The 52,983-nt window shown below is 50.7% G+C and carries 47 protein-coding genes (1 of these 47 cut by a window edge); 11 read left to right on the forward strand and 36 right to left on the reverse strand.

The window, feature by feature from the left end:
* The 6 genes in view from GT003_RS27550 to GT003_RS27575 are tightly spaced (at most 56 nt apart) and all read right to left on the reverse strand, a layout consistent with a single transcriptional unit that may run on beyond the window.
* A protein-coding gene (locus GT003_RS27550; protein ID WP_161704065.1) for a YjhG/YagF family D-xylonate dehydratase crosses the window boundary here: on the reverse strand, positions 1-1,441 show its 5' portion. It extends 563 nt beyond the left edge of the window; 1,441 of the gene's 2,004 nt are visible here — the first part of the coding sequence; its start codon is at positions 1,439-1,441; its stop codon lies beyond the left edge, outside the window.
* Positions 1,442-1,466: 25 nt separating this feature from the next.
* Positions 1,467-2,252: an SDR family NAD(P)-dependent oxidoreductase gene (locus GT003_RS27555; RefSeq protein ID WP_161704067.1), complete on the reverse strand. Its 786-nt coding sequence runs from the start codon at positions 2,250-2,252 to the stop codon at positions 1,467-1,469.
* 56 nt (positions 2,253-2,308) lie between these two features.
* Positions 2,309-3,151: an MBL fold metallo-hydrolase gene (locus GT003_RS27560; protein WP_161704069.1), complete on the reverse strand. Its 843-nt coding sequence runs from the start codon at positions 3,149-3,151 to the stop codon at positions 2,309-2,311.
* Positions 3,148-3,918, reverse strand: a complete 771-nt coding sequence (locus GT003_RS27565) for an SDR family NAD(P)-dependent oxidoreductase (protein ID WP_161704071.1) — start codon at positions 3,916-3,918, stop codon at positions 3,148-3,150. Before GT003_RS27565 ends, GT003_RS27560 begins: the two co-directional genes overlap by 4 nt.
* A gap of 41 nt (positions 3,919-3,959) precedes the next feature.
* On the reverse strand, positions 3,960-5,129 hold the full coding sequence (locus GT003_RS27570) for a Gfo/Idh/MocA family protein (protein WP_161704073.1): 1,170 nt from the start codon (positions 5,127-5,129) through the stop codon (positions 3,960-3,962).
* The gene (locus GT003_RS27575) at positions 5,126-6,283 is read right to left on the reverse strand and encodes a glucose 1-dehydrogenase (protein WP_161704075.1); all 1,158 of its coding nucleotides are present in this window, start codon (positions 6,281-6,283) and stop codon (positions 5,126-5,128) included. Before GT003_RS27575 ends, GT003_RS27570 begins: the two co-directional genes overlap by 4 nt.
* A 537-nt stretch (positions 6,284-6,820) precedes the next feature.
* On the opposite strand from GT003_RS27575, the gene GT003_RS27580 reads away from it, so the two are divergent.
* A complete protein-coding gene (locus GT003_RS27580) occupies positions 6,821-7,294 on the forward strand; it encodes a GlcG/HbpS family heme-binding protein (protein WP_161704077.1) in 474 nt (157 codons plus the stop codon).
* A gap of 300 nt (positions 7,295-7,594) precedes the next feature.
* Positions 7,595-8,929 carry an S-layer homology domain-containing protein gene (locus GT003_RS27585; RefSeq protein WP_161704079.1) on the forward strand — a complete coding sequence of 445 codons (1,335 nt, stop codon included), beginning with the start codon at positions 7,595-7,597 and terminating at the stop codon, positions 8,927-8,929.
* 273 nt (positions 8,930-9,202) lie between these two features.
* On the opposite strand, the gene GT003_RS27590 is transcribed toward GT003_RS27585, so the two are convergent.
* The 8 genes from GT003_RS27590 to GT003_RS27625 all read right to left on the reverse strand — a co-directional run bounded on the left by GT003_RS27590 (position 9,203) and on the right by GT003_RS27625 (position 14,716).
* Entirely contained in the window at positions 9,203-10,072 is an 870-nt protein-coding gene (locus GT003_RS27590; protein ID WP_161704081.1) for an alpha/beta fold hydrolase, read from the reverse strand.
* Positions 10,073-10,480: 408 nt separating this feature from the next.
* Positions 10,481-10,813, reverse strand: coding sequence for a thioredoxin family protein (locus GT003_RS27595; RefSeq protein WP_161704083.1), 333 nt, complete (start codon positions 10,811-10,813; stop codon positions 10,481-10,483).
* Positions 10,814-10,965: 152 nt separating this feature from the next.
* Positions 10,966-11,301 (reverse strand): hypothetical protein, encoded by a 336-nt coding sequence (locus GT003_RS27600; RefSeq protein WP_161704085.1) that lies wholly within the window; start codon positions 11,299-11,301, stop codon positions 10,966-10,968.
* 12 nt (positions 11,302-11,313) lie between these two features.
* Complete coding sequence (locus GT003_RS27605) at positions 11,314-12,039, reverse strand: pirin family protein (RefSeq protein WP_161704087.1); 726 nt, start codon at positions 12,037-12,039, stop codon at positions 11,314-11,316.
* 505 nt (positions 12,040-12,544) lie between these two features.
* Entirely contained in the window at positions 12,545-13,291 is a 747-nt protein-coding gene (locus GT003_RS27610; RefSeq protein ID WP_161704089.1) for an SDR family NAD(P)-dependent oxidoreductase, read from the reverse strand.
* A gap of 64 nt (positions 13,292-13,355) precedes the next feature.
* Positions 13,356-13,685, reverse strand: coding sequence for an antibiotic biosynthesis monooxygenase family protein (locus GT003_RS27615; RefSeq protein WP_161704091.1), 330 nt, complete (start codon positions 13,683-13,685; stop codon positions 13,356-13,358).
* A gap of 157 nt (positions 13,686-13,842) precedes the next feature.
* A complete protein-coding gene (locus GT003_RS27620; RefSeq protein ID WP_161704093.1) occupies positions 13,843-14,160 on the reverse strand; it encodes a thioredoxin family protein in 318 nt (105 codons plus the stop codon).
* A gap of 82 nt (positions 14,161-14,242) precedes the next feature.
* Complete coding sequence (locus GT003_RS27625) at positions 14,243-14,716, reverse strand: GNAT family N-acetyltransferase (protein WP_161704095.1); 474 nt, start codon at positions 14,714-14,716, stop codon at positions 14,243-14,245.
* Positions 14,717-15,109: 393 nt separating this feature from the next.
* On the opposite strand from GT003_RS27625, the gene GT003_RS27630 reads away from it, so the two are divergent.
* Positions 15,110-15,568 (forward strand): cupin domain-containing protein, encoded by a 459-nt coding sequence (locus GT003_RS27630; protein ID WP_161704097.1) that lies wholly within the window; start codon positions 15,110-15,112, stop codon positions 15,566-15,568.
* A 153-nt stretch (positions 15,569-15,721) separates the two neighbouring features.
* On the opposite strand, the gene GT003_RS27635 is transcribed toward GT003_RS27630, so the two are convergent.
* Positions 15,722-16,423 (reverse strand): Crp/Fnr family transcriptional regulator, encoded by a 702-nt coding sequence (locus GT003_RS27635; protein ID WP_161704099.1) that lies wholly within the window; start codon positions 16,421-16,423, stop codon positions 15,722-15,724.
* 766 nt (positions 16,424-17,189) lie between these two features.
* Here GT003_RS27635 and GT003_RS27640 point away from each other — a divergent pair.
* Positions 17,190-17,909: a collagen-like protein gene (locus GT003_RS27640; protein WP_161704101.1), complete on the forward strand. Its 720-nt coding sequence runs from the start codon at positions 17,190-17,192 to the stop codon at positions 17,907-17,909.
* A gap of 479 nt (positions 17,910-18,388) precedes the next feature.
* Positions 18,389-22,339 carry a fibronectin type III domain-containing protein gene (locus GT003_RS32725; protein WP_239566140.1) on the forward strand — a complete coding sequence of 1,317 codons (3,951 nt, stop codon included), beginning with the start codon at positions 18,389-18,391 and terminating at the stop codon, positions 22,337-22,339.
* Between the two features lie 197 nt (positions 22,340-22,536).
* Here GT003_RS32725 and GT003_RS27655 read toward each other — a convergent pair whose 3' ends face one another.
* A complete protein-coding gene (locus tag GT003_RS27655) occupies positions 22,537-23,052 on the reverse strand; it encodes a DinB family protein (RefSeq protein ID WP_161704103.1) in 516 nt (171 codons plus the stop codon).
* 61 nt (positions 23,053-23,113) lie between these two features.
* The gene (locus GT003_RS27660) at positions 23,114-24,283 is read right to left on the reverse strand and encodes a cytochrome P450 (RefSeq protein WP_161704163.1); all 1,170 of its coding nucleotides are present in this window, start codon (positions 24,281-24,283) and stop codon (positions 23,114-23,116) included.
* Positions 24,284-24,677: 394 nt separating this feature from the next.
* Between GT003_RS27660 and GT003_RS27665 the strand changes: the two genes are divergently transcribed.
* Positions 24,678-24,881: a hypothetical protein gene (locus GT003_RS27665; RefSeq protein WP_161704105.1), complete on the forward strand. Its 204-nt coding sequence runs from the start codon at positions 24,678-24,680 to the stop codon at positions 24,879-24,881.
* Between the two features lie 298 nt (positions 24,882-25,179).
* On the opposite strand, the gene GT003_RS27670 is transcribed toward GT003_RS27665, so the two are convergent.
* The 13 genes from GT003_RS27670 to GT003_RS27730 all read right to left on the reverse strand — a co-directional run bounded on the left by GT003_RS27670 (position 25,180) and on the right by GT003_RS27730 (position 40,742).
* Positions 25,180-27,987: an S-layer homology domain-containing protein gene (locus GT003_RS27670; RefSeq protein WP_161704107.1), complete on the reverse strand. Its 2,808-nt coding sequence runs from the start codon at positions 27,985-27,987 to the stop codon at positions 25,180-25,182.
* A gap of 167 nt (positions 27,988-28,154) precedes the next feature.
* A complete protein-coding gene (locus tag GT003_RS27675; protein ID WP_161704109.1) occupies positions 28,155-30,245 on the reverse strand; it encodes a hypothetical protein in 2,091 nt (696 codons plus the stop codon).
* A 33-nt stretch (positions 30,246-30,278) separates the two neighbouring features.
* The gene (locus GT003_RS27680; RefSeq protein WP_161704111.1) at positions 30,279-31,187 is read right to left on the reverse strand and encodes a carbohydrate ABC transporter permease; all 909 of its coding nucleotides are present in this window, start codon (positions 31,185-31,187) and stop codon (positions 30,279-30,281) included.
* A 22-nt stretch (positions 31,188-31,209) separates the two neighbouring features.
* The gene (locus GT003_RS27685) at positions 31,210-32,127 is read right to left on the reverse strand and encodes an ABC transporter permease (protein ID WP_161704113.1); all 918 of its coding nucleotides are present in this window, start codon (positions 32,125-32,127) and stop codon (positions 31,210-31,212) included.
* A 114-nt stretch (positions 32,128-32,241) separates the two neighbouring features.
* Positions 32,242-33,759 (reverse strand): DUF3502 domain-containing protein, encoded by a 1,518-nt coding sequence (locus GT003_RS27690; protein WP_161704115.1) that lies wholly within the window; start codon positions 33,757-33,759, stop codon positions 32,242-32,244.
* Positions 33,760-33,962: 203 nt separating this feature from the next.
* Entirely contained in the window at positions 33,963-36,248 is a 2,286-nt protein-coding gene (locus GT003_RS27695; RefSeq protein ID WP_161704117.1) for a helix-turn-helix domain-containing protein, read from the reverse strand.
* A gap of 522 nt (positions 36,249-36,770) precedes the next feature.
* A complete protein-coding gene (locus tag GT003_RS27700) occupies positions 36,771-37,031 on the reverse strand; it encodes a metal-sensitive transcriptional regulator (RefSeq protein WP_161704119.1) in 261 nt (86 codons plus the stop codon).
* Positions 37,032-37,082: 51 nt separating this feature from the next.
* The gene (locus tag GT003_RS27705; protein WP_161704121.1) at positions 37,083-37,586 is read right to left on the reverse strand and encodes a DsrE/DsrF/DrsH-like family protein; all 504 of its coding nucleotides are present in this window, start codon (positions 37,584-37,586) and stop codon (positions 37,083-37,085) included.
* A 49-nt stretch (positions 37,587-37,635) separates the two neighbouring features.
* Entirely contained in the window at positions 37,636-37,863 is a 228-nt protein-coding gene (locus GT003_RS27710; protein WP_161704122.1) for a sulfurtransferase TusA family protein, read from the reverse strand.
* 12 nt (positions 37,864-37,875) lie between these two features.
* Complete coding sequence (locus tag GT003_RS27715; protein ID WP_161704124.1) at positions 37,876-39,021, reverse strand: MBL fold metallo-hydrolase; 1,146 nt, start codon at positions 39,019-39,021, stop codon at positions 37,876-37,878.
* On the reverse strand, positions 39,011-39,613 hold the full coding sequence (locus GT003_RS27720; RefSeq protein ID WP_161704127.1) for a sulfurtransferase TusA family protein: 603 nt from the start codon (positions 39,611-39,613) through the stop codon (positions 39,011-39,013). Before GT003_RS27720 ends, GT003_RS27715 begins: the two co-directional genes overlap by 11 nt.
* Positions 39,614-39,631: 18 nt before the next feature.
* Positions 39,632-39,952 carry a rhodanese-like domain-containing protein gene (locus GT003_RS27725; RefSeq protein WP_161704129.1) on the reverse strand — a complete coding sequence of 107 codons (321 nt, stop codon included), beginning with the start codon at positions 39,950-39,952 and terminating at the stop codon, positions 39,632-39,634.
* Positions 39,953-39,962: 10 nt separating this feature from the next.
* A complete protein-coding gene (locus GT003_RS27730) occupies positions 39,963-40,742 on the reverse strand; it encodes a sulfite exporter TauE/SafE family protein (protein ID WP_161704131.1) in 780 nt (259 codons plus the stop codon).
* A 220-nt stretch (positions 40,743-40,962) separates the two neighbouring features.
* On the opposite strand from GT003_RS27730, the gene GT003_RS27735 reads away from it, so the two are divergent.
* Entirely contained in the window at positions 40,963-41,634 is a 672-nt protein-coding gene (locus tag GT003_RS27735) for a histidine phosphatase family protein (RefSeq protein ID WP_170312359.1), read from the forward strand.
* 74 nt (positions 41,635-41,708) lie between these two features.
* Here the strand turns inward: GT003_RS27735 and GT003_RS27740 are convergent, their stop codons facing one another.
* The 6 genes from GT003_RS27740 to GT003_RS27765 all read right to left on the reverse strand — a co-directional run bounded on the left by GT003_RS27740 (position 41,709) and on the right by GT003_RS27765 (position 47,974).
* Positions 41,709-42,368, reverse strand: a complete 660-nt coding sequence (locus GT003_RS27740; protein WP_161704133.1) for a hypothetical protein — start codon at positions 42,366-42,368, stop codon at positions 41,709-41,711.
* A 114-nt stretch (positions 42,369-42,482) separates the two neighbouring features.
* The gene (locus tag GT003_RS27745; protein WP_161704135.1) at positions 42,483-43,310 is read right to left on the reverse strand and encodes a hypothetical protein; all 828 of its coding nucleotides are present in this window, start codon (positions 43,308-43,310) and stop codon (positions 42,483-42,485) included.
* A 14-nt stretch (positions 43,311-43,324) separates the two neighbouring features.
* Positions 43,325-43,810 (reverse strand): anti-sigma factor family protein, encoded by a 486-nt coding sequence (locus GT003_RS27750; protein WP_161704137.1) that lies wholly within the window; start codon positions 43,808-43,810, stop codon positions 43,325-43,327.
* 6 nt (positions 43,811-43,816) lie between these two features.
* The gene (locus GT003_RS27755; protein WP_338046033.1) at positions 43,817-44,350 is read right to left on the reverse strand and encodes an RNA polymerase sigma factor; all 534 of its coding nucleotides are present in this window, start codon (positions 44,348-44,350) and stop codon (positions 43,817-43,819) included.
* A gap of 44 nt (positions 44,351-44,394) precedes the next feature.
* The gene (locus GT003_RS27760; RefSeq protein ID WP_239566138.1) at positions 44,395-44,856 is read right to left on the reverse strand and encodes a phosphatase PAP2 family protein; all 462 of its coding nucleotides are present in this window, start codon (positions 44,854-44,856) and stop codon (positions 44,395-44,397) included.
* A gap of 1 nt (position 44,857) precedes the next feature.
* Positions 44,858-47,974, reverse strand: a complete 3,117-nt coding sequence (locus GT003_RS27765; protein WP_161704141.1) for an efflux RND transporter permease subunit — start codon at positions 47,972-47,974, stop codon at positions 44,858-44,860.
* A gap of 365 nt (positions 47,975-48,339) precedes the next feature.
* Between GT003_RS27765 and GT003_RS27770 the strand changes: the two genes are divergently transcribed.
* The 4 genes from GT003_RS27770 to GT003_RS27785 all read left to right on the forward strand — a co-directional run bounded on the left by GT003_RS27770 (position 48,340) and on the right by GT003_RS27785 (position 52,762).
* A complete protein-coding gene (locus tag GT003_RS27770; RefSeq protein WP_161704143.1) occupies positions 48,340-49,788 on the forward strand; it encodes a spore germination protein in 1,449 nt (482 codons plus the stop codon).
* Positions 49,789-49,818: 30 nt separating this feature from the next.
* On the forward strand, positions 49,819-50,907 hold the full coding sequence (locus tag GT003_RS27775; protein ID WP_161704145.1) for a GerAB/ArcD/ProY family transporter: 1,089 nt from the start codon (positions 49,819-49,821) through the stop codon (positions 50,905-50,907).
* Positions 50,904-51,968 carry a Ger(x)C family spore germination protein gene (locus tag GT003_RS27780; RefSeq protein WP_161704147.1) on the forward strand — a complete coding sequence of 355 codons (1,065 nt, stop codon included), beginning with the start codon at positions 50,904-50,906 and terminating at the stop codon, positions 51,966-51,968. The genes GT003_RS27775 and GT003_RS27780 overlap by 4 nt, the downstream gene beginning before the upstream one ends.
* A 155-nt stretch (positions 51,969-52,123) precedes the next feature.
* Complete coding sequence (locus GT003_RS27785; protein WP_161704149.1) at positions 52,124-52,762, forward strand: HD domain-containing protein; 639 nt, start codon at positions 52,124-52,126, stop codon at positions 52,760-52,762.
* Positions 52,763-52,983: the final 221 nt, after the last annotated feature.

A 52,983-nucleotide genomic window follows, 5' to 3' on the forward strand; every position in this document is an offset into this window, starting at 1 on the left:
CCGTCGTGAACACCTTCGCGCGTCCGGTATGACGGTACACGCCGTCTTCGCCGACAACTTCAGGGTCAATCGCCGTTGATTTGATGACAGAGCCTTCCGGAGCAATATTGCCTACCGGGAATGTCACCGTCGATGAAAGCCCGCGGCTCTTCGCCTTGGCAGGACTCATGATAACGTCATCGGGGTTGATTCCGTCAGTTTCCTTGAGATGCCGCCGAATGTGATGGCGACGCTCCGACGACTCCCACCAATCGAGCAGGACGCCGAGGTTTTCACCCGCGACGGTCTTTACCGATTCGTCAAGCAGCCCCAGCTTTCGTAAGTGCAGCATGACCTCGGGTACGCCGCCGGCCATGAACACGCGTACCGTAGGATGATATTCCGGTCCATTCGGCAGCACGCTGACGAGGCGAGGAACGGCTTTATTGATGCGATTCCAATCCGCCACATCGGGCACATGGCATTTCGCCGCATGGGCAACTGCCGGAATATGCAGCAGCAGGTTTGTCGAGCCGCCGAATGCCGCATGCACGACCATTGCATTCTGGATCGCCGCATCCGTCAATATATCGCTCATTCGAATACCTTTGGACTGCATCCAATATATCGATCTTGCGGATTGTCTGGCTATATTTTTCCATAGCTCCTGTCCAGAGGGGGCCAACGCGGAATGAGGCAGCGACATGCCCAGCGCTTCGGCAACGACCTGAGCGGTTGCCGCCGTCCCAAGGAACTGGCAGCCGCCGCCTGGCGTCGCACACGTGCGGCAGCCCATATCCGCCGCTTCCTGCAGCGAAATTTGGCCTTGCGCGTAACGGGCTCCGATCGTCTGAATCTTGGCTGCATCCTCCCCGTTCGTCGGCGGCAGCGTCACGCCGCCGGGAACGATAATGCCCGGTAAATCTTGGATTCCCGCCAACGCAATCATCGTGGCGGGAAGTCCCTTGTCGCACGTGGCGATGCCGATTACCCCGCTGCGCGTCGGCAAGGAACGAACAAGGCGCCGATACACCATGGCGGCGTCGTTCCGGTACGGAAGCGAATCGAACATGCCGACCGTCCCTTGCGAGCGGCCGTCGCAGGGATCGCTGATGTAGCCTGCGAAAGGAACGCCGCCGAGCTTCGTTATTTCCAGCGCTGCTTCCTTCGTCAACAGGCCAACTTCCCAGTGTCCCGTATGATACCCGAGCGCGATCGGCGTGCCGTCTTCGGCCCTCAGTCCGCCTTGCGTGCTAAGGATGAGCACCTGCTTGCCGTTCAACCGGTCCGGCTTCCACCCCATTCCGACATTCTGGCTTAAACCGAACAAATCGCCGCTCGGCCACTGAATCAGCATGTCGCTCGTCAGAGGAAGCGAGCCCTCCGGACCCGCCGCATGGGTTTGCAGGTTGTAACTTTCCGGATCTTCCTGCCCCATGATATACGTTAATGCGTCACTCATCGCTTATACCACCTCTTGCGTCTCATTATCTCCAGCAAACAATGGTCTCGCCGGATAAGGCATCCGACTGCGGACCGCATAAAAACAGAATGATATCGGACATTTCCTCCGGCTGTGCGATCTGCTGCAAGCGCGAGAGATTCTCTTGGCCGGAAACCGTGCGGGTAGCGAGGAATCGAGCCGTATAGGTCGCCGTTGGCGAAATGCAATTGACGTTGACGTCGAACGGGCGAAGCTGCTCCGCCAAGCTGCGGGTGTATTGGGAAATGCCCATCTTCGCCGCGGCGTAAATAATGCCTTCCCGTACCGGGACATGTCCGGCGACCGAACCGACATTGACGATTTTGCCTGAACGGCGCTCGCGCATATGCAGACCCGCGAACTTACATGCATACATCGTGGAGAGCAGATTGCGTTCCACGACCGAGCGGATGTCGTCCACGGAGATATCGAGCGCGTCGTTCGGGTCCGGGCGCGGCGTGTTCAGGCCGATGTCGCCGCCGGCGTTATTGATTAAAATATCGAGTGATCCGAGTGTCTCGATCGATTGATCGATCAACGCCTTCACCTGCTCCGGATCGGACATATCCGCCGCGAGGAAACGGCTCTTAACCCCGTATTGCGCCGCAATCTCGGCCGCCACCGCGCTGCCAGAAGCCGCCTCGTCAAAGCGAGCCGCGGCCTCTTCATTAATATCGTGAATAATGACATTCGCGCCCGCGCGAGCTAAATCAATCGCGTATTGTTTGCCAAGACCTCTGCTGGAACCGGTCACAAGCGCATTTTTACCGCGTAAGTCCATGGTCACCATCGGAATCACCTCTTGGAATAGTTAATTCGGCGGGTTAGCCGAATCCATGACTTCCTTTAACGCAATGCAGCGGCGGATACGTACACGAATCGCTCGAACCGGGCCAGTACATGGCTCTTCTGCATCGGATGACGATCGTATAGATAGTCGACAAAATAACCCGGGTGTTCTGAATTTCCTGCGAACATATCGTAATGAAGCGGGATGACGGTATCGAAGCCGGCTGCGACCGAGAGCTCTGCCGCTTCTCTATAATTCATGTTGCCTACGATATTCATCGCATTGCGGAACGGGTCGCGCCCGTTGATCGGCACCATGCCGAGGTCAATCGATTCGGCTTGCAGCGCTTCGATCAGTCCGGGATATACGGTCGTGTCTCCGGCGTGATACATCGTAACGCCGTTGAGTTCCACGACGTAACCGACGAATCGGTGGTCCAACTCATCGTCGTATTCCAACTCTTCATGGGCGGAGGGCAGCGGCTTGATTCGGAATCCCGGCCCATTCCACCACTCGTTCGTTCGCGCCGAGATCAATTTCTCCGATCGGACCCCGAACTGCAGCATCGATTCCCGGCAATATCCAGGTGCCATATAAACCGGATGGCTGTGGGCTTCCGCCAAAGCGGAAATGGTGTCCGGATCCATATGATCCATATGATCATGGGTAATTAAAACATACTGAGCGTTCGTCATCTGACCAGGCTTCAGCGGCGGCTCAAATGCCCGATATGCCGATGGAGTCAAATACGGATCGATGTAAATGACCGTATCCCCTCCTTTGACCACGACGCTGCACTGACCGAGAAACCAAATCGCGATCATACCGAACGGTACACGGGTATTGTCTATTTCTTGGATCAGTGCTTCTCCGAGACGGTCGTATCGTTTATCCGTCATAAGCCGATCCCTCCATTGACGTGCAGCTCGGTGCCAGTCACTTGGCTCGATTCATCGGACAATAAGAAGACCGCTCCGTACGCGATATCTTCAGGGGTTTGCATGCGGCCGGAAGGGATAACCGATGCCGCCTTCTTCTGCAAATCGTCTGGACTTATGCCCATGTCCTGATGAAGCTCAATTTCTCCTTCAGAGGCAACCCAACCGACGGTAACCCAGTTCGAACGAATATGGCTGCTTCCGTAATGGCCTGCGATGTGGCGGTTTAAGGTGCGCATGGCTCCTTTGGAACACGCGTAAGCGGCTAATTCTTTCCCGCCTTTGTAGCCGTTCGTCGAGCCGATATGGACGATGGAACCTCCTCCGCTTTCCAGCATCGCTTGAATCGCGTACATGGAACAGAAGAATGAGCCTTTCATATTGACGGCAAAAATCGCATCAAACATTTCCTCGGACGTATCCACCATCGAGCCTCTTGGGAAAATGCCGGCGTTGTTTACAAGACCGTCGACTCTGCCGAACCTGTTGACCGTTTCATCGATCAACTGCTTGCATGCCGCTTCCCGGCTGATGTCCCCTTTGACAAACAACGCCTCTGCGCCGTGGACATCCATGATCTCCCGTACGACTTTGGCACCGTCCCGTTCATTCCTTCCCCCCACCACGACCGAAGCCCCCTCTTGGGCGCACATCAAAGCGATCCCCTTGCCGATCCCCTTCGTTCCGCCCGTTATGACAATCACTTTGCCATTAAGCCGGCCTCCCATGTCGATCCCTCCTTACCGTGCATTCTAGTTCTGTCAATCCACTATCCTCGAAGTTCCGATATGGATACCCAGCGCCCTGTCCGAGCTGATTTCTCAACGGCTTCCAGCACCATTTGATTGTTATGGCCGTCCTCGAAATTAGGCGTCGGATTTGTGCCGCTCGCAATGCCGTTCATCAATTCAGCGAACAGATTGATAAATGTATGCTCATAGCCGATGATATGGGCAGGCGGCCAATACGCGCCCGCATAGGGATGAATGTCCTCTTGGCAATTAATGGAGCGGAATCCTTGCGAACCAATCTCATCTTCCGCCGAATAATATTCCAGCGTGTTCATCTGCTCCATATCCCACCGGATCGAGCCTTTCGTACCGTTGATCTCGAAGCGGTTTCCGTTGCGGTTGCCGCCGGCAAAACGCGTAGCCTCAAATACTCCGACAGCCCCGTTTTCGAAGCGGGCCATAAATATGGACGCATCGTCTACGTCGACTTTGCCGAGTTCTCCTCCCTTCACGCTGGCGCTTAAGCCGCCGCTCATTTCTCCGATCGGACGTTCCTTGATGAAGGTTTCCATCATGCCGTTCACTTCCTTGAACTCGCCTACCAGAAACCGGGCAAGATCAAGCGAATGGGCGGCAAGGTCCCCAAGCGCGCCAGAACCGCAAACTTCTTTTTTCAAACGCCACACGAGCGGGAAGTTCGGGTCTATGATCCAGTCTTGCAAGTAATTCGCCCTAATGTGATAGATGCTGCCTAGTTTTCCTTCATCGATCAGCTTCTTCGCATATTGAATGGCCGGTACAAAGCGGTAATTATGGCAAATCATATGAATGACTCCGGCTTTGTTAACCGCCTCCAGCATTTCTTTGGCTTCCTCCACGCTCATCGCAAGCGGCTTCTCGCAGAGGATATGCTTGCCGGCCTTAGCAGCGGCTATGGCAATTTCCGCATGGGCATTATTCGGGGCGCCGATATCGATCAAATCAATATCGTCTCGTTCGATCAGCTTGCGCCAGTCGGTTTCGTACGATGCCCAACCCAGCTTCTGAGCCGCCGCCTTCACGCCTTCCTCGTCTCGTCCGCAAATCGCCTGCATCACCGGAACGCCATCGCAGTCGAAAAAGAACGGCACGTCCCTGTAGGCGTGGGAATGAGCCTTGCCCATGAATTTATAGCCAATCATGCCGATCCGGATTTGTTTTTTGCTCATCGTTCGATCTCCTCCTTGATTTTCATCGTAATCGAAGTCCACTGGGCTTGGGGAACCACATCAACGACTGCTTTAATGGTCATTTTGCCAAAATCGATAGCCGGTACATCCTCGATGTCCAATCGGTTCGTTTGGAGAAGGCCCAGCATGCCGGGATAATGGCTCTCGATGGCGCGAAGGCGATCGATGGCGGTCGTAAAATCGTCATACGACGCATTGACGGAGCCGATGATGCATTTATTTTTCATGACCATTTCCTGATACGTCAAATCGCTTGGCAAATCCAGTCGGCCGCTGCCGGGCGTAACGCCGAGAAGCGCGAGAATTCCATTATGGTTCAATAAGGGAATCGCCTCGAAGCCGAGAGGCGCGTATCCGCTGCATTCCCAGATCATGTCGAACTTTTTGCCTAATTGTTTCGCGTATGCGGTTATGCCGGACAAGAATGTTTCTTGTTCGGAGGATACAGCTTCCTGGTAAATGGCACCGACGGAGCGGATGATAGCCGCGTTCATGCTTACAGCGTCCGATTTGGACCAAACGTACGTGTCGAGGCCGAGAACTCTGCAGGTCATCGCCGCCAAAATGCCCAAAGGCCCGGAGCCTGTAACAAGCACCGTCCGAGGCTGCCATATCATTCGCTGCTGAATCTGCAACGTTTGGGTATATACTTTTTCCACGATGCTTTGCGGTTCGATTAATACCCCATACGGCAAGCACTCGTCAGGAACTTTAACGACATATTTCGCATTCTCTACGACATACTCGCACAGATACCCGTCTGCACGATTTATGCCCCGTTCCACATAACGGCCGGTTTGGCAAAAGTCCTGCTGTCCGTTGCGGCAATTAACGCAATCTTCTTCGCCGCACGGTCTTCTTACGAGGGACGTAACAAGATCGCCGCAGGTTAGTCCGGACTTGGATCCGGCTCTCGTAACGACGCCTAACAGCTCGTGACCGATCACCATTTCAAATTTGCCTTCGGGGTATTTAGCATAGTTGTCTACGATGATTTCCCGGTCCGTTCCGTCTAGTCCGACGCATAACACCTGAATCAATACGTCCTCCGGGCTGGTCAATTCCGGTTTCGGAATATTCACGAGCGATACTGTCGCCTGACTCTCTCCGCCGCTGATTGTGATCGCTTTCAAAATCATCGCTCCTTAGCCGAATATTCTGAAATTTTCTTTCGGATGAAGATGACGGATTTGGTTGGCCGACGATCTATAGTTGTCCGTTTATCCGTCAGCCAACGCTCTGCATCGCTGCCAAAAAGACTGCCGTCTGGCAGCCTTTTTTGGCATGGAGCGATTGAAGGATTAGTAAAGAAAAGCCTAGCATTCCTTCACTTGATCGATCGAAACAGCTGAAGGATCCATAGGAAGCGCTCACAAAACCGCTAAAACAGATTATCCTTTCGGTTGTTTTAGGTCTTCATAACTTACAAAGGCTACCTTCATCATATTATTGGAATTGCTCAATGTAAAGAATCGTACTGGAAAATAAATGCTATCGTTTCTTCCTAGCAAATTCTTAGCTTCCCGCAGATTCGCCAGCCTGCAACGAAGTCCCCCCCTTCTCTTTCCCCTTTCCTTGTGCTTTAGTTACAGAGCCTCTCTCCTTCAATTCACCCAACTGGGGAAATGACCATACACTACACGGTAATCAATTCCTGGGGAGTGAGTGAAATGATCAAATTGAGCTTGGAAACAGCCAAATACTTAATTGCAATCGCAGAACAGAAAGCTCGGCAAATGGGCTTGTCAAGCGACATTGCAATTGTCGATGAAGGCGCGAACCTAATCGCTTTTCATCGCATGGACAACGCGAAAATAGCTGGAATCGAAATTTCACAAAATAAGGCTTGGACAAGCGTAGCCATGCAGATGCCGACATCCAATCTGGCACAAACGGCACAACCCGGCTCTCCTTCGTTTGGCATTAATACAACCAACCAAGGTAAATTGGTCATTTTGGGTGGAGGCATCCCCTTCGTGAGCGATCATAAAATTATCGGCGGCATCGGAGTAAGCGGAGGCACGAGCGCCCAGGACATCGAAGTAGCCAATGCTGCCGTTGTAGCCTTCGCGAATATGCCTGCTGCCGGAGAATCGTCCATGTCTAGCGCTCGCAATGAATTTCTTCCATTTTCTAAAAGGTAATTGAATAGAATCTCGCGTCGTTTGGCTTTTTCGAACGACGCCAGTAGATCTCTCGCTTCAATTGACGGATCGTGAATCCAATCATTGACGAAAAATGGCGCGTTGCAGTCAAGCAACACGCCATAAGCATATTAGAATACCTCTATCTTCCCGTTCAATTAACTCGGTGCTATAATTACCCTCCCCAGCCTCCCCAAATTCTCAAGTAAATCTTAAATCTTAATTTTAAGAAACCTTTTTGGAATAGTTCACGTCTAAGGGTACGCAACAGGAAGAAACTACTCCATGAGGTGAATAAAAATGAAGAAACCGTTTAAGATGATCGCCCTGTCCACCACCGCTGCAGCTCTGATGTTCGGATTTGCCGGACCACAAATCACATCCGCGGCATCCTTAAAGGATTATGGTCAAGTGCAAGGGAACAGCCATATGGCTGCAATGCTTCAGAGTAACCTGATCGCAGGAAACAATGCGTCGCAAGTAGATCTTTTGCTCGATTCATTGGGTTTGAACCTGAACTCGCTGCTTCATTCGTCCTGGTACGCTCAGTATTCTCATAACAGCGTCTCATGGTACGAAAATGTGATTGCCGGCTTCAACAATCCGCATCGCCAGCTGACGCGCGAACAATTCACTTACCGGCTCATAAGCAATATGGAAGCACGAGGCAAGCTGCCATTGATTAAACCGGTTGTCGTCAAGTTTACAGACTTCGATCGAGTTTCTCCCGCATATGCCGCTTCGATTCAACGTGCCTTATCGTATAATATCGTACAATTGGATGCTAACGGAAAATTCAATCCGAAATCCATTATTTCAAATGCCGAGGCAAAATCAGAGATCCAAAATGCGCAAAACTATTTGAAAGCCCACTCTTCGCCCGTCGACACAGGCAAGAAGCTCACTGGCGTGCAAGCCGTTCAGTTGATTAAGCAAGTCGTCGGTCCGGATGCGGCTCTGCAAATTAAAATCGATCCAACCGCTGCCGTAACCCGCGAGTCATTCACGTATCTGTTGGTGCATACGCTCCAATCGAGCGGTCAACTACCGATGATTAATGTCGTCCCGGTCAACATAAAAGATGAATCTGCAATGGATGTCTCCAAATCGGGGGCGATTCAAACGGCACTGGCTCTTGGCTTCCTCAGTTTGGACCAAGCTGGTAACTTTCAACCGAATGCCAAGCTGACCCTTTCCGAGGCTGCCGCGATTTCAGCAAAAGCGACATCCTACTTAAAGAGTCATCCGGCATCGCCCGTCGGCGGCGCGACGATCACGGCGGAACAAGCTATTCAGTTGATCAAGCAAGCCGCCGGCTCGAATCTGCAAATCAAAATCAATCCGAACACCGTCATGAATCGTCAGTCGTTCACGTACCTGCTGGTACACACGCTCCAAACGAGCGGGAAACTACCGAAGTTCAATTTGATTCCGGCAGAGATCAAGGACGACTTCAAGATCGATATCTTGAGCGAAGGTGCCATCCAGACTGCATTAGCCTTGAAAATCGTTCAATTGGACCCAACAGGCCTGTTTAATCCGGATGGCGAGATCACCCTCAAGGACGCGACGGCCATGGTCAACCGCGCGATTGAAGTTGTAAAAATGTACGCCACGCCAAAAGCATTAAGCTAATCCCATCGTTATGATATCTTTGATTTTGTAACTTTGCGAATTTATGTATACGCCATTTCCCCTTCCGGTAGGAATGGCATCGTGATTAGGTCAACCATTCTTTCTGGTTGGCCTATTCATATGGCCGTTTTGCGATGGAAGTGTTGTACAAGCCTTTCAGAGGCGGCATGAACAGCATGGGAAGCGAGAGTTTCTCTTAGGATTTCTACATCGTAGGTTTGATACACAAAATAACGGATAGGCATAGCGCCTTCCGCTGCATCCTTTCCGTTGCTAGAATCCGTAAACGCGACAAAAAAAGGATTTTATTAATGCTGAAATCGTGTAGCTCGCTTCTTCAAGGACAAAATGCCCGCCACATAATAAAACAAGCTCGACGCAGGTCAGTTCCCGCGCGAGCGCGTATGCCCCCTCCAACGTGAAAATAAAATCGTTTCTGCCCCAGGCAATCAAGGTGGGAGGCTGGTAGCTTCGCAGGTACTGCTGCCACTCGGGATATTGTTCCACATTATGCCGGTAATCGTAACCAAGTGCCAACTGAACGGCTGCATTCCCCGGCCGATCAAGAAAATACTGATCCATTACGTACCCGTCCGGACTAATTAGAAACGGATTGCACGCTCCGAAAGCATACTGCTTCTTCGTGAATTCAACATCGACGAGCGCGGCAAACGCTGTCTTGTTCTCGGGACTAGGATCCGCCCAAAGCGCCTTGAACAAATCAAACGGTTGGCCAAGCCCTGCCGCATGCGCTACAGCGTTCTGAATTACGAAGCCCAAGACCCGCTCCGGATGCCGAACGGCAATTCGAAACCCGACAGGACCGCCGTAATCATGGCAATACAAAATATATCGAGGAATGCAAAGACGTTGAATCAATTGTTCGATAATCAAGGAAAGATGCTCGAACGTATACGAGAATTGATCCACTGATGGCATGCTGCTGTTCCCATAACCAGGATAGTCAGGTGCAATTACATAATAGCGATCAGCCAATAGCGGTATTAATTCCCGAAACATGTGAGAAGAGCTCGGAAAACCATGAAGAAGGATTATAGCTGGATTTCTCGGATTACCAGCTTCCCGAAAGAAGACTTCAATCCCATCCATGTTCATTTTCTTATACTGTACCGCGATGGACATCCGTAATACGCCCCCTTGCAAGGTCGACCGTCTTCCTATAAGTATGAACGATTCGTTCAGATAAGACCCTGAACGATCTCCATTGAAATCGGGATGCAAGCGTCCATGACATTGGTTATTTCCGACTCCCGGTAATGAAGTTGAGAACGATAGTCCCGTCACGGGGACCTTACTTCTCCCGGCTACTTTATCCAGGTCATCACGGCCAGGACCAGCGGGAAAAGGACGCAAGGGAGCTGCAGCACATAAAACGAGGCAAAAAAACCTGTTCAAATTAATGAACAGGTTGCCTAATAGACTCTGAAAGATCAAAGTATGATCACCTCGTAGTGTCCTCCGAAACGCGATCTCCCGCTCTCGTGCCGGCAGCAATTGATGTCTGCTAACGTATTGGAGTGGTTGAGGGGGTCAACACGTTTCTCCCATGGCTGCGTAACGAAGAATGGTCTGTCGCAGTTTTTCTTTACTTTGTAGGCCTATCATTGTTTCCACTTGATAACCATCCTTAAATAGCATTAAAGTAGGTGTGCTCATAACACCATATTCTGCAGCAAGCTCTATTTCCTGTTCAATATCAACTTTTACAACGGTGGCTTGATGTCTTATCTCCTCGGCTAACTCCTCGTCAACCGGAAGCTGTTTTTGACAAGATTCACATTCGAGGCCAAAAAAGTCCACGAGTGTAATGCCTTGATCTATTTGCGCTTGGAAATTTTCTTTTGTTAATGAAATTACCTCCATCTTATCTCCTCCTCTTAACTGTCTGCATGCATCTTAAACTATCTCTAATTCATCGCTTTTATACAGTCTAATTGCGCTTCATTTATGTTTTAAAAAACAAAACAGAGGAATATTATAGCGCGTTTTCAACTGAACCCAAATTCAAACAAATTCTACATGAGATAATTAGAAGGCAAGTAACGAATTTCGCGGCTGCTTCCTAATCTTAAAATCCGTTCAGTTTCGTTGTATTGAATGTCGCCATCACCTGTGTAAAACCACGTTTTCTGCTCACGCCCGTCATAAAGCACTTCAAAAATAAATATATTCAGTTCTTGCTTCCACTTAAGCAGCTCCGCAACATCCTTATCCAACCCCTCAGGAAGATGAGCGATAATGAGCGTTGTCCCCATATCAAGCTTCTTTATTTCAAATCGAACTTGCTGATTAGCGTCTGAATCTACGAATGTTCGTCCGCCTACGGCATGTTTGATTACTAATCTGGCCATCCTCTTTCCTCCTCAGGGCAAGTCGATAAGCATAAAGAACGTTTCTTCCGTATCTCGATCCCCTTCAAGCTGTAAAAACGTTTCGTTTTCGATGCGTGCGGAATCCCTTCTATTCAGTAACGTCACTGCATCGCTCTCGTCCGTTACGTTTAGCGATCCTTCAATCACGAACAAAAACACTCGTCTTCCCGGTTGTTGGTTGAAGGCTATGCCTGAGCCTGCTTTCAACTTACTGAGATATACCGTCATATCTTGATGTAGCTTAGCGACTGAATGTTCGACCGCATTACTGGATGCGATCGGCAGCAAGCGGCCTGAGAGCGCATCCGAATCAAAGCTCGTCGTCTCGTAGGAAGGAGTAAGCCCTCTTTGCTCAGGTTCGAACCAAAGCTGAAGTAAGGTAACATCGTCGGTTTCAGATGGATTATGTTCGGTATGCACCACTCCAGTACCGGCCGACATACGTTGTACGCCACCAAAATTCGTTATCATCACGTTGCCCAAACTATCCTCGTGCCGGAGATCTCCCTGAAGGACAATGGATAAAATCTCCATGTCGCTATGAGGATGCGCACCAAACCCCCGTTTTGGCGAAATGGTATCGTCGTTCAAGACGCGCATCGGTCCAAAAGACGTATTCTCTTCTTCGAAATAATTCCCGAACGAAAAGCTATGGCTTCCTCTCAGCCAGCCAAGGTCGAATGAATGTCTAGACGCTGCCGGATATACGTTCATCATTTTATAGTCTCCTTAGACGTTGCTATCAAAGCCGAATAACAATCTTATTACCGCTGCAAAACCGGATTAAAGGGGGATAGTTCCTTTTGTCCCCACTGCAAATCCATATGATTATTCAACTGAACGATAGTATGGATTTCAAATCTGACTAGTCGGCTTGCACCCCCGTAAAGGAAGGTTACCCGCACGCTGCCTTCCCGGTCCTTATACGACATAACCGCGAATTGCTGTGCTTTGAGAAAATGCATAACGCATTCGAAAATCGGTTGCCGATCATTTTTGCGTTCTGCTCGGCAATCCAGCTTTCACCTGTTAAATGTTGAAAAATCCGCTCGCCCACATGAAACACGTTCACCTTGGTACACCTCCGTTTTGAAGAGACGATGCAAACGAACTTGCAGGAAGAAAATCAGGCAGGGAGCTTTTACAGACTCCTCTGCCTGAACGAACGGTTAGCGCTTATTGAATATGGCTTAAACGTGCAAAGGCTGCCTAGGGTTCAACGTTAGATTTGAGCCATTCCGCCATCTACGAACAATTCCACGCCATTTACATAGCTGCTCTCCTCGGAGGCCAGGAACATTACGGCATTGGCGATTTCATCCGTCTTACCCACGCGGCTCATCGGAACGGTATTTTTTGCAGACTCTAGAACTTGATCCAGCGCTTCGCCAAATAGATCATCGTAAGCCGGCGTATAGACCATGCCTGGGCTTAAAACATTGATTCTTATTCCGGTGCCCTTCATGTCCATAATCCAGTTCCTCGCCATCTGTCGAAGAGCTGCCTTGCTTCCGCCATAAACGCTAAACCCTGCGTCTCCGATCGTGCCAGCCGTAGAGCCGGTCAAGATGATCGAGCCGGTCTGATTCGGAAACAGCGGCAACGCCTTTTGGATGGTAAACAGCGTACCCTTTACATTCACGTCAAAGGTGGTCCGGTACTGCTCTTCCGTAATCTGACCCAAAGGCAGAATGCTGCCAAGCCCAGCGTTCGCGAAGAGAATATCCAAATGTCCTTTCTCTTGCTTTACCGTTTCATAGAGCTTGTCCAAATCATTGAGGTTAGATATGTCGCCCTGAACGCCGGTAACCCGCTCCCCAATCAATTTCAATGCTGCGTCCAGTTCGCTTTGCCTGCGGCCGGTGATGAATACATGTGCCCCTTCCGCAACGAACCGTTGTGCCGTCGTAAGTCCAATACCGCTAGTACCTCCGGTGACGACTGCTACCTTGCCTTCAAATTTCCCCATGTTATGTCTCGCTCCCTTGGAATATTTTATAGGATTGCATCGTTTAAAAGTTTATAACGCTCACTTACACGTTCGTTATTTGGCTTCCCCATTCAGCCTTCGGTTCCAGCCAACTGATGTTTCTATCCACAATTAAATCGCCCAGCGTTCCTTCGTAATTCTTACGGTACGGTTTTATAAGTTCTTCCGCCAGCCAGCTATCTCTCGTGCCTTGCCATGTTTCGTAAATAATCAGATCATCCGGCTGATCCAAATCATCGGAAACAATAGCGCTGATGAATGCTTTCTCGGAAGACATTTCTTCGATTAGGAATGACAACTCCTTGCGGAATTCTTCTTTTTTCCCCGGTTTTGCTTTGAACCGAATATTTAGTTGGACGAGTTGATTGGACATGTTTATTCCTCCTAGTTTGTTTTGAATCGTATAATATTTCCGTGATTCCTTCTTGGCGTACGGATTAACGATGGTCATGCTTGACGCCATCCCGCGGCTCCGAAAGGATGAATCAATCATAATCCTAGAGGAATAATTCTTCCGTAATATAAATCACCTAAACGAGCTTATTCAGGTATTCCCGGATTTGGGTCGGCGTTTTTGCGAATTTGCTATGCAAATGGTCCAATTTCTGTCCATTCTTAAACACGAGCAAGCTCGGAATTCCTCGAACGTCGTATTTTTCCGCAAGCCTATCAAATTGCTCCGAGTCGACGGCGAAGAAGGATTTGTCATTATGCTCGCTCACGATATCTCCGATAAAACGATCTAAATTCTTGCAATCCGGACACCAGGTGGCGTCAAATTTCATAATGGTATAGTTATCTTGATCGATTTGTTCTTGAAACTGTGCTTGGTTTTCGATTCTATTCATTGCGTATCCCTCCTTGTTATGCGGCCATCTTAGCTCAGCATGCAGCGCTTAATCTGTAATCTATATTACGAATGGAAAAGTGTCATAAGTTTAAACGGTAAAGTAATGAAAACCGGTCTGGATAGGCGTAAGGAACCGGCAAGTCAGGTTTGGCAATTTCCTTGAATCCATTTTTCTCATAGAAACGATGCGACCTCAGAGCAATAGCCGGCGTATCTAAAATTACCGTCCGTATTCCATGGGATTTCGCATAATGGACTAATTCATTGAATAATCCAACCGAATAACCCTTGCCCCGGTAATCCTTGTAAATAAAAAACTTCTTCAAGACGTAAGTGTCATTTGTGAGCTGCTGCAATCCGATGGATCCGATTACTTCATTCGCCTCGTTCAAAGCCACCCAAAAGTTTCCTCCGTTTGCTAAGTAATGCGTTGGAATGTCTAGAATATCGGACTGTTCGTCAATGTTGATATTCAATTCAAATTCAGAATTTTGAACGTGCAGGATTAAATCGACGATTTCTTTCTTATAACGCTCTTCATATGTTTTAAACATTCCCCAGTCTCTCCGCTGATATCCCGCCAGTTCGGCGCATTTTTGTTTTGAAGATCACATCTTAAATAAAGTCGTTTAACGACTCGCTTTCCCCGTATCAATCGTAACGGCGTCCTTCCTATCCAAAGCTTCAAAAGTTTTTCTGTTACATTCATCATAAACGACCATTATTTCCTCTTCTGTAATCCGGATTACAAAGCCTTTTTGTGAAACACATTACAGATGGAATGAACGCCTGCGGCTAAGATAGAGAGCAGACAAGAAAGGAGCGATGAGGTAGCTGTGTTGCGAAACAAACTGCGTAACACATTGAAACACTTTAATGCTGCTCAATAGAAGTCAGCCATCGTTTGAAGAAGCCATTCAAAACAAAAATCATTGGAGGATTATAGTATGTCGACTTTCTTGGATGTTATGGGACCACGCATCAAGCTATTGACGGATCTAGCGAAAAACCGAGATTACAGCCTCATGGAGGCAGAAGTTCCACCAGGCGTTGTCGTTCCCGTTCATAGTCACGATGATCGCGAAACGTTTGTTGTTCTCTCAGGCGAACTTGAAGCCTTCACGCACGACAGCTGGCAAACCGTTCGAGCCGGCGAAACGGTCGACATTCCGGGGGACGTTAAGCATGCTTGGCGAAATGCCACGAACGAAACCGTGACCTTGGTCGTCGCTTCGACGGCGAAAATGGGAGACTTCTTCGTAGAAATCGGCCGTCCGTCGGATTCCGTTCCACCGGGTCCTCCTTCTCCGGAAGTGTTGAACCATTTTGTGCAAGTAGCCATCGCGTATGGGTACTGGCTAGGAACGCCCGACGACAATGCATCGATTGGCATTAAATTAGGTTAAACAATGAAGTCATAAGCCTCTGGCGAAGACAACTTTCTCCGAAAATAAAAGCGACCGAGCAGGATTGCCTCCTGCTCAGTCGCTTTTTCGATTTTCAACGATGGCCGAATTGAAAAGCATCTCCAATAGTTCTAGATGTACGTGTTGTCTTCTTTACGAGTATGTTAACTCGAGAATTTCCGCTGCTTTCACTTGTGATATTGAAATCGTTTTCCTTCCAGTTTGAATCACGTTGTCCTTCGCAAGGCTCTTCAAGATTATAGAGACTGCCTCGCGAGTGGCACCCACCATATTGGCAACGTCCTGGTGCGTCATAGGCAAGTCGATCCTTACTTTTCCCTCTTCCTCGATTCCGAAACGTTCGGAAAGTTTGAGTAACAGATGGACTATGCGTTCTCGGACATCGCCAAGGGCTAACTTCTCAAGCATCTCATCCTTATCCTTAAGAATTTTGCTCAATTCCGCCAACATTTTCATGGCGAGCAGCGGCCGTTCAGCCAGGAAATTTTCAAAATCTTGTTTAGACACCGAACAAAGCAACGTTTCATCCATTGTTTCGATGTAAAAACCTTTCGTTCCGAAAGAAAACGTATCGATTTCCCCGAAAACATTTCCTTTGCCCAAAATCACCACAGTGAATTGCTTTCCTTCCGAAGTCGTTTTATACAAGCGAACCTTTCCTTCTTTTATGAAATACAATCCGTCCCGGGCATTATCTGGCTTCTGTATAATATTTCCTTTCGGAATCGCATTAAAATGCGTCATCGGCGATATATGGTCCAGTTCAATTAAATCATCAGGCGTCAGCGCATCAAAAATGCTCATTTTTGATAAATAGTATCGTTTATCTAACATTTGCTCGCGATCGCCTCCTGAATTCCGCACGGTCCAACCTTATTAGCCCAACTATACATTGCTTTAGCTTTTTCCAAAACACGAATCATTAAACAATCTAAAATGAAGCCGCGTATCTTGCAAGACATGCGAAGGCAAGTCGCCATCCATGATCGCTTGTTGAAACCTTTTACTACGCGCAGCATGGGCAAAAAAGTGCATGATGCTATTGCGCAGCACAGATTGTATCTTTAAGATGCAATGGAATTTATGGATAAGGCAATGCTTGGCCTCCGGGGAACTTACTTTATGGAGGATAAATTCTAGCCGCATGATAAACGAGGTACACAATAGGAGTCTTCCTTAAAGGATGGCTCTTTTGTTTTGCTTTCTTCCACTCTTATTCGCTCAGCCGACTCCGCGTTGTTCCGATTAGTCGGCGCAAGATACCCCTTTAAAAATCGCCAGCGTTTGTTTTTTCAATGGCCTCATTGTCTTACGCATACGTCAATTCGAATTTTTCGGCTTCATTCCTCTTCATCAATTCTGTTGAATCGGCAGAAAATACGCGCATCGATTCTTTCAATCGAGCAACTACTAACCTATCAGTCTATTTATTTTTCGTAGATTTGAGTGGATGTTTTTCCATGAAACTAAGCTATTGTCCTTACGCGGCAGCCTCTTTTTCCAAAAATAGATGAGTGTCTCCTAGACCAATAGGTTATCGTACATCCCTTTCCAATGCGATTGACGTACGATGATTTGTAACTAATTAGGAGGTGCTCAATTGAATTGTTCAAAAAAAAGATGTCATAAAAAGATTGTTGTCGTATGTAAACCCAAGAAAAAAAGAAAGAATATTATCATTAAAAAGAAAATCGTTAAAGTAGCATGCCCAGCCCCTAACGTAAACGTAACACCGGTGCCAGGCCCTCAAGGCCCTCAAGGTCCACTAGGTCCCCAAGGTCCTCAAGGAGCCCAGGGGCTGCAAGGTCCACTTGGTCCCCAAGGCCCTCAAGGTATACAAGGCGCGACCGGTCCTCAAGGCCCCGCTGGCGGCATGGCCGACTTTGCCTTTTTTTGCAGCACCGTAGAACAAAACGTGACGGCCGCCCCGGTTCCGGGAGGGCAAGGAGGAGCCGTTACTTTCAATGATTCGCTGATTAACGCGACAGCGGTAACGTTTGCTCCGCCGTCCAACATTATTATCAACGAGACCGGTACTTACAATATAAGCTGGGAAGTGTTTCCTACGGCCGGGGATAGCGCTTTCGGGTTGTTTTTCGACCCTGCCGGACCCGCTCCGGCCACGCTCGTTCCTTGCAGTAATTACGGTTCCGGCGCTGGAAATAATCCTTACCAAGGCCAGGTAATCGCGAACTTGTCAGCCGGAGGCATTCTGACGTTGAACAGAATCGATAACATGGGGACGCAAGTTTTGCAAAACGCTATCGGCGGTGGCACGCCGACTGTTAGCGCTTCTGTCGTCATCGAAAAATTAGCGTAGAAAAACTTGATCCAGCGTCCGCGCGTTCTTAAGCGTCACGATTCGGGAAGCAGTCGCTCTCGCTAAGCAGAATGAAGCTCGCAGCCGTATTTGCAAAACGAATGAACGAATAAGCCAGTCAGATCGACTTTGATCTGATTGGCTTTTTTCGTAACTTCGGCTAAGACTACGGCTCTCTTAACATCCTCACGGCAGACCAAGTAAAATTCGAATTTTCCTCTCTCGGCGGTATCGAGCTTCTCTAATAAACCTTCTAGGAATATAGGCTTTCTTGTTGAATACTATAGATCTGGAGTTCTTCCTTCCTCTCGGTGTTTGGCGGCAGTCCTTAACACGTTGAGATTTGGGGGCACTCCTTTTTTTCAACTTTCGATTACGTTAATACGGAGGTGAGGAGCGCAAAAACGGTTTTGCTTGCAATCGAAGCCGAGCTTAAGTCATCGGAACGATGAATTCAAACATGAGGAGGTATTGATTTTATGGTTATCGCAAGCAATCGCACCCATTTCGCTTATAGGGCAGCGGCATTAACGATTTTTCTTTTAGCGGCGACTTACCTCTTATTCTCGCAATCGGCGTCAGCCAACAACACGACCTATTACGTCAACAATAAATCAGGCTCGAACTGCAGCGACTCCGGATCGGGCACTTCGACCGGACAACCTTTCTGTTCGTTTACTCCGATCAACAATATCGGAACGTTCGGCCAAGGCGACCAAATCCTGCTCGCCCGGGGAGCGACATGGAATCAGCAGATGGTCGTGCAAGGAACGGGCGCATCGAACAACTGGATTAAAATCGGCGCCTACGGATCCGGCGCGAGGCCGATCATTTCCCGTAACGGAAGCGAATCCGACCGGGCGATCCGGGTGACGAACCCGGATTATTGGAAATTCGAGGATCTCGAGCTCAGCAACGCGGGGACGGGACTTCTGATCGGCTATACGACTTCCGGCCATCAAGGACTCGAATTCCGAAACATCTACGTTCACCACATCAAAGGAATCCATCAAGGATCGGGAAGCGGAATCGACAATAGCGGCGGCGACTATATTTGGAACTCCGCGGGCATCGAGATCACGCTTAAGCACGGATACGCGGAATTTCCGTGGAACAACACCGTAATCAATAATATTTTATTCGATTACATTCAGGGCGACAATAACCTGGACTCGATATCCATCGACTTTTACGGCGGCGGTTATACTTACGTAACGTCTGACGTCCAGCGCCATGATGCCGCGACCAACGTCGTCATGAACCATCTTGACCTCCGGGATAACGACCAAGGCGGCGGGATGACGGGATGCGACGACTCCCTCGCTCTTAAAGGGGTTTACGGCTTTACGATCATGAACTCCATCTTGGATGAAGGGGGCAAGTGTCCTTCGGCCACGGGTACGGCTTCCGTCATCATGATTTTCACCAAGGACGGCAACTTTTACAACAATCAATTCTCGAACGTACCGAATACCGGCTCGCCGGACCAAGTCGCGGTCGATTACGAGCACAGCAACGTAAACATCAACATGAACAATAACTATTTCGGCAATCACACGGGCGCAGGGCCATCCATTCTCGCTTTTCTTTCCACAATCGGGGGCTCCATCGCGAATCACTTGGACAATTTGCATATCGACGGCAACGTCATGGTGGATAACGGCGCTTCCATTCGCAACGCGGGCAGCGGGGTAACGCCGAACGGGCGGATCGGGGATAATCTCTATTCGGATTCCACGTTCCTGTTGACCGAAAGCGGCAGCAGCTATGGCGGAATGACCGTTACGAACAACAAGTTCATTTCCAAATTCAACATCTATCCTTCGATCATCCAATTCGGCGGCACTCAGGGCGCCAATAACTGGTCCTACCAATCGTATAACGGCTCTTCCTGGTCGAACCTCTCATATTACGACACGACGGCCAAAGCTTGGCAGACCAATTCTTCGACGGCCGTTCCGAACGTCAAGCAGTTCGAACAGACGCCGGGCGCAAGCGGTAAAATCGCCCGCGCATGGACGGCTTCCGCTTCGGGCTCGATCAGCATCCGCGGACGTTTAATGAAATCGGATTATTCCGGCGGAGACGGCATCGTCGCGCGCATTACGAAGAACGGCACGCGCATCTGGCCTTCCGGCGGCGATCAATCGATTTCCTATAATGACAAGAACGGCGTCGAGCAAGTGCTGGACAACGTTTCCGTCGCATCTGGCGACGTGATCCGTTTCGAGGTCGACGGGGCGGCCAACAACACGGCGGATATGGTCAGCTGGGCTCCGGCCGTTGCCTATACTTCGTTCGGTGGTATCGCCGGAGCGCCTACGGGCCTGACGGCGAGCGCCGGCAATGCGCAAATCAATCTGAGCTGGACGGCAAGCGCCGGCGCGGCGAGCTACACGGTCAAGCGCGGAACGTCTCCCGGAATCTACGGTACTACGGTGGCGACTGGCGTAACATCCACGAGCTACACGGATACGGGCCTTATGAACGGGACGACTTACTATTACGTCGTAACAGCCGTAAATAGCAGCGGGGAAAGCGGTAATTCCTCCCCGGCGTCGGCTGCTCCGTCATCCACCGCGTCTTCTTACGCCGTCGAATGGAATTTCGATACGGCCAGCAACTTCGAAGGCTGGAGTCTCGCTAACGACGTATCGGGCTCTGTATCGGGCGGTGCATTCCACGTCAATCAGATCGGCGGCGATCCTTACGTGATATCGCCGAACAATCTCGGCGTCTCGGCCAGCAACGGCCACATTTACCTTAGAATGCAGAACAATTCGAACGCGACATGGGGAGAAATCTTCTTCACGACGACGGGCGATCCGAATTTCTCGCAAGGAAAATCGCGTACGTATACAATTTCCGCCTATAGCGGTTACACCGTATACGACGTTGATATGAGCGCCGTATCGGGCTGGACGGGCACGATTAAGCAAATCCGTCTCGATATCGCCGGAAACGCGGACAGCATCGATTACGATTATGTGAGGATGGGAGGATCGGGCGGCGATGGCGGCAGCGCTCCGAGCGCTCCGACGGGCTTATCGGCAACGCCGGGAAACGCGCAAGTTTCATTGAGTTGGACGTCAAGTTCCGGCGCTGCAAGCTATAACATTAAAAGAGGAACGACTCTCGGCACTTACGGGACGACCGTCGCTACCGGCGTCACTTCAACGAGTTATACGAATACGGGATTAACGAACGGAACGACCTATTATTACGTCGTCACAGCAGTCAACGGCAGCGGAGAAAGCGGTAATTCCGGCAATGCTTCGGCAACGCCGACTTCCGGAAGCAGCTATGCCGTTGAATGGAACTTCGACGGATCGGGTCTGGAGGGCTGGAGCCTTGCCCACGACGTGTCCGGTTCGGTATCCTCGGGCTCGTTCCACATCACGATGACGGGCGCGGATCCTTACGTCATTTCCCCGGATAGCCTCGGGGTGCCGGCCAGCAACGGTCACGTCTATATCCGGATGCAGAACAATACGAGCTGCGCTTATGGCGAGCTGTTCTTCGTCACGAACGGCGATACGAGCTATAGCGCAGGCAAAGCGCTCGTGTTCCCGATCAACGCCAACAGCGGCTATACGGTGTACGATGTGGATATGAGCGGTGTATCCGGTTGGTCCGGCACGATCAAGCAGCTCCGCCTCGACATCGTAGGCAACTCCGGCACGGTCGACGTGGACTACGTCAAAATGGGAGGCTCGGGCGGAGGCGGCAGCGTGCCAAGCGCTCCGACGGGTCTTTCGGCAGCAGCCGGCAATGCTCAAGTAACGTTAAGCTGGGCGGCAAGCGCCGGCGCAACCAGCTATACGATCAAACGGGGAACGACATCCGGAACGTACGGCACGACGGTGGCCACGGGAGTGACGTCCACAAGCTACACGAACACGGGCCTGACGAACGGGACGACCTATTATTATGTGATAACGGCGGTCAATAGCTACGGCGAGAGCGGCAATTCCGGCGGAGCATCCGCCTCGCCGACTTCCGGCAGCAGCTATGCGGCGGAGTGGAACTTCAACGTGACGAGCGATTCGGAAGGCTGGACGAACGGAACGGACGCTTCGACGACCGTATCGAGCGGCTCCTTGCATATCACGTCGACCGGAACGGATCCCGGCGTCTATTCCGCGAATAATTTGGGGATTGCCGCCAGCGGCAACGGGCATGTCTATGTCCGAATGAAGAATGCTTCGAGCGCCGCGGGATGCCAATTGTACTTCATCACGAACTCGGACACGAGTTGGGGCGAGAATAAGGTTCTTAACCTCGGCGTAACGGCGAACAGCGATTATACCGTATACGATTTCAATATGACGGGCGTCGCCAATTGGAACGGGACGATCAAGCAATTCCGTTTCGATCCGGGTAATGCTACGGGGACATACGATGTCGATTACATTCGCGTAGGCCCTTGATCTGCCAAGCTTTCCGATGCATCATAAGGACTGCCCTGAATGCACTTAACCTGGACACCATACGGCACCATACCTTAAAGCTCTTTCATCTATTCAAAAGCAAAAGCCACTCCTCGGAGTGGCTTTCTTCTTTCTTTGACCGGTTGAGAGCTGTTGTATGAAGAAAATACTGAAAAAGTATAGAGTGAAAAATCCGGTTAACGAATACCTGCCTCTGCCAGTTTCTCGTCCAGCTTCGCCTTCTGACGCAAATGATGCCTGCTGTGCATGCCGACCATCTCAAACCAATCACGGGCTTTGAGCCAGCCAAACCAGCCATGGCGCACCTTGCAAGCCGGATTCGCTTCATCTACATAGCCCGCCCAGTAAGCCAACTTCTCAAGCACCTGCTCCAGGCCGGCTATGATTTCATCCTTAGTTTCGGGGTTTCGGGTCTCGTTGACCGGTTGGTCAAGTTTCACGCGGATATTGGGCCACTCTCTTGCGGCAAGCGCCTTCGTTCCGTCCTCCGTCTTGCCTTCAGGTACTTCGTGCGTTCCCTTGGCGCATGTTTCAGCATGTCCGATGTACTCTTTCGCCACTTCGATCACGTGGATATACATTTGCCCGACCGACCACACGTCTTCATTGCATTTATAACGCAATTGCTCGATTGAATATCTGTCTAGATTCCGTATGTATTGCTCGATAATAGCCGAAGAATCGTTTAACACCCAATTTCGCTCCCCGCTAATTTCAATTCATTACATTTAGCTTAACGAATGCTTCCTTTCGTCAGGATCGTCGAACGAATGAGATGGGATACTCTTTAACGCCGAAGACGAACGAGCTTCGAATCGGCACCAAGTCGCTTCCTTCTGACAGCCGGATATGATCGAACCTCTCCGTCAGCATTTGGAGCGCGATCTTGCCCTCCAATCGAGCGAGCGGCGCACCCAGGCAGAAATGAATCCCGAAGCCGAAGGACATATGTGGATTTGGCGTTCGGCGAGGATCGAAACGATCGGGTGCGGCAAAGACCGATTCGTCACGGTTCGCCGCTCCCACCCAAGCAATAATCTGGTCGCCCGTAATGAATCGCTGCGAGCCGACCTCGACTTCCATAGTCGCGGTCCTTCCTATCGCAATAATCGGCGGGTAATACCGAAGCGTCTCTTCAATGAAGCCGGGGATTGATTCTGGACTCCGGTTCAGCTCGTCCTGCAACTGGGGCTGCTCGCACAGAACGCGCATTCCATTCGCAATCAGATTGGTCGTCGTTTCGTTGCCGGCGGCCAGCAGCAGCACGCAAAAACTGATGACATCCTGTTCCGTCAGCTGCTCCCCGTCAATTTTGGCAGCGAGCAAGGCAGAGATCAGATCATCCTTCGGCATTCTAGAGCGGACCCGAATCAGCTGCCCGAAATATTGGGCGAGCTCCTGCACCGCCTCCGAACGCTTCCGCATGATCGCCTCGTATGCTTCGGCAGACTCGTCCTCGGCGCTTTCGACGAGAATGTCGGACCAGCGTTTGAAATGAGCCCGGTCCTCTGCCGGCGTTCCGAGCAGCTCGGCGATGACGATGACCGGCAGCGGAGTGGCGAAATCGCCCACCAGATTCATTGCCGCTCCGTCCACGCCATCCAGCAGATCCGCGGAAATCTCTTCAATACGCGGCCCCAGCCCCTGAATCGCTTTTGGCGTAAACGCCTTGTTGACGAGATCGCGCAGCTGCTTATGCTTCGGCGGATCGATGAACAGCAGATTTTGGCCTCCCGCGGCTCCTCTAACGGACGAAAATGTTTTGGGATCCTTCAGGATGCGCTGGACATCTCCATACGAGAAGACGTCCCAGCAATTTCGAACGCTATCGTACCGGACAGGGGTCTGCTGTCTTAGCTCCGACAATAGGCCGAAAGGAAACAATCGCTTCCCGATCGTGTTAAGTTCCGGCATGATCAGCATGTTTGCATATTTCTCGTTATTCAAGATGCATCCTCCTTCGCTTCACTATCGTTACCATACTCGTTTCGACTACAGTCAGGTCTCGCTTCATATAATCGTAGCGCAATCGAGTAGCATCGGCGACTGGCTTAAGATCGATTTACTGTTTTAAGTTTCCTTCGTCATGGTATTATGATGCAGGTGAAAGCGTTGTTTGCCGTTTCCAGTCACAAAGCTCGATTCATAAGACTCTCACGTCAGACAAGTGTCTCTAGGCACCTGTTAACACGCCTATATTTTTTAAAATTTTTGTTTAAAAAGGACTTCATTCCTATTCATTCGCGACCGATATAAAGGATAACGATTCATTCGCGCGACTATAGTCATGAAATATCAGGAAAGAAGGGTTACCTTTATGAGAATCATTCATCGCAAACCGATCGACGCCCCTTTGTTTAAAGCAGGTATTAGGACTCACTCTTCGTTTTTCGCCGCAACGGCAACCATCGAGAACGGATCGACAAGGCGCAGAGGGAAATTCACGACCGGCTTGATTAATGGTTCGCTTTTGGTCGCACCATTCTGGCTTTTGGTCGCTTGGTTGATTTTTCACAACTAAGCCGACATTCCCCGATAGCGATAAGCTTGGGCTGCCAGACCCATCCATCGGATGCCTCAGCATGTTGCGGATGCCTCGCCACGGGCGGCGTCTCCTGTGAATACCTATCGGCGAGTAACCGCTGGGGCCAAACTCAACTAAATAATAACCTCCAACTCCGTTCTGATGAATGGAGTTTTTTTCGTCTTGTTTTAGCCTCTCCCGCTTTCTTTACTAGACGTACGCGCCATCGCCGGCGCAACGCATGACAGCGGGCTGGCGAAAAAGAGCCGCCTCCTTGTCGGATGCGGCTCCTGGATCATTTTGGGTTAAAATCGTAATAAAATTTCGGCCGTTCGCCCAACAGCACCTTGTAGATCTCGTCGTTCGTCTGCATGACGCCGGTCAGGAACGGCTTGTACGGCCGGTCGGCGACGTTCAGGACGCCGGAATTGTAATGTTCCGCCCAATCGCCGATGCCCTGCCAATACCGGCCCGTCGCGGCTTGATCGACGTAATTGAACCAGTGCGCGCCGACCACGTATCCGAGGCTCGCCACGCCTTCCACGTAATTGCGATAACGCATGCCCCGCTCGAACTGGTTCGCGGCCGCGTTCGGCAGCAGCGGCGCCAGCCCCTGCTCCCCGGTGCCGTAGCCGAATTCGCTGATCAGAACCGGTTTGCCGCCGGACTTCGCGTGGACCTCGTTCAGCAGGTCGGTTTCGATTTTGTAGGAGTAGTAGTTGATGCTGATCGCGTCCGAATACTTGCCTTCCACCTCCGCCAGCACGTCGCGGAACTTCGCATTGTGGAACGACGTCGTGATCCACCGGTCCCCGAGCAGGAGATGATGCGGATCGTACTTGCGGTAGACGCGCGAGACCGTGCCGTAGAACGTGTCGAGGTAGAACCGGAAGAACTGGTCCATGTCCTTCCAGGACGCCGACGTCGAGACCGGAAGCGCCGCGTCCCGCAGCTCCGCGAACGATTTGAAGCTCGTGCCCCAACTCGCGTTGAACGCATCGATCTTCTGATACTTGTCCTGGAGCAGCTTGACGAGGCGGGCTTTGATCGCCGCCGAGCCCTTCAGCTTCGGCACGACGTCGTAAAACTTGTGATAATCGTACTCGTTGCCCATGAAATATCCGATCAGCATCGGATCGTTCTTGTTCGGCGCGACCGCCTTCGCGAACGCCTGGTCGATCTTCGTCTCGGCGCCGGGCGCGAAGATGTCGAAGATCGAGATGCCGCCGAGCTTGGCCCAATCCATGTCGAGCGGGAGCATCCGCACGTAAGGGAAGCCGTTCGCCTTGGCGTACTGCTCTGGCGAGTAGCCGCCGGCGCTGTTGAAGCCCCAGTGGCGCAGCCGCTGAACCGCTTCCGCGTAGAAGGCCGCGTCGGTCGGAAACGCGCCTGTTTTCCGGTACTTGTTCGCCATGTAGAACGAGAAGCTGCCGGAATCGGACGGCACGAACGCCGGGCGGTACGCGCCGTCGTAAAGCGGCAGCCATTCGAATTGCTCCTCGCGGCCCGCGACCTTCGTGTACGTCTCGTTCGTTTGAATGCCGTTCATGCCGAGGCTGAAGAAGACGTCGCCGGTAGGCGTCGTCATCACCGTGCGGCCGCCGGCCTGCCGGATCGCGAAATATCCGGTGCCTTTGAGGCCGTACTTGGCCGCGCTTCCTGCCAGGCCGCCGTAACGGTCCAAGCCGGCCGGAGCTTGCAGGCCGCCGTAGTAGGCGGCGTCCGCGGACGCATCCGCCTTCAGCGCCTGGTCGCTCGTCACCTTCTCCGGGAAATTCGCCGCGGCTACCTGCCCGAACGCGTCGACCGCGAAATCGGTTCGGCCGTTCAGCTTGTACGTCCTGACGGGACTCGGCACCTTGCCGTCCTTGACCGCGTACGCGTCCAGAACGGCATAGTCCGTCAGCCGGACCGGACCGGTATAAGGCTTATACGGCGAAGCGCCGTTCAGCCGATAATAAATCGGCGCGCCTTGCGAGAGCGTGGACAACTCGACCTGCAGCCCGTCCGCTCCGCGGGAGGTCTTGGCTGACACCGTCGCCGTGGCGCGGTTGATCAGCACCTTGGCGAGCTGCGGCGACCAGGCTTTGGCGGCGCCCCGAAGCTCGACTTTCAGATAGCGCGTCTTCGCCGGCAGCGCGAACGATTCTTCGGCGTATTGCTGCCAGCTGCCCGACGAGACGCCGACCGGGAACGACGAGGCGGCGACTTCCTTGTAGGTCTTGCCGTCCGCCGACGCGAAGTACCGGTTCTTCTCCAGGGCGATGCCGGTGAAGTAGTAGCTGGACGTCTGGAAGGACGTCATGTCGTAGCCGGTATGATACACGACGCTCCCCGGCGCAGTCGTCGAGCGCGTCGCGCGTTTCCCGTCGCCGCCGAAGTATTCGGGGCTGTTCGCAGCCACATAGACATTCGATCGGTCGTGCAGCTGCTTCAAATCGTCGAGCGGATCGTTCAGGCCGGCTTTCGCCAAACTCCCGGGAATGTCCTTCATCGCCAGGTCGATCAGCGCTGCCGCCTCCTGGCGGTTCATGGCTGCCTGCGGGCGGTACGTCCAGGTCCCTGTGCTCTGCGCGGCGTCCACGCCGTGCCAGCCGTTGGCGATCGCGGCGCCGACGCCCTCCGCCGCCCAGGCGTCCGGCTTGTCGCTCACGGCGGGCGCGGCCGAGAGCTTCAAGCCGAGCTTCTTGGCGTAGCGCCATACCATCGCGGCGGCTTCCTCGCGCTTCACCGGCTGGTTCGGCGAGAATGCCGAGGCGGACGTGCCCTTCACGATGCCTGCCTTGTAAGCGGCGCGCACGTACGGCGCGGCCCAATGGCCGGCGAGGTCCTTGAACGGCAGCGAGCCGCCGGAATCCTGCAGCCGGAACGCTTCCGCGGCCAGCTTGGCGAACTGCCCCCGGGTCAACGTGCTTTCCGGGGCGAACTGGCCGGGCGCGACGCCGTCGACGACGCCGAGCGCCGTCAATTCGTCGATGTACGCATAGTACGGACTCTCTTCGGACACGTCCTTGAACGCGGACGCGTCCGCACGGGAAGCAGCTCCGGACAACCCGGCGAGCGCGAGAAGCGACGCCGTGGCTAAGATCATGTTCTTGTTCATGTCGTCTCCTTTCGAGCTGGATAACCGTTCCAATTCATAACGTTCGCAGCCGCCGAAAGGTTTCGGTCGTTTGCAAGGTTAAGGTTTGCTCATGATAGAAGCCGATCATGCCCTTTCCGGCTTGATCGGCTTTGTAGTCATGCGATTGCGGCATCCTGCCCAGAACGTTATCCTCCGTTCTCGTGAATCGCATCTAGGCCCGCATTGACGGTTTTCATGATTTGGACCATGTCCGTATAAGGCTGATCCTGCTGATTGACGAGACCGAGATTGAAATTTTCGTTGTCTCTCCGCCCGGTAACGGCTTGATCGTAATACGAAAACCAGCCCGAACCGACGAATAACGGATTGGCCGCCTGGCCTTCCACGAAGGCTTCGAACGCGCTCCCTCGCTCCTTGGTTCCGGACACGCTGGTCGAACCGTTGACCGGAGACAGGCCGTGCTGCGACGAACTGAACGTAAATTCCAAGTTGAGCAGCGGTTTGTTGAACGATGCATACCTGGCGATCCAGCTTGGATCGTTCGAATAGTTGTCGACGGAGAACGCATCCACGACGCCCATCGCCGCGGAATCCCAGTCGAGGCTGGTCCTCCAGGTCGGTACGATCGAGGAGCCCAGAAACAGATGGTTGGGATCGTACTTTTTAATAATCCGTTTCACCGTCGAGAAGTACGTGCTGGAAGCGAGCCGGATGTAGTCCGACACGATCTCGGCCGGTACGTTCGCGATGTCGATGGACGTCGCCTTCAAGTCGTCGAACGATTCGACGCTCGTTCCGAGTATCCCGTTGACGGCGATAATGTCCTGATTGTACTTGGCGGCGACTTGGTCGACGAATGCTTGTTTCGCCGCGGAGTCCGCTCCATAGGTCAAGACGGTCTTGACGATATCGGCGTTCCAGCCCGCTTCGTTGTCGTACGTATAACCGATCAGCCACCGGTCGTTTCTCACTTCTTTCAGCCGCGGCGCGATCGCTGCTTCGATGATAGACGGCGCTTGCGGGTCGAACACGTCATAGGTCCATTGAATGCGCTTTAGATCCATCGGATCCTGAAGCAGCTCGAGATACGGAAAATCGCGGATGAATCTCGGTTTGCTCCACTTGCTGAAGGCATTGAATCCCCAATCGATCAGCCGTTTTTTCGTGATGCTCTCCCACTTCGCCTCGAAGTTGCTGCCGTATTTTTTCATGATGTTCGCGACGAGGAAGCTGACTCTTTCCCCATTGATATCGCTGGCATAGGCCGGAGCATACGCGGCGGGATCGGGAAGCTCCTGGAATACGTTTCTTGGCGTGCCGTCCGCTTTTTTATACGGCGTCCCGTAGCCCCACTCCCAAATGCTTGCGGCATCGACGCCTTTCAGGAAAAATTTGTACCCGTCCGGCGTAATGAACCACCATTTTCCGTCGATTTGCTGCAGCCTGAAATAACCGGTTTCTTTGTAATGCCCGCCGTTCTTGATCCCGCCGTACGGGTCGTACTTCGACTTGTTCAACTTTACGTCCTGCAGCGCTCCGGCTTCCGCCGCGTATTCCTGCCGCAGCTGATTGTCGGACGCGACCTTGCCGTCCCACGTTTCGTAGACCCATTGTCCGTACTTATCCGCCATCAGGGCATCCTTCTTCAACTCGAGTTGCATTTGCTCGACCGTATAGGCTGCGCTTTGTACCGTCCCCTCTTCTCCCGTTCCCTTATAAATTCGAACTTCCGTCAACGGGATATGCTGATAGGCATGCGCGCGCTTCATGTCGATGACGATAAACCGGGCTGTCTTGTTGTCCATCGGCAGATTGACCGAGTTGTTCAGAGAGGTTCCGCTCGCCACGTACTTGCCGGCGATATAATAATAATCCATCGTCGCTTCGCTGCGGTACTTGACCGTCAGTTCTTTGAATCCCCAATAACTGTTCGGCGCGTTCAAGACGACGTTGATGGCATCGATGGGGTAATCCTTCAGCAAGTCGATGACGACTTGAACGGTTCCGGCGGCAGTCGCGCTTCCCATCCACCCGGCGTAGGTGGTCGTCAATCCGTCCATGATGACGCCGTTCTCCGAAGATACGAGTCCGGCGGCTCCATTATCCGGGAGTTGCCCCGCATTGGGAGCAAGGCTGTAGTAGTAGTTGCCTGTTTTCAGCGGCACGCTTTCCGCATGCGCATGTTCCCGGTGTACCGCAATGGCCGGCATCAACAAGACGAGCGCCATGATCAAGCTTCCAATCCAACCCGCTTTCCGTTTCTTCCTGTCTCGCATCGCTGTCTCCCCCTTAGAGGTTGTCGTTCCTTTCTATCCTTTGACCGCTCCGATCGTCATGTCTTTAATGAAATACCGCTGCAAGAATGGGTACAGGAAGATGATCGGTCCGATCGTAATGACGACCGACGACAGCTGTACGCCCGTCGCGGAGACAGGCGTGTTCGCGTTCGTGTTCAGGTAGTCCAGATTCTGCGAATTGGAAATGATTCTGCGGAGCATCATCTGCAGCGGATGGCGGTGCGGGTCGTCGATGAACATCAGCGCGTTAAACCAGTCATTCCAGTACGTAAGCGCATAGAACAGCGCGATCGTGGCAATCACGGGCATCGAGATCGGCCATATGATTCGGAAAAAAATGCGGAGCTCGTGCGCCCCGTCCACCGTCGCCGCTTCATTCAGTTCAAAAGGCAGCGTGCGGAAGTACGAGGTCATGAGGAACGAATTGAACGCGGAGAACAGCAACGGCAGCAGCATGGCGAGCAGCGAATCCCGAAGGTCCAGCCAGTTGGAGATGAGCAGGTAATAACCCACCAGCCCCGGAGGGAACAGCATCGTGAAATAAATGTAGAAGGACAGCACATAACGGTATTTGACGTGCGGATGGGCGGCCGCGTAAGCGAACATGGACGTAAGGAGCACGGCCCCGGCGGTACCGGCGACGGTAATGAAAACGGATACAAAACCGCTTTCGTAAACTTGGCTGCCCTGCAGCAGGAACCGGTACGCATCGAGCGAGAACTCCGTCGGGAACATGCGGAACCCTTGAACGATTTGGCTTTCCGCCGTAAACGAACCGATATAGACCAGCCAGAACGGAATGAAACAGAACAAGGCAAACGCGCCGACAAAAACATAAGCGGCCGCCGAAACGGCAAGCTGGGACCTATCCCTCAGCTTCGGCGGCTTGATCGGCTTCAAATGCGTTGAATTCTCCGCCATAGGCGAACCTCCTTTGCCTGAACTAAAACAGCTTCGAATCGTTGTCGACCCGGCGGACGACCCCATTAAAGAACAGAATCGTCGCGAATCCCATGACGGATTGAAACAGCGCGACGGCGGCGGCATTGCTGTAGCTGTTCATATTCGTCGACCGGAGCGAGCGGTACGTATACGTATCGATGACGTCCGTCGAATGGAAGAGCAGCGAGTTATCGCCGATAATGCCGTAAATCAAACCGAAATCGCCGTAAAAGATACGCCCCAGGCCCAGCAGCGTCAGCACGATGATCGTTGGCCGCAGGAGCGGAAGCGTAATGTAGCGGATTTGCTGCCATCGTTTGGCGCCGTCGATTCTGGCGCTTTCGTAGTACTCCTCGGAGAAGCCGGTCAAGGCCGCCAAGTAGATGATCGAGCCCCATCCGGCGCCTTTCCAGACGAATATGATCGTCAGCAGGCAAGGCCAAACGGCCGGCGACTGAAACCAGTTAACCGGCTCATTGCCGAATTGGACCAAAATCCGATTGATCATCCCGTCTTGGCCGTTGAAGAAGTTGATGACCATCAGGTTCACGACCACGATGGAAATGAAATGCGGCAGGATGACAAGCGATTGCGTCACCTTCTTGAAATAAGCGCGGCGGATTTCGTTCAGGAGCAGCGCAATGCACAAGGAACAGATCGTGCCGGCTGCAATGAAGAGAAGATTAATATAGACCGTGTTGATCGTTACGCCCAGCCAGTCAGGGCCCGTGAAAAAAAACGCGAGATTGTCGAGTCCGATCCATTTGCTGCCCCAAAGCCCCTTTCCGGGAACAAACTGCTTAAAGGCCAATAGATGGGCGGACATCGGCACGTAGGAGAAAATAAAGACGTAGACGACAACGGGAAGCGACATGGCGTAAAGCCATTTGTTTTTCCGGAGCTCTCGCCAAATTCCCATGGTTGGTTCCCGCCTTCCGTTAAGGATGTACCTGATAAGCTCGAGGCCTGCAATTCCTTTAGGGGAACCGAAGGCCGCCGGCCCAATGGATGTCGTTGCGGATGAAAAGTGCTGCTACTTCTTGCTTGCCAAATAAGCGTCGAGTTGTTTCTGAAACGCAGCCTGCACCTTTTTGACGTTGTCGTATGCCGCTTTTTTAAACATCGCGATCCCTTCGCTCGGCTCCGTCACGCCCATCACGATCGGGTCGTAGAACTCCTTTCCCGCATTGCTCAGCTGCGCCACCTCGTTGGCGACCGGGCTCGGATCGAAGGTAAAGCCCGCCAGCGCGTCAGGCGTAAAATAGCTCGGATCCCGCTCCCACTTGTTCAGCGCGACGACATCCTCCGACAAGCTGGCATCGATGCGATCCAGCTTCGGATTCCAGCCCCAAGCGAACGGGATGCCCGCATACGGATTCGCTTGAACCGGCTTATACAGCCCTTCGCCCGCCTCTTCCCAGTTCTTGCCCTTTATTCCGTAGGCCAATAGATCGTAATTGTCCCTCTGATTCAGCCAATTCAGAAACTGCACGGCCCGGGCTTTGTTTTTGCTTACGACCGGAACCGCGATGAAATTTCCCGCTTTATAGGTCGAATTCAGCTTCATGTCCGGACTGTACAGCGTGAACGCCTCCGCGGCCGCACCCGGAACCGACTTTTCCAGCGAGGTGCGGGTACTGAGATTGACCCCGAAGTCATTGAAGGTGGATACCGCCGCTTTGCCTTTCGTGAACTCCGAATTGCGCAGCGTAAGCGCGTCTTTGGCCAATATGCCGTCCTTGTAAAGCTTGCGGTTCTGTTCGAACGTTTTCATGATGAGCGGGTCCATGTCGTCGAAGATATTATAGACTTTGCCGTCATTCCCTTTCGTGTACAAGCCGGGGTAATTGAGCACCGTCGCCAGATTGGCCGCCGGATCGAGCATCCCTGCCAGCTTTAAGCCGATATGCTCGGCGCCGTTGGGGATGAACGGCGTCAACCCCGGCTCCTTCTGTTTCACCGCATACATGAAGTCGATCAGCTCGTCATAGCTGGCGATCGGTTTGACGCCAAGCTTCTCCCGAATATCTTTGCGGATGACGAACGTCCATGGACGGATGAAGTTCACCTCCAGCGGTACCGCGTACTGCTTGCCGTTCACCTTGTTGGCTTCCATCAGCTCCGTCGAGCGTACGGCCTTAATGTCAGGACCGTACTGATCGATCAAGTCGTCCAACGGCTCGTATAGGCCGGCGGCGATATTTTGCACCGGGTTGTTATCCCAGATCAGATCATAGTCCTCCGCGGAGGAAAGCGCGACCTGACGCTTCTGGAGGACATCGGCCCATGGGATGAAAACGACGTTCAGCGTCACGTTAAGCGAATCGGCCATACGATTCTGCATCTCCGTCTTCACTTCATCCCAGTTCGCGGGCGGATCTCCGGGAAACATGATTTTGAGCGTAACCGGTTTTAACGTTGCGTCCTCGGAAGCCGGCAGGTTGGATTTACCGTTCTCGGCAGGCGGCGCCGACCCTCCCGAACTGCAGGCGGACAAAACAACCGCGAGCGCGAACGATGCTAGCAAGGGACCTTTTCTAAAGAATCGCATGGATTAATCCCTCCCGATATGATTCGCCCGGCAGCGGATGCGGCACGGCGCATCAACGACATGATCCGCTTGCCGGGCTGCTGTGATCGATCATACCCGGCTGCACGGCATTGCGGATAGTGCGGTTTTCATCAAACGGTACGGAAGTTGACAATGCGGGCGATAGCGATTTTACGGATGCGTTCGATATGCATCGCTTCATGCTACTTCTTCGCTTTCTCCAGCCGGTATTGGCCCGGCGTTATGCCGGTGGCCCGCTTGAACAACGAGAAAAACGTGCTTTTCGTCTGAAAGCCGGACTGCTCCGTAATATCCGCTATCGTCCAATCGGTCGTCGTCAGCAGATTCATCGCGTATTTGATCCGCTGGTCCGTTATATAATCGGATAACGATTGCGGATGATGGGCTTTGAATATTTGCCGGGCGTAGTTGACCGATATGTTCACGTGTTCTGCCACGTCCTCTACGGATAACATCGGGTCGTGCAGATGAATGCGCACGTAGGCCATCATTTCGGCGAAGCACTCTTCCTTACGGGCCGAACCGCTATGCTGACGCTGCCGATTCATCATCTGCAGAAGTTCTTGAAGCAGCCACGTCTTCACTTCGCCTAGGGTGGAAAACCGGTCAAGGAAAACATGAATGCTCTTCATCCCTTGAAACGTCTTGCCGTTTTTAAAGCTTTTCATGATTGAATAAATGATATGGGTCAGCTGCAGCTTGCATTCATCATAGCTGAGTCCGTGCATCTGCCGGGTGAGACTGTCCAGATCGGCCTCCAACGCGGCCGCGTCCCCCAACCGTACGGCATGTATGGCTTGCGTCAGCAGCCGTTCATCCGGTTCGTTTCCTTCGCCGGGCCGATACCGGTCCAGGTCGGCCATGGTGAATACCCGGTCCTCGTCGCACAGGAAACCCAACAGGGTCAGTTCGTAGACATGCTCGTAGGCCGGCTGAAGCTCGGCCCCTGCACCAAGCACGGAGCTGACCGCCGCCTGCAGCTCCAGCTTCAGCCAGCGCCTGATTTGAAAGCGAACGTCTTTCAACGCGTCCAGGATGCGGGCTTCCTCCTCGCCCGAAGCAGATGCCGAGATAAGCGCTACGATATGATCGGAACCGAAATCGACCGTTTCCGCGGCAAATCCGTGATTGTTCAGTACCTCCGTCATCATGTTCCCGAGTGCGTAACGCAGCAGCTTGCGAGACGTGAAATCGTAATATTCCGTAAACCGCCCGTACGATTCCAGACGGATTACCGCGATGCGGAACAGCCCCGTACGAAGAATCGCGGTCTGCTCGCGAATAAACCGCTCGACGGGTCCGGAACCGGAAGCTTGCGAGCTGTGGATCCACTGCCGGATCAGATCGTCTTTAATCAAGGCTTTGCTGCTCTTCAATGACAAGTCCTGCTGCTCGAGCCTGTCGACCAGACGATCGAAGCCGAAGTCAAGCCAGTCGATCTCGCTGCCGGCGTTCTTCGGATCGGAGATCGTCTCCTTGGACCCTAGCTTGGATTGAAGCCGCGCCGTCAAGTCGCTTATCGGCTTCAAACGGCGATACGATTGCCAGAACAGAAACAACAGCAGCGCAAGGACAAGGACGACGGAAGAGGCGATAATATCCACCCGGATACGATCGATTTGGGCTTGCCATGACGAGTAGAGCGATAATTGGTACACCCGCCACCCTTCGACCGGCAGCGATGCCGTCTGGACCGACCAGGTCCCTTCCCCGGAAGCCCACTCCCAAGAGGCCGAGACGGATGCGGGCTTGTCTGCGTTCGCCAGCTCCGACGCCAATTCCGCATCCGCGTTGCCGAGCATGAACGCCTCGTTCGGGCCTTCTACGATCATTTTGTTGTTCGGATCATCCTCGGAGATTTGCAGCATATGCTCATTCAGCAGCGGCTTGCTGAACAGAATCGACACGTATCCGCTGTAATTTCGGTTCTGATCGACTGCCGGCACGATAAGCGCGAGATACGATTCGCCCTGAACGCCGTGATCGAAAAATTGCAGGTATGGCGTCGTGCCTTTGTTTTTTATCGCGTGCAACATGGAAGGGTCGTAGAAATCCTGCGGCGTATAGAGGCTCGTTTCGGAGGAGGAGTAAATTTGGTTGATATTGAAGTTGAACATGCAGATGCTTTGGATGAACGGTTCGCTGCTCACGAATTCCCGCACGCTCGTGGCCGCTTTGTACAACGTCAACGGGGAGTAGTCGTCTTGGTTCATGTTCAGCCAGAGCGCGATATTTTCTTCCGAATAAACCCTTAGCGCAAACTGGCGTAATTTCTGCAGCGTGAATTCCGACGTTTGCACGGCCTGCTGTAATTTGTCCTGATTGGAGGCATGGATTTCCTCCATTGCGCTTTGCACGAACAGACGGCTTAAGTACATCGTAAACACTAAGGTAAGCAGGCATACGGCTATGGACGAGTATAAAAATAGACTGGCATACATCTTCCTCGGCTTCATCCGACTCCACATTCGCCTCCCCCCTTCCCGCATTCCGTTCGTTATGATTCGGATCGGTACTCGACTTGTCCAGTATAAAATTTTATTCCTCGCCTACGGCTTCTATTACAGACCGCGCTTAGGGTCAAACGGCGTCTCGGATCATAGCCGAAAGCCGCGGAATATGCAGCTTCATTCATTTGCCCGTCCTTTAGATTTTTATTTACCGTCGAACGAATTTCATATTATAATACATAGTATACAAGTCGGATTTGAGGGAGTTTGAGTTTATGTCACTCTTAAGTAAATTAACGCAAGAAAAATGCCCGCTCTGCGGCGAGACCCTATCCACTGATAAATCGAACTCGTTTATTTCCCATATCGTAAAGTCCTGTCCAAATGAACATTACGAAAAGGAATTTATTCCTGCATTAGAGGGATATATCGAGCATTACAAGGCTTCTATAAAGTAATACTTGTTGAACAGCATGCGATTTGAATTCAAAAAAATCATTAGCCTGATTGGCTAATGATTTTTTCATCTCTCGAACGAATTTAGCGGCTTTTGACCAGCAGCTCCACCGCTTGTTTGACCAGTTTGCTGGTATCTCCGCCGGCTTCTTTTTCTTCCGTAATGCACTTCTCCAGGTTTACTGCAACGATGTAGGCGATCGCTTTATCCGCTGCGCTTCGGACGGCGGATAACTGGGCGACGACATCCTTACAATGTTGTTCCTCCTCCATCATTTTCAAAACCCCGCGTATCTGCCCTTCAACGCGCTTTAATCTTCTTTTTACATCTTCATCGTATTGCATGAGATAACCTCCAGATCCGAGTACAGGTATAGGTATGATATCCGAGATACCTTAAATAAACAAATTCACTTTTGCATCCGTGGCATCACCCAAATATGCAGCGACGCCTGCGTATTCGATGCCTTCCATTAATTCTTCCTTTTGCAAACCGAGCAAGTCCATTGTCATGGTGCACGCCACTAATTTGACCCCCTGCTCTTTAGCCAATTCAATGAGTTCCGGGAGTGACAGCGCATGATGCTTCTTCATGACATGCTTGATCATTTTAGGTCCCATTCCGCCGAAATTCATTTTCGAGAGACCCAGTTTATTGGCCCCGCGAGGCATCATTTTAGCAAACATGTTTTCCAGGAATCCTTTTTTTACCGCTACGTGTTCATCTTTGCGAAGCGCGTTCAGCCCCCAAAATGTAAAGAATAACGTTACTTCTTGGTCAAATGCCGCCGCGCCGTTAGCGATAATGAATGCTGCAATAGCCTTATCTAATTCTCCGCTAAACAGAACAATCGTCGTTTTTTCTATGTTATCCTTCAAGATTTCCCGTCCCTTCTTCATTTTACATATACCAGTATGGGTATTCAATGTTTTCAAAAAAAATTGCATGTTAGGCTTTTTTAATCCAGAACTTGTATACGCCGTTTTCCTCCGCAGTGCTTAATAATTCATGTCCTGTGCTTTTAGCCCAAGCCGTAAGATCGTTTTTGGCACCTTTATCCGTCGCGTGCACTTCTAATACTTGACCTGATCGAAGTTCATCCATCGACTTTTTTGTTTTTACGATCGGCATCGGACAAGCCATGCCTTTAGCATCCACTATTTTATCGCTGTTCATTGTTTCTCCTCCTTATTTATCGTGAACGGCACAGCGGTTAGGACCCATTTCCATTTCTCGTTGTTCTTCTTTATTCGGCGTTATTTCTCCCCTATTGGCTTTGCGAATTTCTTGGTATGAATGCGGTTGAGGCGGCAGGCTTTCGGTTACCGTTCGACGGAATTCGCTCTCGTCTTCAATATTCAGTCCCGGATTTTCGCTGAATAGGGTTCCTAAGCGGCCGGATACGAGTCCGCCTTCGCCAAGTTCGGTAATTTTACCGAAATGAGCAGGAAGTACAATCAATTCTTCGGAAAGTTCTTTATAGCGGCCGTACAGGGTGTCACGAAGATCTCCTGCCCAATCTTCCGCTATTCCGGCCAAATCGGGACGGCCAATCGACTCGATGAAGAGAATATCTCCAGTCAAGATATACGTATTGTCTATAATGAAGGACGTCGATCCGATGGTGTGTCCCGGCGTGTAGATAGGCTGTACCTTAATGGTTTCTTGACCGACCGTGATGTCTTTACCTTCCGCTAGTTCCTCATACGCGAACGTTACTTCCTGTGCGTCTTTTGGCGGCAAATGATAAGAAGCGGCGTACATCTGAGCCAGTGCCCTGCCGCCAGAGATGTGATCGGCGTGAAGATGCGTATCGATCGTGTGGACTAGCTTTACGCTATTTTCTTGCATGAATTGCTCATATTGATCAATCATGCGGCTCGTATCGATAATGGCTGCTTCCCCGTTCGAGAGCACCATATACGACAAGCAGCCTTTTCCGATACGAACGAATTGATAAAGCTCGCCTCCGCCGGATAGATCGGATACCTTAACGGGTTCAAGGTGCTCGCTCCATGATTTCATGCCGCCTTCCAGGTAAGAAACATGGTTTAATCCAGCCTCGGCGAGTTGTTCCGCGACAAAAATGGACGAGCCCTCTTTAGCGCAAACCACGACAATTTCTTTATCGGCCGGGATTTTATCCAGAGCGGGACGCATGTCATCCAATAAATCAAAATAGGGAATGTTGATGATCTCTACGCTGTTGCCTTCAATTTTCCAATCACTGAAATCCGACTCATTCCGAACATCCAAGATGAATAAATCTTCGTGGTTAAGAATCCTTTTCGTTACTTCTTTGGCGGATACTTTTTGCGTCCTCCTAGCTGTCATTTTCATCCTCCTCATTTATTTCGTCCTTTTCGATTTCTCCTGTCCATTCATTCATGCCTTGAACGGCATTTATCACTTTAATGAAGCCGTTCTCCGCCAAATAGTGGCATGCCAAATCACTGCGGTTGCCGCTGCGGCAAACCAGAACGTATTCCTGACTTGGATCAAGCTCATTGATACGCTCTTCAAGGTCGCCTAATGGAATAGACTCCGCTCCAGGTATCCGACAGAAAGCATACTCGGCAGGTTCTCGCACATCTACGATAGTTAACTTTTCACCGTCTGAAAGTTTTTTTCGGAGTTCTTCATTGTCAATCGTATGCGGAAATTTGCGTTCTTCTTTGGTTTCTGTTGGATCCGATTTACGGATGTAATGCCGGAATACGCCGTTTTCTTCCTTCAATCCGATATATTGGTGGCCGGTGCGCTTCGCCCAGCTTTGTAGATCAGCCACAGAACCGCTGTCGGTTGCGCGTACTTCCAACACTTCGCCTGTTTTCATCTCTTCCATTGCTTTCTTGGTACGAATCACAGGGAGCGGACATGCCAGTCTTTCGCATTCCAATGTTCGGTTGACCTTCAAAGTAGTCATTCAAATATCCTCCTCGAATTAGTTACCGTATTGCAATTCGCCGGACCATTCCGACATTCCGCCGGTCATGTTCACGACGTTGTAACCTAAACCAGATAAATATTCACATGCTTTTTCGCTTCGCTTGACGCTGCGACAAACCACAATGGTTTCTTGTTTTGCATCAAGAACATTTAGTGCTCTGTTTATTTGACCCAGCGGTATGTGCGTGGCCCCTGGAATGCGTCCGGATTCCCATTCATCGGGCTCGCGAACGTCCAGTATGCGTACCTTTTCATTCCCTTTGATCCTTTCAAGAACCGTAGTCGGAAGCTGTTCTTTATATGTTTTTGTGCTCATTTTGATCCTCCTAGAATAATAGGGATATCCAAATTTTTATGACGGTAGCAGTGATCAATCCAGCCAAGATCCATTGAAGAATCTTTGTATTGATATGCTTACTTATTTTTGCGCCGATTGGAGCAGCTATGGTGCTTGCAATAATCAGAACTAAGGATGGCAACAATAACGTATGTCCGCCCATTAGTTTTCCTGTCGTTGACCCGATTGAAGAAATAAATGTAATGGCGAGCGAAGAAGCAATAGCGACCCTTGTTGGGATTTTGAGTACGACAAGCATGACGGGGACCGTTATAAATGCGCCGGCTGCCCCTACAATGCCAGAAACAGAACCGATGATTAGAGCTAAAGCAATGGCTAGAGGTTTTTTAAATGTCACTTGGTTTACGTCTTGTGCGTCAATCCCTTTTTTCGGCAGAAACATCATGACAGATGCAATCAGAGCTAATATGGCATATACGATATTGATTACGGAACTTGGCAGTGTGTTCGAAACAAAGCTTCCTAAGAAGCTTCCAGCGATGATGGGAATGCCCATGTAAACAACTAAGGTTTTATCGACGAGCCCTCGCTTTCGGAAAACGAGCATTCCCATGAAACTCGCGAAGAATACTTGTACTGCACTGATTGCTGTTACTTCCTGCACGGTAAAAGCCGTAAATCCGAGAGCTGACGGAATAAAGAGCAGCATCGGGTAGTTAATAATCGAGCCGCCGATCCCCACCATCCCGGAAATGAATGAGCCCAAGAAGCCAATGACGAATAGGGTCATAATCCATGCCAAATCCATGGGGCTCCTGCCTTTCTAATTTAAAATCCTACACAGCTCCCTCATACCCCATGGGGTATAATTTCGAGCAAAAAAATTCTGCTCCGGATTCGAGCAAAGACCTTGCGTACCCCCTTTTCAACTAATACATATACCCGTAGGGGTATGCCAATAATATAATAAACTTTTGCTTTTAAGTCAACACTAACACGATGGGAAAGTCATACATTCCGAAAGGACGATGATAGTTGTGTACCTTAAAATAAGCCTTAAAATAAAGATCGCCTTCGTAATTTATAGCCTTCTTCTCCTTTTTGCCGTTACGGGAGTTGATGCTCGCAATCCCGACCTCGACCTTGGAAACAAGCATGCGCTGCTCGATAATTTGAAAACGGGCGGGTTCATTATTTATTTTCGGCATGGAGAAGCAACGATTGGCCAAGATCAACCGAATCTTAACCTCAATGATTGCCAAACGCAGCGAAATCTGAGTCATCTTGGCAAGGAACAAGCGCAGGCAATCGGAGACGCTTTTAGGAAAAAGCCCTTTCCCATTCAATGGCCGGTCGTATCGGACCCCTATTGTCGAGCAAAGGATACGGCTGAGATTATTTTCGGCAAAAAAAACGTAACCATTGAACCCCAGTTAGCCGCCATTGAAAAATTAAAAGTAGAAGGTCTTCCGAACGTTGAGAAACAACAAATATTATCGGATTTAACGAAACGATTCGAAACGCCACCTGCTCGCGGTTCAAATACAGTCATCGTTGCTCATACCTTCCCGCCTGATGTGGCTCTTGGCGAGATTCCAAACCTGGGAGCTGTCATCATAAAGCCAAAAGGATTCGGCAACGGGTATGAAGTCTTGGGGAGAATTACGCCCGAAGAGTTAATCAGATGGTCGGAAACCTAATAAAAAACCCGGACGATCTCAATCGCCGGGCTGCGGATCAGGAAAGGATCATGAGGTCACGAATGGCATCGGTTTTATCGCTCTTGCAAGGTCTGATTTGCACGATTCGCCGACTTATCCAGCAAATAAACGAGACCGCCGACGGCGAGGGCTGCCGCGGCGGCAAGGAAAGCCGAGCCTCCGGCATGCAGCCAGAGCACCGGAACCCAAAGTACGCCGAGCGTGCGGTGCACGGTCCGCATCCATTTGTTTCGGATCTTATGGATGAAATAACCGTAACCGGCCAAAGCGAGCAAAATCGCAAAGCCAGCAAGACCCGTATAAATATGCTCATCGTTTATTTTCGTAAATAAGAAATAGGTGCCATGGACCGCAATCAGAATGACGGTTCCCCAGCCAAGCAGCTTATGGAGCGAATAAAGCAGCTTTCCAGCCTGCCTTACAAGCTTCGACGGCGACTTCCGCTTTTTCTTAAACCAAAACCAGGAGAAGCCTGCTGCTCCCGCAAATATAGCTATTGTGCCGAAAGTCGAAAAATAACCATCTAGTGCGCCTCCTTCTCCTCTTTCCGGCCGCTGTCCCCCGCCGGGAGGCATTCTACCGTTATCGCCTCGTGGAAATTGCGAGTGGAGCTCTCCCCTGGAAGGAGCGTAAACGTAATAGCAGACGACAAGAATTACCGCTGCAAGGAGTGCAATGGCCGCAGGAATCCAAACTTTTTTGCTTTTGCTCATGTCAGTCACCTCTAAAAAGTGGATATAGTTTCATTTTCGGCTTCTCTAAAAAAAGCTCGACATAAAGTTACCTTGAGTGATGGCGGTTTCTTTATGTCAAGCTATCTTAATGAACTAATCGTTCTTCGTTTTCTTGCGCTTCCCCGCTATCCATTGGGTACATATCCCCAAAGAGACGAATCCAACGACCAACAAGAGGATCCAGCCAATCAGAGGGATACTCGAAAACGCGGTCAACATGCTCGCGCCGATAAGCACTTTTACCCAATCGGGCATTCGTTCCGAGCCCTTGATCATATCGCCGATCCGATAACTAATGACGGTCATTCCCATAGCCAATGCGACGAGCAGCGCCAGCAGTATCAGCACCAGAATCGGAATGCCTATCACGGTAACAAGCAGCAATGCGCTTAACGCCGCAATAACCAAGCCGCTTAGAAAACCGGCATATAAGAGCCTGCCGAGGGACTCATGCTGATACCGTTCCGTAAAAGCGATGATTTTCTTCTTGCCGAGGACCCTGATCAGGACCGGTACAAGAACCATTAGCAGGTTCCCGGCCAGCTGCAGCACCCATAGGCTCAGCACCAGCCCGCCGCCGATCAGAAAACTGTTTTGCGTCGCGTTATCCAGCGAAATGTCATAGATATCGTCCCCCAAAGCAGCGCCCGGATCTTGGTCGACCTTCCCTCCGATCACGACGATCACGCCGGTAACCCTAGCCGTACTGCCCAGATGGAGGTTGCCGTTGATGACGACGACAATGCCCTGCACCTGTCCGAGGATATCGGCATCGCCGCCGACGACGTACACGTCGTCAACGCTCTGGCCTGCAGGTACAGTGGTGTTCTGATGTTCAAAAAGACTCTTCGCCGATGCCATGCCGGGTATGAGCAGCATGAACAGCATGAATAAGCAACCGGCATAGGATAGTTTTTTCAATGCGATCCTCCCTTTCAACTCGCCGAGGTTCGAAGCAGACGTTTGAGTGAAACGAAAGAGGCCACAAGGATGAATAAGGAGAGGACGATCGTCCCCCCGGTTAAGGCGGGTACGCTGAGAATGAAATGCGAACTTGCATAGATCAGCGTAACCACCAATTTAGACCATCCATGTATAAGTTTACCGATGATCGCTCCCGTTAACAGATAAAACAGGCCAAGCGTCAACAAACCTAATAGAAGAGCCACAATCCGCCCATTGCACGCGAATTGTCGTTTTTCTTCCGCTCCAATGGATTGCATGACCCTTGCTTCGAGATCGAAGGGTGCTTCGATCAGGCTGAAAGTCTGCACGAGGTCATCATTGTTGCCAGCCAAGTCTTCCAGCAGCGCCTGACAGGACGCGCACGTCTCCAGATGAGCTTCGATTTCCCTTCTCTCATCTGGAGTCAGCTCGTCATCGAGGTAGGCCGACAACTGTTCCTCTGGATGTTTGGTCATTCCCAGTCAGTCCTCCCTTCTTAATTCTTTCCGTAAGTTAATCCTGGCTGCAAACAGCCTTGACTTCACCGTTCCAAGAGGAACATCGATCATTTCCGCGATTTCTTCATAATTATAGCCTTGGATTTCATGTAACAATAGAACTTCCCGATGACCCACCGAGAGTCTGCTAAGCCCTTCTTCCATGGATAACTTCTCCAACGGGTCGGCTGCATGTTGATCCGCTATCCGCCCGTTCTGTTCTTCACTCATTTCTTGAATGGGCGCATTCATGCGTTTCTTTAATCGGTCTTTGCAGAGATTGCCCGCAATTCGAAGGAGCCAAGAAGAAAACGCATACTCGTTATCCAAACTTGATAAGGAGTAATAAGCTTTAATAAATGCCTCTTGCGAGACGTCTTCCGCATCCATTCGATCGCCTAACATCCCTACCGCATATCGATAAACATGGCCTTTAAAACGTTGGACTAAGTCCGCAAAAGCTTCCCGATCGCCACGTTTGGCTCGATGAATGATATGCTTCAGTTCCTCATCCACCACTCGCTCACTCAACTCCTACCGGAACGGAACCAGGAGAATTCACGTCAATTCGCTACTAGCATTGCTCCATTGTCTTGAAGCTTCCTCAGAACTTCAAGCAAAATGACGTTCAAAGTTATCCATACGCCGCCGAAAACGTAACCGGCTGTCACATCGCTTGGAAACTGCACGCCGGAATAAATACGGCTAATGCCGACCAGCAGGCAAACGAGGATATGGCTGTCGTGTCTAAGCAATAAAAAGGCCGTGAATCCGCATACCGTGATCGAAGTAAGCGTTTCTTCGCTCGGAAACGTATTGATGAGCTGGATACCGGCTGCCACCGGCCCAGGACGGTGAAAAAGCATTCGCAACTCATCATCAAGCACTTCCCCGCCGAGTACGCAAAATCCTGTATCATCCCGAGCATTAGCGAGACGAACAGCGCAGTCCGTAGCCATATTGTTCGAGCCATGTTGTCCAATCCCACAAGGATACCCCTCCTCTTCCTGTAGTTGTAGTTTCAACCTAAAATAATCCATTCATCCGGTTTACCGCATCCGCGTTCCGTACAGCCTTGCCTTGCATCCATTCGTAAATAATCGGAATCACGACAAAGCTGTTGAGCGTGGACGTGATCATGCCGCCGATGACCACAATGCCGAGCACCTGCGAAATGACGGTATCGGAGCTGTGCGATAACGCCAGCGGGATTAAAGTCAGAACGGTTGTCCCTGCTGTCATGAATATCGGACGAACCCTGGAGAGACTGCCTTGCATGACGGCATCCCGAAGTCCCATGCCTTCTTTGCGATTTCGTTCGATTTTATCGATCAGGACAATTCCGTTCGTTACCACAATCCCCGTTAGCATCAACACGCCGATGAATGCGGCGAGGTTCCATTGGCCGTGAATGGCGTACAAGGCGAGTACGACGCCGGACAAAGCAAGCGGAATGCTGATCAATACGGCAAACGGTGCTTTCCAGCCTTTAAATACAAAACTTGTGATGAGCAGCACAAGCAGTAAGGAAATAAGGACCGCGATCGAAATTTCGATAATCATTTGCGTCACTTGTTGGGTAATGCCGCCAAGCGAATACGTGACTCCGTTCGGGAGCTTCATCTCTTTTAAGGACTGAGAGACTTCTTTCGACACTTTGCTCATGTCGCTTGAAGTAATCTGAACTTGCACGACGGAGAATGGCTGACCGTCCCGTTCTTGAATAGAAGACACGGCGTCGCTCTTATGAATCGATGCGAATTGGTCCAGACGATAAGTCTCGCCGGCACTTCCGGTTACCGTTTCGGCAGCCATCGAGTCCAATACTTGCTCTGGCGTATACACGAGAACCGAATTATCGTTCGTAACGCCTGACTTGACGGAATCGATATACACATCGACCGGGATCGTACCCGTGGACGTTGAGATGTCAAAGTCTTTCACTTTGGACGTGTAACGCGCCAACAGTTTATTGATATCATCAGGATTAATGCCAGCCTGCAGCACCTTTGCTTTATCGATCGTGATCGCATATTTCGGTACGCCGTTCGTCAGATCCGTTTTCCCTGTCACGCTCAGACCTGGAATGGGAACCAGCTTCGTGCGGACTTGCTGAGCCGTGTTTTCCAGCGTGGTTTGATCGGCGCCGGTCAACATGATATTGATGGTGGAATCATCGCCGGCGATGTTCTGATTCGTTACCGTAATCGCCGAATTATGGGCCACTTGATTCAAATCGGCTTGCAATGCCGGAATGATCGTATTGACATCCTTCTTGTTCTTTAACTGGATGGACAGATTCGCCACGTTCGGCTGTTGAATGAACCCTCCTCCTTGGTCGAAGACGTCGTCTGCCGTTGGCGTGAAGGTTGATCCAAACGTCGCTGAGTAGGAAGCGATCTTCGCATTATTATGCAAGACGCCCTCCACGTTCTTGACTTCTTTGTCCACTTCGGACAACGGCGTTCCTTTCGGGAGCTCTACTTTGACGGCGACCTGACCGCTTGCCGTGCTTGGCAGAAGGCTGAACGGAAGCTGCGTTGCGAATGCCCCCGCGGCTATAAACAGCAGCAGCGAGATGCTGATCACGGTTTTCTTGTGCTTCAATGCGGATAGAAGAAGCGGCTTCATGAGCGGTTCGAGCGTGACCGCTTCCGCCTTCGAATCTCTCCATCCCATATAAGCGAATGCAGGTATCACTAACATGGCAACGAGGAAGGATACGCCTAATGCAATAACGACCGACCAGGCAAAGCCGGAGTAAGACGCACCGATGATTCCGCCGACTAACGCAATCGGTACATATACGGCTACCGTCGTTGCCGTAGAAGCGAAGATGGCCGGCAGCATCTCGACCACCGAAGAAGACAAAACGCCTAACACCGGTTTACCTTTGTTCTCCTGAACGCGTCTATACATGTTATCCAAAATCACGATCGCATCGTCGACGATACGTCCCATGGCGACGATAAGTCCGGATACGGTCAAGATGTTCAGCGTAACGCCCATGGATTTCAAGATCGCTGTCGTAGCAAGCAGCGAAATCGGCAGCGTAATGGCAATCAATAGCGTAGAGCGTACATTTCTGAAGAAGAACAGCACGCAGAGCACGGAGAATAGGCAGCCCAATAAGCCTTCACGAACTAGGCCCATTAATGAACCGTTCAGATCCTGCGCGCGGTCCGTTTGAAGCGACATCGCGACATCGCCGCTTTGAACGGCCGATATGCCGGAAACGCGCTCTTTTACGTGTTTGGCGACATCCGTGATCGTTGCCGTCGGCGTCTTGATCACATTGATCATCACGCTTGCTTTGCCGTTCGTTCTGGAGACGGTTTTCACATCGGTTAACGATTGGGAAACCGAAGCAACGGCCGACAAGGGGATGCTGCTGCCGTCTTTGTTCTTAATGGAAAGATGGTTCAGTTGCTGCTCCGTGAGATCCCATCCTTCTACCCGGATCGGGAACGAAGCTTTCACGTTGGCAATGCTCCCTTGCAGGCTCGGTACGTCTGCCGTTATGGATTTATTGAAATCGTCCAGCGTCAAGTTGTGCGCAGCGAGATCTTTCATGCGCAGGACGACAACATAACCTCGGTTTGCCCCGCCGACGGTTTGGACATCCGAGACGCCGGGTACGGATTTCAATTGCTTGACGATGTCGGTTTGCAAGGTGGATTGCAGCGTCAGATCGTCTACCTTGTTGTTATTTGCCGTTAGGCTATAACTCAATACCGGAAACGTGCTCGACGTGAGTCGGGTTACCGCAGGTTTGTTGACTCCATCGGGCAATGCGGCATCGTTCAAGGCCTGTTTAAGCGCGCTCTCCGCTTTGTTCATATCGTAATCCATGGGGTAGTAGATATTCATCAAGACCCCGCCGTCGTAGGAGGTTGTTTCCAGGTTGGTTATTCCGTTCGTTTGACGGATGGCGTCCTCGAGAGGCGCCGTAATATCCTTCTTTATTTGATCCGCTTGGTAGGATGAAGCACGCAGCGACACCATTAAGGTAGTGTTATTGATGCCAGGCAGGTAGTCTCTCTGCATTTGTAAGGCCGAGACCGCCCCCCATCCCAATATAAGCACGACGCATACTAAAATGATGGTCGATCTTTGCATGACTGATTCGATAATTCGTTTCATGATTGAAGTCTCCTCTCCTGTCTATATAGGGAAAGACTTCGTTCTGGGCAGGATTGTTCATCGACGCTTCAAAATAAATTTTGGGAATACTGCCTTGAGTGCCTACCATCTCCGGTACGATGGGTTAGTCACGGGTCATAGACCTTTTGAGCAGCGTGCAACAAAATAAAAAAAGGAGCGAATACTCGCCCCTTCCGTTCCCGCATGCGCTTCGGTCGCCGAACGAATTCTTCATCATCGACCATAATCCGACTGATGATTGCGCTGCTTCATCCGGATAGATTTCAAGGCCGTATACGAACGTATAACGAGCTCCGCACAGGACATAATGATACAAAAAGTTACAGGAAAAGGCTGGATTTTACATGTTCGATATCCCTAAAATATGGGAGGAGTTTAGGGAATCCTCTGATTTCGTTTATCTGCGCCAATCCAATCATGTCGATCATTATTTGATCTGTTTTCTCAAATCCATAACGGATATAAACGTTCTTAATGAACAAATTCTTGACTTTATCAGCAAAAACGCAGGCCTTCTCTTCGACGAGTTATTCGAAGAGCTGCCTATCGCAGAAAAAGAGCTCTCCTCCGACTGGGATGAGATACGAAACAAATTGCTTCTCGGATACGTAGCCATTCAACAGGCCCCGACTGCCGAAACCATCCTGTTAAATGCGTCCTCATCGAAAGGACGTACGGTATCCAAACCCGAAATCGAATTCAATGTCGAGGGTTCTAAAGAAGCCCTTGTCGAATCTTTGGATATCAATCTGAATTTGATTCGCAAGCGGCTGCCTGTCGCTTCGTTGCGAATAAAAGAACTCCATGTCGGGGATGTCTCCAAGTCGCGAGTGGCGATTTGTTACATCGAAGACATCACGAATGAACAATACATACAAACCTGTCTGCAGCGGATCGGGGACATACAGTTCGATACGGTTACGGATATCACCGTCATCCAACAAATTATGGAAGACAATTCGAATTCGATCTTTCCGCAGATGCTTGGGACGGAACGAACGGATCGGATCGTATGGGGTTTGACTTTGGGGCAGGTTTGTATTGTAGTTGACGGGTCACCGAATGCGATTTTGGGCCCCGTCACATTCCAGCATTTCTTCGCCTCGTACGAGGATTATTATCTGCCCTGGCTAATAGGATCCATTATTCGCATGATCCGCTTTACTTCCGTGATGTTCTCCATTTTAGCCTCGTCCGTATATGTCGCCGTTTTGACGTATCATGGCCATGGAATATCAAATGCATTTTTACCGACGATTATTGCTTCCCGAATCAATGTTCCTTTTCCTCCTGTGGTTGAGGTTCTCATCATGGAATTGGCCATTGAGCTTCTGAGAGAAGCCGGAGCGAGATTGCCGTCCAAAATTGGGCAAACAATCGGAATTGTTGGAGGCATCGTACTCGGAACCGCAGCCGTTCAAGCTTCGCTGACAAGCAACTTCTTGTTGATCATCGTCGCTTTGTCCGCCATGGCTTCTTTTACGACGCCTGTATTTCGAATGAGCAATACGATACGGATCCTTCGATTTCCGTTTATACTCTTTGCTCAACTATGGGGTTTGCTCGGAATTTTCATGTGCAGCATCATCGTCGTCACTCATCTGCTGCGTCTTACTTCGCTAGGGATGCCTTATCTTGTTCCGTTTTACCCGCTGCGATTGAAGAGTTTAACGGATACGATCATCCGCCCACCCTATTCCAAATTTCATCAGCGGCCAGGGTTCTATCGGACTAAGAATCCGGCCAGGTTTGATAAACGAAAGTCAAACTTGAAAAATGACATTGACGAGTAATGACGGGTATTGGCTCAGGAGGGAAGGATAGTGACTTCGCACATACATGAACGCAAAACCGTCTCTCCTTATCTCACTTTCGTTATCGTTCACGCCATGCTATTCGGAATCGACTTTTTGTTCCTTGTCATTAAGCCGATCCAAATGGCTGGCCAAGATGCCTGGACTGGCGTCTTGCTTTGCTCAGTCGGCATCCATATTGTCATTGTTATGATGTACAGCATCCTTAACCGCCATCGGACGGATCTGATGCATATTCATATCCGCCTGTTCGGTCAAGGGATCGGCATGATGCTCAATATGATTTTTACAGTCTATTTTCTATTCGTAAGCGTCTATCAAGTGCGGTTATTCATTGAAGTGATCCAAGTTTGGGTGTTTCCGGAATTGAAAACCTGGTCACTGGCACTGGTCCTGCTGCTCATCGCTTACTATATTATTTCTGGCGGTTTTCGCGTTATCGTTGGCATTTGCATGTTTAGCCTTATTAACACGCTCTTTTTTGTAACGATATTTTTCATGATTCCTTATTTTCATTTCAACAACTTATTGCCCGCCATGAGTCACTCGCCCCATGATATTTTCGGAGCAACGAAGGATTTGACCACTTCCTATATGGGAATAGAAACGCTCCTCTTTTGCTACCCGTTTATCAAAACACCGGAAAAGTCACAAAAGTGGGCGCATTGGGGAGTTTTATCCATGACTCTCATTTATGTTGTGGAAGTAATCTTCACGATAATAACGTTCAAAACGGAACAGTTGTCGGATGAATTATGGCCGGGATTGACGAAATATAAATTCATCCAGTTCCCTTTCGTTGAACGATTTGAATTTATCGGATCGTCAGCCACCATACTGCGACTGTTCCCCGTCATTTGTTTATCTATATGGGTCTCCAACCGTATCATGAAGTTTACGTTTGCTATTAGGCAACGAAAGGTTCTCCCGTTTATGTTAGGTTTAGTTTTTATCGCAACCTGTTTAATTCCGAATCGCGTAGGAGTTGACCTCGTTCACTCCTGGATCAGGCAGTCAGGGATTAGCGTGATCTTTGGATATATCCCTGCTCTCTTCCTATTCGATATCAGCAGAACAAAGGTGAAGAAAACGAAGTGAAACGGACCTTTTGCACGGTGTTGATGATCGGCCTGTTATTGTCGGCTTGCGCCAAACAACAAATTTTGGACAAGATCAACCTGTTTATTGTCGCCTCATTCGACGAAATATCGAGAGATCAACTGGAAATCACATTAGTGGTTCCTCGGTTTCAAGCGGGCAAGCCCGAGGCCGTGTCCGATGAATTGTATTCGAAAATAGGCAACACGAGCACCGGAATTCGCGAATCCTTGCGTGCGCAAATGGACAAGCCATTGCAGCCCGGAAAGCTTTCCGTTGTCTTATTTGGCAGCGACAAAGCCTCGAGCGGGATAGAAAAGGAGTTGGACGTCCTGTTGCGCAATGCCTTTTTCTCGCGCGGGATGTACTTGGCCGTGGTGGACGGAAGGGCCAAAAACGTATTGGAAGCAAACTTTAATAAAAAGCAAGAAAAGGGAATTTTTCTTTACCATGTCCTTGATGCAAACACGAAAAACGGCACCCTGCCTAGCCAGAATCTGCATGAATTCGAATATGCGCTTGTAGGTAAAGGCCTAGACCCTTATCTGCCTCTTATTCGAAACGATCATGGTCGCGTCGTTGTTTCCGGCACCGCGTTATTCAAAAATGACAAGTTCGTCGCAACCCTGGACTCCAGCCAATCGAGGCTTATGAAACTGCTGTTGGAGAACGTGAATGAAGGTATCTTTGAAGTTAAACTTGACAGCGGAGCATTCTTGGCGATCGAGAATGTCGGTTCCACTGTGAAATATCATATGAAAAATGAAGCCATCCTGATTAGCCTAAACATGAACTGCAAAATAAGAGAAGCAGAGAGATATTCGACTTCAGACGAGCATCTCCGTTCCCTAAAAAAACAATTCAAGGAGCAGCTCCATCAAGAAGAGACGGAACTCATAAAAACGTTTCAAAAGAAGGCGATCGACCCTCTAGGTTTAGGCGACTTCGCAAGAAGCCGAAATCGACACTGGAAGGAAGAAGACTGGATGCGCCAATATCCGACGATGAAAGTGGATGTAGACGTTCACGTCAATATCATGGAAAGCGGGATCAAACTGTAAATTGAGCGCAGCCTGTTGCTCGATCTCCTAAGATACCATCTCCCAGATCCATTAGCTCTATCTATCGTTTTCATAGAAACAATTGGATTGATCTATGTAACTCATGAACTTACAATGATTGGGCAAGACATCATTCATTGTGGGGGGTTAACTTTATGCCGAATACCGTTGCAAATATCGTTATACCTGATAGTCAGCTGGCGACTCAAGCAGCGGAATTGCTGCGTGATCATGGAGATGAGTTACTGTGGAATCATTCCAATCGCGTTTTCCTTTTTGGAGCCATTCAAGGGCAACAGGTTGGCCTGAAATTCGACGCTGAGCTGCTATATATCAGTGCATTGTTTCACGATTTGGGATTAACCAAGAAGTTTAGCAGCCCCGACAAGCGCTTCGAGGTTGACGGAGCGAACGCTGCCCGTGATTTTCTGCGGTCGCAAGGCGTACCGCAGGAATCGATTCGCCTTGTTTGGGACGCGATCGCGTTTCACACGACGATCGGGATCGCTCAGTACAAGGAGCCAGAGGTTGCGTTGATTTATTCCGGTGTGGGGTACGACGTCATGGGAGAGAATTTCGAAGCGCTTTCGGCGGAGGTACGGGAACAGGTCATTGCCGCATTCCCTCGTAACAACTTCAAACAAAAGATCCTGCATGCGTTCCTGGAAGGATTCAAGCATAAGCCGGAAACGACATTTGGAAACATCAAGTCCGATGTATGCGAACTTTTGCTGCCAGGATACAAACGCCCTAGTTTTTGCGACTGCGTACTTCATAACCACTGGGACGAATAGCCAGAGCTCAACAGCTGCTTACCCGTTCCCTTACAACATGCAGATAGCGCGAACAACGGCAGCTGATCGTTTGATGATATGCTCCCCATACGGTAGACAGGTGAAATAATAAAACCTGTTATCGTTAGGGGAGTTTTTTATGTCTCTAGGAAAGTATAGTGCTTTGGAGAAACTTGCTATTCTCGAAGAAGTATCAAATGGGGAAATTGGTTTTCTGGCAG

It is taken from the genome of Paenibacillus sacheonensis (assembly GCF_009909195.1).
Classification (GTDB): domain Bacteria; phylum Bacillota; class Bacilli; order Paenibacillales; family Paenibacillaceae; genus Paenibacillus_Z; species Paenibacillus_Z sacheonensis.

Excerpts from the sequence above, each read along its gene's own strand:
- GT003_RS27555 (WP_161704067.1), bottom strand. The coding sequence starts at position 2,252 with ATGGTGACCATGGACTTACGCGGTAAAAATGCGCTTGTGACCGGTTCC.
- GT003_RS27560 (WP_161704069.1), bottom strand. The coding sequence starts at position 3,151 with ATGACGGATAAACGATACGACCGTCTCGGAGAAGCACTGATCCAAGAA.
- GT003_RS27565 (WP_161704071.1), bottom strand. The coding sequence starts at position 3,918 with ATGGGAGGCCGGCTTAATGGCAAAGTGATTGTCATAACGGGCGGAACG.
- GT003_RS27570 (WP_161704073.1), bottom strand. The coding sequence starts at position 5,129 with ATGAGCAAAAAACAAATCCGGATCGGCATGATTGGCTATAAATTCATG.
- GT003_RS27580 (WP_161704077.1), top strand. The coding sequence starts at position 6,821 with ATGATCAAATTGAGCTTGGAAACAGCCAAATACTTAATTGCAATCGCA.
- GT003_RS27585 (WP_161704079.1), top strand. The coding sequence starts at position 7,595 with ATGAAGAAACCGTTTAAGATGATCGCCCTGTCCACCACCGCTGCAGCT.
- GT003_RS27590 (WP_161704081.1), bottom strand. The coding sequence starts at position 10,072 with ATGTCCATCGCGGTACAGTATAAGAAAATGAACATGGATGGGATTGAA.
- GT003_RS27595 (WP_161704083.1), bottom strand. The coding sequence starts at position 10,813 with ATGGAGGTAATTTCATTAACAAAAGAAAATTTCCAAGCGCAAATAGAT.
- GT003_RS27600 (WP_161704085.1), bottom strand. The coding sequence starts at position 11,301 with ATGGCCAGATTAGTAATCAAACATGCCGTAGGCGGACGAACATTCGTA.
- GT003_RS27605 (WP_161704087.1), bottom strand. The coding sequence starts at position 12,039 with ATGATGAACGTATATCCGGCAGCGTCTAGACATTCATTCGACCTTGGC.
- GT003_RS27610 (WP_161704089.1), bottom strand. The coding sequence starts at position 13,291 with ATGGGGAAATTTGAAGGCAAGGTAGCAGTCGTCACCGGAGGTACTAGC.
- GT003_RS27615 (WP_161704091.1), bottom strand. The coding sequence starts at position 13,685 with ATGTCCAATCAACTCGTCCAACTAAATATTCGGTTCAAAGCAAAACCG.
- GT003_RS27620 (WP_161704093.1), bottom strand. The coding sequence starts at position 14,160 with ATGAATAGAATCGAAAACCAAGCACAGTTTCAAGAACAAATCGATCAA.
- GT003_RS27625 (WP_161704095.1), bottom strand. The coding sequence starts at position 14,716 with ATGTTTAAAACATATGAAGAGCGTTATAAGAAAGAAATCGTCGATTTA.
- GT003_RS27630 (WP_161704097.1), top strand. The coding sequence starts at position 15,110 with ATGTCGACTTTCTTGGATGTTATGGGACCACGCATCAAGCTATTGACG.
- GT003_RS27635 (WP_161704099.1), bottom strand. The coding sequence starts at position 16,423 with ATGTTAGATAAACGATACTATTTATCAAAAATGAGCATTTTTGATGCG.
- GT003_RS32725 (WP_239566140.1), top strand. The coding sequence starts at position 18,389 with ATGGTTATCGCAAGCAATCGCACCCATTTCGCTTATAGGGCAGCGGCA.
- GT003_RS27660 (WP_161704163.1), bottom strand. The coding sequence starts at position 24,283 with ATGCTGATCATGCCGGAACTTAACACGATCGGGAAGCGATTGTTTCCT.
- GT003_RS27665 (WP_161704105.1), top strand. The coding sequence starts at position 24,678 with ATGAGAATCATTCATCGCAAACCGATCGACGCCCCTTTGTTTAAAGCA.
- GT003_RS27670 (WP_161704107.1), bottom strand. The coding sequence starts at position 27,987 with ATGAACAAGAACATGATCTTAGCCACGGCGTCGCTTCTCGCGCTCGCC.
- GT003_RS27675 (WP_161704109.1), bottom strand. The coding sequence starts at position 30,245 with ATGCGAGACAGGAAGAAACGGAAAGCGGGTTGGATTGGAAGCTTGATC.
- GT003_RS27680 (WP_161704111.1), bottom strand. The coding sequence starts at position 31,187 with ATGGCGGAGAATTCAACGCATTTGAAGCCGATCAAGCCGCCGAAGCTG.
- GT003_RS27685 (WP_161704113.1), bottom strand. The coding sequence starts at position 32,127 with ATGGGAATTTGGCGAGAGCTCCGGAAAAACAAATGGCTTTACGCCATG.
- GT003_RS27690 (WP_161704115.1), bottom strand. The coding sequence starts at position 33,759 with ATGCGATTCTTTAGAAAAGGTCCCTTGCTAGCATCGTTCGCGCTCGCG.
- GT003_RS27695 (WP_161704117.1), bottom strand. The coding sequence starts at position 36,248 with ATGTGGAGTCGGATGAAGCCGAGGAAGATGTATGCCAGTCTATTTTTA.
- GT003_RS27700 (WP_161704119.1), bottom strand. The coding sequence starts at position 37,031 with ATGCAATACGATGAAGATGTAAAAAGAAGATTAAAGCGCGTTGAAGGG.
- GT003_RS27705 (WP_161704121.1), bottom strand. The coding sequence starts at position 37,586 with ATGAAGAAGGGACGGGAAATCTTGAAGGATAACATAGAAAAAACGACG.
- GT003_RS27710 (WP_161704122.1), bottom strand. The coding sequence starts at position 37,863 with ATGAACAGCGATAAAATAGTGGATGCTAAAGGCATGGCTTGTCCGATG.
- GT003_RS27715 (WP_161704124.1), bottom strand. The coding sequence starts at position 39,021 with ATGACAGCTAGGAGGACGCAAAAAGTATCCGCCAAAGAAGTAACGAAA.
- GT003_RS27720 (WP_161704127.1), bottom strand. The coding sequence starts at position 39,613 with ATGACTACTTTGAAGGTCAACCGAACATTGGAATGCGAAAGACTGGCA.
- GT003_RS27725 (WP_161704129.1), bottom strand. The coding sequence starts at position 39,952 with ATGAGCACAAAAACATATAAAGAACAGCTTCCGACTACGGTTCTTGAA.
- GT003_RS27730 (WP_161704131.1), bottom strand. The coding sequence starts at position 40,742 with ATGGATTTGGCATGGATTATGACCCTATTCGTCATTGGCTTCTTGGGC.
- GT003_RS27735 (WP_170312359.1), top strand. The coding sequence starts at position 40,963 with ATGATAGTTGTGTACCTTAAAATAAGCCTTAAAATAAAGATCGCCTTC.
- GT003_RS27740 (WP_161704133.1), bottom strand. The coding sequence starts at position 42,368 with ATGAGCAAAAGCAAAAAAGTTTGGATTCCTGCGGCCATTGCACTCCTT.
- GT003_RS27750 (WP_161704137.1), bottom strand. The coding sequence starts at position 43,810 with ATGACCAAACATCCAGAGGAACAGTTGTCGGCCTACCTCGATGACGAG.
- GT003_RS27765 (WP_161704141.1), bottom strand. The coding sequence starts at position 47,974 with ATGAAACGAATTATCGAATCAGTCATGCAAAGATCGACCATCATTTTA.
- GT003_RS27770 (WP_161704143.1), top strand. The coding sequence starts at position 48,340 with ATGTTCGATATCCCTAAAATATGGGAGGAGTTTAGGGAATCCTCTGAT.
- GT003_RS27785 (WP_161704149.1), top strand. The coding sequence starts at position 52,124 with ATGCCGAATACCGTTGCAAATATCGTTATACCTGATAGTCAGCTGGCG.